Genomic DNA, 57671 nt, shown 5'->3' on the forward strand with positions numbered 1-57671 from the left:
AACGAAGGCACCGCCAAAGCGATCGGCAAGGAGTCCGGTATCGACGAAGTCCACGCGGAGTTGTTGCCTGAAGACAAAGTCGCGGCGGTCGAACAACTCGTTTCACGTTACGAGCATGTCGCGATGATAGGCGATGGCGTGAATGACGCACCCGCCCTAGCCCGGGCTTCATTGGGACTTGCGATGGGAGCGGCGGGAAGCGACGCCGCGATTGAAACAGCAGACATCGCCCTCATGTCCGACGACCTGTCGAAACTACCTTGGCTGATCGAGCACTCGCGACGAACGTTGTCCATCATTCGCCAGAACATTTGGTTTTCACTGGCAATCAAAGCATTGTTCGTCGTGCTGACCTTGGCGGGAGTGGCATCACTGTGGGCCGCCATCGCGGCCGATATGGGCGCTTCCCTACTGGTGATCGCCAATGGTCTGAGGCTGCTCCGCTGCTGAGACGTTAAAATCGTTACAACCCGATCGCGGATTCTTCCGAATGTTCGCACTTGCGGAATCGCAACTAACAATCCGATCGTACCCATCCGATGGAAAGCATGGGCTGGTCTGTATTTTCACGGAGGAAGACGCGGTGATCGCGAACGATAGGACCAGTACGCGCCGGCGGCGAGCAAGACGCTTGTTGCTTTTGGCGGCTTTGGGTTTCACGAGTGGTTGCCAGTCGGTTGGGCAGCATGTCGCTCAATCGACTTCGAGCGAACACGTCTCGGCGACGAACCAAACGCGGGTTGTTGAACCGCCTATCACCGTGCGGACGGTTGCGTTCACGGACGATGACGACTTGCAGGTCAGAGATCTTGGTGAATTGGACGAACTCGACGTCGAGCTTGATGATTTGGATTCGGATGGTGGTGCCTCTGCCAACGATCCCGCGTCTCTACGCGACGCGATGGCTTTGGACGCGGCGAACGAGACGGTTGAAACCGCTCCGTTCATTCAGGACCAGTATTCCTACGGTTTTGAGCAACCCGCCGGACTGACGCTTCAGTCAATTGAGTCGATGGCATTGGGTTCGCATCCGGCCATCGCGGAAGCTCGTGCTCGTGTCGAATCAACTCGCGGGCAATACGTTCAAGCGGGCTTGCCGTTCAATCCGGTGCTGCAATATCAGTCGGATGAGATCGGCAACGAAGATGCCACCGGTCTGCATTCGGTGCAGATGTCTCAGCAGTTCGTTACCGCCAACAAGCTGGGGATTGCTCAACAGGTGCAGGCCCGCGAGATCCAAAAACAGCAAGCTGCGCTGCGAATTGCGGAGCTTCGCGTTTTGACTCGCGTTCGTGCTGCGTTTGCGACAGCCATCGTATCGCAGCGAAGGGCCAACATTGCTGACCAGATTGTCGAGTTGGCTGAGAAGTCGATCGAATCAGTGAATGCCCTGTTGGAAGCCGAAGAGGTTTCCAAAATTGCTTTGTTGCAGGCTCGCGTTGAAGCTGAGCAAGCGCGGATTACGGCGGAGAACGCTCGAACGCAGTTGCAAGCCAACCTGCGGACGCTTGCCGCTGCTGCCGGGATGCAAACACTGCCGCCCGGACCGCTTAGCGGCAACGTGGGTGACGATCTGACCGGCGCGCCGTGGGAAGCATTGCTCGCCGAAATCTCGACCAACAGTCCCGAACTATCGCGGGCCGGATCGGAGCTTGAGCGAGCTAAATGGTCGTTGCAACTTGCCTGTGCCCAAGTGACGCCGAACGTGACGGGAACCGTCGGTGTTGGTGTCGATGCCGCTACGGATGATACGTTCGCGGTCATTGGCGTCAGCGTTCCGCTTCCCATTCGCAACCGCAATCAGGGCAACATACGCAGTGCCCGAGCCGACATCGCCGCAGCGTCGGCAGCGATCCAGAGCACGCAACTCAGCCTAGAAGCCCGGCTCGCCGAAGCCGTCGGCCGCTACCAAGTCGCGTTGGAACGCTACACCCGCTTGCAGGAATCGGTCGTGCCGACCTCGGAGGAAACCTACAAGCTCTCGTTGGAGGCATTTGATGCGGGCGAAACCGATTTCCTACAACTGTTAACAGCACAGCGAACACTCTTCACGACTCAATTGAACGTCCTGGATGCCGCCGGACAAGCCAAGCAGGCTGCTGCGGAAATCGAAGGCCTGTTGGTGACTCTGAGCCTGTGATTTCCCGCGATACCGCCACCAGAAGATGCGTAATCTGACGAAAGTTTGACATTACTATTGGACTGGTATGGTCGTTTCCACCGTATCGACCGATAATACCGTTGTACCGTACCCGAAGGATGTTTTTGTGTCTGTCGTTTGTCGTCTCACTACCGTCGCCGCATTACTGCTGCACCTGATTTTCGGGTGTTCGCTGCATCATGCTGACGCGTGTGGGCACCACGACCATGACGGATGCCAGCACACCTGTTCAGCGGCTGATTCACCAAGTGTCCACGACGATCACGCGTGTGGCCACGATCACGAGCATGATTGCTCGGGTGAAGAAGAGACGGTGGATTCGATCCACAATGCGATCGAGTTAGCGGCTCCGTGTTGTGCCTGCGAGTCGCAACCCTGTGATGGAAACCATCCGGGGTGCCATGGCGTCGTCGAATGCAGTTTTGTGCCTTCAAGTGATGTCGTGTTCATCATTGATGCTCCGTTGGTCGCGTTCGTGACTTATGAGCACGATCCGATGCTGAGCTTCATTAGTTCGCTATCGGCCCGTCATTTGAATCAGCGGTCGCCGCAGGTTGCGACGGACTCTCTCTCCCATTGTGCTTCTCTCTGCACGTGGATCATTTGAATTGAAGATTGTTGATTGAAGATTGACGATTTGGAAAGGCGTTTGCGCGTCGCCAGATTGTTGAATCCTTCAGTCCTCTTTTGAAATCTACATTCTTCAATCTCAAATCATCAATGTGTTTGCATGTCCACGCTAAGAGCTTGGCTGGTGCGCCTGCGCGGCCCCGTTTTGACCGTCCTGGCGATGGCAATCGCGATCGTCGTCGGCGCGTTCGCCTTTACCGACTATCCACAACAATTTGGCCTCGTTGCCACTGCAATCGTTGAGTCTGATCCGCACGCGGGTCACGATCACGGTCCAGGTGAACACGATGACCACGGCGACGACGACCATGCCGGACATGATCACGATGGTCACGAAGCGGGTCAGTCGATCGAATTGAGCCAGCAGGCTCGTGCGAACTTGCGGTTGAAGACTGAGGCCGTCACCGTTGGACCGTACACGAGCTACATCGAGGTCCCCGGCATGGTGACGCGCTGGCCCGGTGAAACGCATGTGTCGATCACGTCGCCACTGACGGGCGTCATTAACAAGATCAATATCTCTCGTGGCGAGATGATTAAGAGCGGCGAGCCGTTGTTCACGCTTCGGCTGACGCACCAAGACCTCGTCAATACGCAAGAAGACTTCCTCTCGCAGCTCGGGCAACTGGATGTCGAGGAGCGGGAGATTCAGCGGCTGACTTCGGCGTCCCGTTCGGGCGCGATCGCTGGGAAAACGCGAATAACCCGCGAGTACGAACGCGACAAATTGCAGGCGAAAATCCGTGCGGCGAAGCAGTCAATGTTGCTGCACGGTTTGAGTGAAGACCAAATCGCAAGCATCGAACGCACTCGCACGTTGGTCCGCGAAGTCGTCGTGACGGCCCCCTTGGTCGAAGAAGACAATTCACTGCATCACGAATCGCTGGGCGAAGCGAACAACCGAGTCTCGGGCAACCCGAGTGCAAGATTAGCGGCAATACAACCACCGCCGATGTCGCTGCCTTCGCACAATCACATTGACGCTGAGTTCTTGGTCACAGAACTGAGTGTTCGACGCGGCGAATCTGTTAGCGCCGGTCAGCAGATCGCGCAGCTGTCGAATTACAGCCGCTTGCTAATCGAAGGCCAAGCCTACCAGCGTGACGCAGGTCTGTTGCGAAAGGCTGCCGATTCGGGTGCTGAATTGCAAGCCACGATGACCGGTGCGGGCGACGAAGTCGAAACGATCACGGGATTGAACGTGGTCTACATCGGAAACGAAGTCGGTACTGAATCACGGTCGCTGCCGTTCTATGTCGGACTGACCAATGAGATCGAACGCAGCGAACAGCGTGGCGACAAACGCTACGTCAGTTGGCGATACAAGCCCGGCCAACGGCTAACCGTTCGGCTTCCACAGTCGCAAGTCGCCGACGCGATTGTTGTTCCCAAGGACGCGGTTGCCGAAGAAGGCCCCGAGCGATTCTTGTTCGTCGAGAACGGAGATCACTTTGATCGTGTTCCGGTGGAAGTCATTGCGTCGGACAGCGTCAACGTCGCGATCAAGAACGACGGCCAAGTTTGGCCCGGTCAGACGATCGCCGTTAGCGGTGCTCATCAATTGCAGATGGCGATGAAGAACCAGGCGGGCGGAGCCATTGATCCCCACGCAGGGCACAACCACTGAGTTGTTCGCTTTGCCAAACCAAATCTTTGAGGGATCAAGATGCTAGATAAAATCATTCACTTCTCGCTGAACAATCGACTGATCGTGCTCGCGGTTGCCGCGATCATGCTGGGCGTTGGTGCGTGGCAATCCTTGCAATTGCCGATCGACGTGTTTCCAAACTTGAACCGGCCGCGTGTAGTGGTCATCACAGAAGCGCCGGGGATGGCACCAGAGGAAGTCGAGACACTGATCACGTTTCCGTTGGAGACCACGTTCAATGGTGCCAGCGGCGTTGAGGCAGTCCGCAGCAGCAGCGGCATCGGTCTGTCGGTGATCTATGTCGAGTTCGAGTGGGACACGGACATCTACAACGACCGACAAGTCGTCAATGAACGTTTGCAACTTGCCGCTGAGCAATTGCCCGACGGCGTGAAACCAACACTCGCACCCATCTCGTCAATCATGGGACAGATTCTCATGTACGGCATGTGGAGTGAAGGCGGCAAAACCGAGCCGATGGAGGTTCGCACGCTGGCCGATTGGGTCGTCCGTCAACGATTGCTGACGATCCCCGGCGTGTCACAAGTCTTTTCAATGGGCGGCGGCCGGATGCAGTACCAAGTGCTGGTGAATCCGGACTTGCTGCGTGAATTCGGACTGACGATGGACGATGTCCACACCGCTGTCAGTGAGTCCAATCTGAACGCGACCGGTGGTTATCTGGATCAGCGTGGTGCGAACGAGTTGCTGGTTCGAGGACTCGGGCGAATCACGAGCCTCGCCGACCTGAAAGAGATTGCGATCACACTTCGGGACGGTCGCCCGATCACTTTGGGCGACGTGGCCAAAGTCGTCGAAGGCCCGCAAGTCATGCGTGGCGATTCGTCCGCGTATCTACGCACTGATGATGGGACGGTCGAAGGCGGCCCCGCAGTTGTTCTCACCATCAACAAGCAACCCGGCAGCGACACTCGCGCCGTCGATCAAGCGATTGCCGAAGCGCTCGAAGAGTTGAAGGTGTCCCTGCCGGATGACATCCGAATCGCCAACGTCTATTCGCAGCGTTCATTCATCGACCGAGCCATCGACAACGTCGTCGAAGCTCTCGCAGACGGCGGCGTGCTGGTCTTGGTGATCCTGTTCCTCTTCTTGCTGAATTTTCGCACGACGTTCATCACGCTCACCGCAATTCCTCTGTCGATCATCGCAACCGCGTGCGTTTTCGCCGCTTTCGGTCTGTCGATCAACACCATGACGCTCGGCGGGTTAGCGGTTGCCATCGGGGAACTGGTCGACGATGCGATTGTAGACGTGGAAAACATCTTCCGCCGGTTGAAAGAGAACCGCCACTGCGATTCCCCCCGACCGACACTCGCCGTGGTTTACGACGCCAGCATCGAGGTGCGCAGCAGCGTGGTCTACGGGACGGCGATTGTCGTTCTGGTGTTCATCCCGCTGTTTGCTCTCGAAGGTATGGAAGGCAAGCTCTTTGTGCCGTTGGCGATGGGATATGTCGTCTCGCTGATCGCGTCACTGGGCGTCTCGCTAACCGTCACGCCGGTACTGGCATCGTTACTGTTGGTCGGCCGGCGCGTCTGGCAAATCGTGGTACCGATTCTTGCTTTTGGGATCGCCGCGTTAACGATGTACTGGGTCGTCCCGCGTGCGATTCACATTCTCCATTTGCCGTTTGAACTGCCAGGCAATCCGCTGTGGTGGTCGCTCGTCCTGACGCCAGTGGTTTGGGTTCTGATTCAAGTGACCGAACGACTGCTCGGCGGTCCCGAAGCCGAGGAAGGCCGGTTGCTGGAGGGACTGAAGGGCGTTGCCGGTTTGGCGATTAACTTCAGCACCAAATTCGCCGGTCCCGTGCTGGGAGTCGCGGCCGTCATGGTGACGTTCGCGTTGTTCGCGGTTTCGCAATTAGAACGTGACTTCTTGCCGCCTTTTAACGAGGGAGCCGTTCAGGTCAACGCGTTGCTTGCACCGGGCACATCGCTGGCGACGAGCAACCAGATCGGGCAGAGCGTGCAAGAGGAGTTGATGAACATCGAATCGGTCAAGTCCGTCGCACGTCGAACGGGCCGAGCGGAGCTTGACGAACATGCCGAAGGCGTCAACGTAACCGAGTTGTTCTTGGAGATCGCTGACGACGCGGATCGCGAAGGCACGATCCAGCAGATTCGCGAAACGATGGAGGACATTCCGGGCGTGGTGTCCAGCACCGAGCAACCGCTGGCGCACCTGATCAGTCACATGATCTCGGGCGTCAAAGCGCAAATCGGCATCAAACTGTTCGGCGACGATCTGGACGTGCTGCGGACCAAGGCGGAAGAGATGAAACGACGCATCGCGGACGTGCCGGGCTTGGCCGACGTGATGATCGAACAGCAGACCAACATTCCACAGCTTCGCATCGAGCTGAATCGCAAAGCGCTAACGCAGAACGGGCTGCGACCGGCCAACGTCATGGAGTTGGTCGAGACGGCGATGAACGGGCAAGTAATTAGCCAAGTTCTGCTCGGCCAACGCACGTTTGATCTGATGCTACGAATGGATGAACCGTACCGCGAGGACGTCACCAAACTCAAGCGTCTTGCCGTCCCACTTCCCGATGGAGGCACGTTGCCGCTTGAGGCGGTGGCGAACATCTACGAAAGCGGCGGGCCGAACATGATCAAGCGAGAACAGGTACGGCGTCGAATCGTGTTGCAAGCCAACGTCTCCGAGCGAGGCGTCGTGGACGTTGTCAGCGACATCAAAACGCGACTGGCTGATTTGGAATTGGAGCCGGGTTACTTCATCGAATACGGCGGCCAATTTGAAAGCCAGCAATCGGCAACGCGTCGATTGATGATTCTTTCGGGCGTCGCGTTGCTAGGCATGTTCTTGGTGCTTTACACGTTGTTTGGCAACGTCAACTTCTCGATGCAGGTGTTGGTTGCGTTGCCGACGGCGTTCATCGGAGCGGTCGCGGCACTCGTCATCACGGATCAAAACCTAACGGTCGCAGCGATGGTCGGTTTCATCTCGTTGTGCGGCATTGCCAGTCGCAACGGCATCCTGCTGCTGAACCACTACATCCACTTGGTCGAACACGAAGGCGAATCGTGGACGGGTGAGATGGTGCGTCGCGCGGGCCAAGAACGGATGGCTCCAGTGCTGATGACGGCACTGACGTCCGGCATCGGTTTGCTTCCGCTCGCACTCGCCGCGGGCGAACCCGGCAAAGAGATTTTGTATCCCATCGCCACCGTGATCGTTGGCGGATTGTTGACCAGCACGTTGGCGGAGTTCTTCGTTCGACCGGCGTTGTTTTGGACGATCGGTGTCGGCGCGGGCCAGCAGATTGTTCGCGATCACGCGGGAGACATAGGAGATGAGAAATCGGGCATGGGGAGTGAACACCTCAGTCCTGAACCTGAATTGGTCACAAGTTAGTTGTTTGTTCCGGTGCGTTGCCGGAGTGATGTTTTCTGTTTGAGAAGGTTTCCACGGAGGATTTGAAATGTTGAATTTACGGATGTTTGCAGTCGCGGCTTTGGTCGCATCGATTTCGTTGGGTGGCATGTTGGCGAAGGCCGCTGAGCCGAACACGGCTGCCAAAGAACTGGTGTCGTATCGCTTGGAGAAGTGGAAGACCACACACAGCGAAGGCGAGAAGGCGGACAAGTTGGTCGGCACACTGAAGAAACTTCGCTGCGAAGTCAAAGTCGGCTCGCACGGCGGACACATGGACGTCAACTACCGCTGTCCAAAGTGGCAGCAGATGGCGTTGAAAAGCCACGAAGAAGCTCACCAGTGGGAAGCATGGTTAAAGAAGCTCGGCTTCGAGACCAAACACGCTCACTAAGAATCGCGGAATTGGGAATGGGGGATAGGGAACTTCGTTCTATCCCCCATTCCATTCCCTGACTTTCATCCGCTCATCCCCATCCTCTCATCGGTATCCAAAATGAAAATTCATCTATTCGCTCTGACCCTCGCTTGCTTCACTCTTCTCGGATGTTCAAAGAAGGACGTGCAGGTCTCCGAAGCTCCGGAAGCATCTGGCCCTGTCGAGATAGACGAAATGCCACCGATGATTGAGATGGATGGGCATCCCGAGCACGGACCCCACGGCGGCGAGTTGGTCGAACTAGGCAAAGAAGCGTTCCACATCGAAATGATGCACGGCACCGGAGCGGTCGCCATGTATGTCCTTGATGGTTCGGCAACGCAGCCGGTCGCGATCGAAGCCGAAAAGCTAACGGTCAGCCTAAAGCATGATGGCAAAGTGAAGTCGTTCGAGCTTCCCGCCGACCCGCAAGGCGAAGACGCAGCTGGCAAGTCGTCACGATTCGCTTCGACCAATGCCGAAATGGACCAGTGGCTCGAAGCCGAGGCCGAAGGTGCGGTCATCGTGCAAATCGAAGGCAAATCCTACACAGGCAAGATTTCGCATGATCACGATCATGACCACTAAGAACGTGAAATCCACAACTGATAATTGACCAATTGAGCATTAAACAATTTGCTCCAGTCGTGTGCGGTGTCTCACCGTAGACGGCAAGGCTCCCGACCCATCATACGACTAGCCCTCGTTGGGTCGGGAGCCGCTTTTCGTAATAGACAAAAGACGACGAAATCATGATAGACAACAAGAGCCGCTCTCAAGTCAATGCAATCCTGCCCGGCGACCAGCCGCATTGGTACCCCCGGTGGGTATTGGTATAACTTCTTCAATGGGCCAGCCCGATGAACGCAAATCGACCGAAACGATCGCCTCCGAGACAATCGCCGCTGCGATATCTGGAGATCGTTCTGCGTTGCGCTCGATCTACCAGGCGACGTCGGATCGTGTGTTTCGCTTGATGGTTCGGATGGTCGGTCAGCAGGACGCCGATGACTTAACGCAGCAAACTTTCGTCCGAGCGTTTACGAAGCTCGATCAATTCAGTGGCGAGTCGAAGTTTGAAACGTGGCTGTATCGACTGGCCACCAACGAGGCATTGCAACATCTGCGCCGCGAGAAACATCGGCGGACCGAAGAACTGGTGGTCGAGCCGACCGCTGACCAAACCGACCACATTGAGCAAGACGAACGAGTCGCGATGGTACGCCAGGCACTCGATCAACTCGATCCGGAACTACGGGCGATCTTCACGCTCAAAGAAGAGAGCGGTCTGTCATACCAAGAGATCGCCCAGACGCTAGACATCCCCGAAGGTACTGTTGGATCGAGGTTGAACCGGGCACGGCGTGAATTGCGGAGGTTGATAGATGGGAGTCGGGAGTGAGGGAGGAGCGAGTTGTGTTCTCCCTTCTCCTTCACCCCCAACACCCCTACTTCTTATTGAGGGCAACCTACAGTGCGATCCAACTGGGCGATCGTGCCGGCTAGCGTAGCGTCGATGCGGGCGAGTTGGGTCTCGAACATTAAGAGCTCGCGGTAGGTTTCTATCAGCGTGAAGAAGTCCGTGCGTTTGCCACGGTAGTCGGCGATCGAAAGTTCAAGTGTGCCTTCGGTGCGGGGAATGATGCGGTTTTCATAGATATCGCGTTGTTCCGCCAATGCGTCGGCTTGAACGATCAGGCGACGGATCTTTCCGTAGAGTTCGTCGCGTTCGGCTTCGAGGCGACGGGTGGTGCTGCTGCGTCGGTGAGCGGCTTCGCGGATGCCGGCGTTAATCTTTTCCCGCCAGATCGGCAGCGTCGTCCCAAAGCTGATGCTCAGGTTGTCGTTCCCGTTGGCGACAGGACTGATCACATCGTGACCGTCGCTGATCAATCCCCAGCTGAGGCCGACATTGAAGTCAGGATACTGCTGCAAACACGCCAAGCGTTCCTTGTCGCGGTCGCGTTGAATTTCCCACGCAAGACCCCGCAGTTTTGGATTGCATTGTTCGGCCAACGCGATCAATTCTTCAATTTGCTGGGGCGTGTCAGTGATACCGAGTTCATCCGTTGCTTCGGGAAGCAAGTCAACAGGTTGTTGCAGCAGCGTTGCGAGGTCGGCTTGGGCGACTTGCTTTTGTCTGCGAAGCGTGATGAGTTGTTCGTCGAGGCGATCGGTTTCAAGCTGAGCGCGCAGCACGTCTTGTTGCGAACCACCGCTGCGGTAGCGGGCTTCGGCAACGTCAGTCAAGTCAGCGACGAGGTCTTTGGTTTCCTCGATGATCGCGATCGCACGTGTGGCAAACCAGACTTCGTAGTATGCCAGTCGTACGGACTCAGTGATCTCGCGAGCGATTCCGTCGACTTCGGTTTGAGCGATCTGGACTTCGCGACTCGCAATGATGGCTTTCGTTTTTAGCTTGTCGGGAAACGGGACTTTCTGGTTAACCGACATCTGATTTCCGACACGACCGCCTGCGGTTTGCAACGCGTTGTCATGGAACGGCCAGAACGTGTTGTTGAACGTTGGGTCGGGAAGTGCTTTGGCTTGCGGGATGACGTTTGATGCGGCGGCGACTCGCTGTCGTGCGGCAAGGATTTTCGGGTGCCGCGATAGTGCTTCGTTGACGAAGAACTCGACTGGGGCGGTGGGGGAGCTGGGAGTGGGGGAGTCTGGGAGAGGGGGAGTCTGGGAGTCGGTGTTTCGAACTTCATCTTCATCGCTCTCCCCATCTCCCTGACTCCCCCTCTCCCCATCTTCTTCAGGTGGATCCAATTGCAGGAAGTCGCTGAAGCTGCGGCTCGATACATCTGCCTCTTCGCTGTCCAATCCCAGCTCACCGTCGTTGTCTTGTGGCAGCGTGAACGCGGCGGGCGAGGCGACGACCATGCCATCGTTGAAGCCAGCCAATTGCACTGGCGTTTCGACAGATCGATAGGCAATTGCCTCCGGCCGCGTGTTCGTTGAGACTGTTTCAGCGGCGACGAATGAGGTCGCTTTTTGGGTGTCCGAGGCAATTTGGACGCCTCTTTGGGTCGCACAACCGGACATGGAGGCGGCGATCAGTGCACCAAGCAATATTCGCTTGGTTTGTTTCGTAGCAGGTGTCCAATATTGCCGATCCATGGCATTTCCGTCCTGTTCCGTTACACTGAAGAAGTCAAAGTTTGCCTAACCGGGTGATTCCTATTGAACTTTTCGGCCAGATTTCCGATACAGTTCACATACCGGGCATGGGTATCTATTTCGGAAGGCCATAGTGAACAACTTCCCCCTAATTCGCACCGCCGTTAATCTTTGTCTGATCGCTGCAATGGTGATTCAGCCGATGGCGTTGGTGGCTGCGCAGGGAACATGTGCTCAAGGTCAGTGCTGCGAGGCCGAGACGGTCTGCCACGCTTGCAAATGCTGTGAAGTGAAAACGGACGGCGAACTGTGCGGTTGCTGTAGCGGCAATGAAGAAGACGCCAGCAGTTGCTGCACGAAGAAAGGCGAACAATCAAAGCACGACGACCTGTTCGGTGAAATTTCTGATGTCGTGCCCGAGCCACCGAAATCCGACGACGAGAAATTGGTTCAAGACCAATTTGCGTTGTCATCGTGCATGTGTGGCATTCGATCAGAACCGCTAGCACCGGCACCACATCGCGTACCTGTTCCTCAGGTTCGTGATTTGGTCGTGATTGCGTACTTGGATCACGTTGCATCCGAGGCTGGACTTTCAATTCGTCCAGATCAACTGATGTCACGATTGCCGATCGGCGATCACTCACCGCATTTCTCTCAGCGGTTTCTTTGCATCTGGCGCATCTAGCGTCGTCTCGATAGGAGAGCTGCGCGCTCGTAGCTCTTCGTTTTCAAGTTGGCTTTCACGCGAATGATGCTGCGCGCTCGTTCCGAATGAAGTCTATCCAGATGCAATCCCTACGCGATTTGATCGCGTCACCAAAACAATGAACCGGTCACAGCCTGGAGGCGATGACTGGTCGATGATGCGATCCCCTCCGTCGCGTCGTCGGCCAGTCACCTCTTGAGCTGACGTTCGTGGATGGAACCACAAACGCGTGCCGGAAAACGCCGCGAGAACTGTCATGAATCAGGACGAACCAATCGAACCCAACAAAGCCGACGTTGACGATAAAGTCAGCAGCGTGGATACGGATGCGCCGACCGATAGCGAGCCAGTGGAAGCGGTGGCCGAAGAAACGACCACGCCTATTGAAGCCAAGCCGACCCCACCGCAAAGTGATGGCGGGATGAAGTGGCTGGTGCGCACTGCTGTGCAAGCATCAACGGTCGTCGTCGTAGTCGGACTCGTATTTTTTCTGCTCGGTGTCGCACAGCGAACGAAGTGGCTGACTGCGGATGGCTTTTCCGGGGGCCAAGGCGAATCCGTTGCAGAATCCGGCGGTGGCGAAGACAAGCGATACATCTGTCCAATGATGTGTACGCCACCGTCGACGGAACCCGGACGGTGTCCCGTGTGTGCGATGGAACTGGTTGAAGCAACTGGAGGTGGAGGCGGCGACGGCATCTCGGTCACGATTGAATCATCGGCGCGACGATTGGTCGGCATTCGAACCGCGATGTCAAAGATGGGTGAAGTCAATCGCACCATTCGCACGATCGGCTCGATCGACTACGACGAAAGCCAACTATCGACTATCAGTGCCTACATCGACGGCCGCTTGGAAAAGATGTACGCGAACTATGCCGGAGTGAAGGTCAAGGAAGGCGATGATCTGGCATTGATCTACAGCCCGCAGCTCTACACCGCTCAAACCGAATTCATCACCAGCATGAACAGCGATGGCAAGATTGGTCGCTTTCAAATCTCTGGCGGCGATTTGAACAAGATGGCACGGGAAAATTTGACGGAACTGGGGATGACGGAAAGTCAGATCGAGCAGTTGGGGAAGTCGGGTAAACCAATGTCGCGCATCCGCATCAAGTCACCGCAGAGAGGAACCGTGATCGAAAAGTCAGCGGTTGAGGGCGACTACGTGAAAACGGGAGACAAGCTTTACCGTGTAGCCGACCTAAGCAGTGTTTGGCTGATGCTTGATCTGTTCCCCGACGACGCATCGGCTGTTCGTTTCGGCCAACAAGTTGAAGCGGAAATTCAGTCGATGCCGGGCGAAGTATTCACGGGCCGCGTCGCTTTCATTGACCCCACCGTGAACCCGAAGACGCGAACGGTTCGCGTCCGTGTCGAGATCATGAACTTCGACGGCAAGCTGCGACCGGGCGACTATGCCACTGCTCGGGTGACCGTGCCGGCGATCCCAATGGACCAAGTTTACGATCCGGCACTGGCGAACAAATTCATCAGCCCGATGCACCCGCAAGTCATCCGCGACGAACCCGGTAAGTGTCCGCTTTGTGACATGGATTTGGTGCCGACGTCGCAGCTTGGGTTCGCATCAGAACCCTTGCCGATGCAACAAGTCGTGACCGTTCCGCGCGATGCCGTGCTTCTGGCTGGTGAAAACAGCGTGATCTACGTCGAAACCGAACCGGGACGTTTTGAGATTCGCCGAGTTGCGGTCGGTCCCATGAATCGCAAAGAAGCGGTGATTGTGGAAGGACTTTCGGCTGGTGAGACGGTTGCGACGGGCGGCAATTTCCTGATCGACTCACAAATGCAGCTCGCCGGCAATCCTTCGTTGATGGACCCGACGAAAGCACCGAGCTATTCGCCGGGACCGCTGGAACTTCCCAATACTACTCCTGTCATGCTGGCCAGCGACGCTGGCAAAACGCTTGATCGAACCTACGACGCGTACTTTGAAATCCAATGCGCAATGGCGGCCGACCAAACGCCTCCGCCCGTTGCGTTGAATACGCTGATCGAAGGTCTCCGCGAACTGGAAATGTTGGCCAATGTTCCCGATGAAGCTCAACGGCGGTTCGCAACTGCTCGCCGCGCGGCGTCACGCATGGACGGTTCGTTAGAAACGGCTCGCGAGGCCTATCGCGGTGTCAGTCACGCAATGTTGCGAGCGGCCACGGTGGCTCGCGGGCCGAAGACGGCTGTGAAGTTGACGCACTATTACTGCCCGATGGTTCCCGGCGGCGGTGGCGACTGGATGCAGCCCGGCGGCGACTTGCAGAACCCATATTGGGGCAGCGAGATGCTGACGTGCGGCGAAGTAGTTCGTGATATGGCAATGCCCGCGGGCATGGTTCCCTCAATCGCGCGCACGGTGCAATAAGGAGACGAACCATGCTTAATCTAATCATTCGCTTCTGCGTTAAAGAACCTTGGCTGGTGGTATTGCTGACCATTGGTCTAAGCGTCGCTGGCTGGGTCAGCTTCAAGTCGATTCCGATCGACGCGATTCCCAACATTGGCGAGAACCAAGTCATCGTGTTGACGCCTTGGCCGGGTCGCTCGCCAAAGGACATCGAAGACCAAGTCACCTATCCGCTGAGCGTTTCGTTGCTCGCTGTTCCCGGTGCGGAATCGGTGCGTGGCAAGAGCATGTTCGGCTACAGCTTTGTGCAGGTCACGTTCAAGGACGAAATTGACTTTTACTGGGCACGCAGCCGAGTTTCTGAGCAACTCGGCAGTGCCGCGTCACAGTTGCCCGATGGCGTCGTGCCACAACTTGGCCCGGACGCGACCGGATTGGGACAGGTTTACTACTACACGCTTCAGCCACCCGAGGAAGGCATGGGGCTGGCGGAACTTCGCAGCATGCAAGACTTCGTTGTGAAGTACGAATTGCAGGCGGTCGAAGGGGTCAGCGAGGTCGCGTCGATCGGCGGTTACGTGCGCCAGTATCAAATCGAAGTCGATCCCGACAAGCTTCGCTTTCACAACGTATCGCTCGACAAGTTGGCGATGGCGATCAAGGGATCGAATTTGGACGTCGGTGCTAAGACAGTCGAAACGACCGGCATGGAGTTCATCGTCCGCAGCAAGGGGTTCCTCGGCTCTGGCGGTGACAAAGACAAAGCGGTTGAGGACATCGAGGACACCGTCATCATGCAGCGTGACGGAGTTCCCGTTCGCGTCCGCGACATTGCCAATGTGCAGATTGGCCCTGATTTTCGTCGCGGTGCATTGGATTACAACGGAGCCGAAGCAGTTGGCGGCGTGGTCGTGATGCGATACGGCGAAAATCCTCGAGTCGTCATCGACCGCGTGAAAGCCAAGATCGCCGCGATAACGCCATCGCTACAAGGAGTGACCATTCATGGCGTCTACGATCGCAGCGGACTGATCGACGAGACGATGGCGACGCTGACACATGCGTTACGCGACGAGATCATCATCACGGCGATCATCATCCTCTTGTTTCTATTGCACATCCGCAGCAGTTTCGTTGTCGCGATCTGTTTGCCGGCAGCCGTGCTGATGTCGTTCATCGCGATGCGGTTCGTCGGCGTCGGAGCGAACATCATGTCGCTGGCGGGGATCGCGATCGCGATCGGCACGATGGTCGACATGGCGATCATTGTTTCGGAGAACATCTACCAGCATCTTTCGGATTGGGAGTCTGGTAGCGAAGAGGCTCGGATCAAACAACCTCGCACGGAAGTCGTCTACGAGGCAACGGTTGAAGTCGCACCGGCCGTCGTGACCGCCGTGGCGACAACCATTGTCAGTTTCTTGCCGGTCTTCTTTTTGACCGGTCGCGATTACAAGCTGTTCTCTCCGCTGGCTTACACCAAGACATTTGCGATTGCTGCGGCGATGATCACCGCCGTCACGATTGTGCCGGCACTGTGCCGTTTGATGCTGCGAAGCAATGTGCGTCGCAAGAGTGCGGCTTTGCTCGCTGGCGTTTCGCTGGCCGGACTTCTCGGTGTGGCTTCGCATTTCCTTTGGGGGTCACGACTCGCAGAGCGATTCGGCTTGGAAACCTGGATCGTGACCACCGTCGCCGCAGTGATCGGATTCATTGCCGGTTGGCAATTGCTGCGAGAGCGGATTCGGCCAATCGAAGAGATTCCTTCCAGTCGCTTCGTTCGTTGGATTTACGCAGCCCGATTGCGATACGCCCTGAACCACAAAGCGGTTGCGCTTTCGTTTCCGTTGATGCTGTTGATCATCGGCGTGGGTGCCTACGTCGGAATGCCAACCGTGCTCCGTCCGGTCGAAAAGTTCGCCAACTTGTTCGGTGCCGATCTGAATGACTTTCCCGGCTACGTCGATGCCAAGCATGTTTTTACGGGGTTGCAGAGCGACGACTGGATCGCCCTAGACGAAGGAAGCTGGTTCTACATGCCGACGCTGTACCCGGCAGCCAGTTTCTCGCAAGCGATGCAAGTGTTGCAGACGCAAGATGTTTTGATCGGCCAGATTCCCGAAGTCAAAGATGTGCTTGGCAAGATCGGTCGCGTCGAATCGGCACTCGACCCCGCGCCGGCCGCGATGGTCGAAACCTATGTGATGCTCAAACCCGAAAGCGAGTGGCGAGAAGGCGTCACGGCTCGCGACGTGTGGGACGAAATCAACCGAGTCGCCACGTTGCCCGGTGTCACGCCCGCGTCGGCGTTACAACCGATCGAGGGCCGAGTCGTGATGTTGCAGTCTGGCATCAAGGCACCGATGGCCATTCGAGTTTACGGCAACGAACTCGACGAGTTGGCTGACGCGGCCATGAATGTCTCCGCTGAGCTGAAGAAGTCGCCGCTGATCAACGCCGGCACCGTCAATCCCGATATCGTGCTTGGCAAACCCTACGTCGAGTTCACCGTCGATCGTGAGGCGGCATCGCGGTACGGGATGAGTTCGTCGATGGTGAACCAAGTCATCGAGACCGCACTCGGCGGGATGAATTTAATCAAGACCGTTGAAGGACGTGAGCGTTATCCAGTGCGGCTCCGTTACAACCGCGACCTCCGCGAACAGATCGACGGCCTGAAACGCTTACCCGTCGTCACACATTCGGGGGCGGTCGTACCGCTCGAAGAACTCGCGACGCTGGAAACGACTTGGGGGCCGGGTGCAATCAACAGTGAGAATGGCCGACTGGTCGCTCACGTTTCTTTCATGACCAATGGCAGCAAGGGCGATTTGGAATCCGTCTCCGCGATCGAAGAACAGCTCCGCGAGGCTCAGTCGCTGCCTCCGTCGGACCCGAATCGGTTATCGCTGCCAGCGGGATACTCTCTCGAGGCCGTTGGTAGCTTCCGAAATCAGATCGAAGCCAACAGGCGTTTGATGTGGATCATTCCGATGGTGATCTGCATCAATCTGATGTTGCTTTACATGGAGTTCCGAAACCTCTCGATTTCGTTGGCCGTGTTCTCCGGTATCCCCGTCGCCTTCGCTGGTGGCATGATTGCAGTGGCAACGATGGGCGTCGAACTCAATACGGCAGTATGGGTTGGCTTCATCGCGTTGTTCGGACTAGCCGTCGACGATGGCGTGGTGATGGCGACCTACATCCATCAACTGCTGAAGAAACGTAAAGTCGAAACGGTCGAAGATATCCGCAACACAGTCTACGAAGCTGGACTGAAACGCATTCGACCTTGCATGATGACAACGGTGACGACGCTTGCCGCGTTGATTCCAGTGTTAATTGCGACAGGCCGTGGTGCTGACGTCGCCCGAGCGATGGCGATTCCCGTGTTCGGTGGCATGTTAGCTGAACCGTTCACGTCGTTTATTGTGCCGACGCTCTATTGCGGCTACCTGGAATTGAAAATGCGTTTCGGATTTCAAGACGAGCTTTGGGAAGGCACCGAAGCGATGCCGGAGGAGGAACTCATGAAAGCGGCATAAAACTTTTCGTTTGACCGTGAAGGAATTCACGACTCAGGCATCCAATCAATCAACCTCACCAAGATCGACGGACCCAACGGACGGTGTCCTGAAACTTTACAACGGAGTTCTCCCATGAAACGAACACTCATCATCACCGCTTTCTCACTCGCGATGTCCACATCGGGCGTGTTTGGGCAGACGATTCAATCGCAGCACAATCACGCTGGGCACAACCACGTGATGCCCGGCATGACGCAGGCTCGCGAAGCGACGCAAGCAGGGCCGCATGGCGGCAGTTTGAAACAAACCGGCAACCTGCAAATCGAAACGATTGTTTCACAAGGCGGGCTGCAAATGTTCGTCTATGACCGCGCTGGTCAGCCGGTTTCGGTTGACCGGGGACGCGGTGCCGTTTCGGTACGAGTCGAAGGCAATGCGAAACGCTATCGCTACGACCTGTTACCCGATGGCAAAGGAGCGTTGACTGCTCCTGTGAACTTGTCGCAAATCGCTGGTCGACAGATTGACGTCGATGTGCAATTGGTCGGTATTGCGGCCAGCACAATCTCTTTCAACGAAGTCGCCACCGTTCCGGCCAGCGAGCAACAACTGGCAGCCGCGGCGATCGCACGACAAAAGATCTGTCCCGTCAGCGGCAAACCGCTCGGCAGCATGGGTGATCCCGTCGCCGTCGATGTCAACGGACAGAAGCTCTACGTTTGCTGTGCAGGCTGTGTGGGCGCGGTCAAGTCGGACCCGGCTAAGTATGCCGCCGGTCGCCCGCAGATCACGGTCACCACAGCGACCCAAGCTGATGCAGCAGCCATTGCCGCCCAGAAGGTTTGCCCCGTCATGGACGAACCGCTCGGCGGCATGGGGACACCGATCAAGGTGATGGTTGGTGACAAGCCGATCTATCTGTGCTGTAAGGGATGCATCAAGAAGATTCAGGCCGAGCCCGCGAAGTATTTGGCGATGGTTTATGGCAACGGCACGCAAGCCAGTGCCCAGCCTGCTGCCACGACGACGGCAAAGATCACTGTCTCGACCTCAACCCAAGCCGACGCAGCGGCCATTGCGGCCCAGAAGACCTGCCCCGTCATGGATGAACCACTTGGTGGCATGGGTATACCGATCAAGGTGATGGTCGGCGATAAGCCGATCTATCTGTGCTGCAAAGGATGCATCAAGAAGATTCAGGCAGAGCCAGCGAAGTATTTGGCAATGGTTTACGGCAGCGGTAATCAAGCGTCCGTTCCCGCAGGTACCGAACAAGTTCGGGAAGGCATCTTCAAGGTCGTTTCTGCCGATGCGCCGTTCATTGCCGCACAAAAGAAATGTCCTGTGATGGACGAACCGCTTGATGCGATGGGTGGGCCATACAAAGTCAATGCGGATGGAAAGGCGATCTATATCTGTTGCCCTGGATGCGCGAAGAAGATTGCGGCCGAGCCGCAAAAGTGGTTGGCTGTTCTGAAGTCTCAAGGAGTTGATGCTCCATTGATTCGTTAATCAACTCGGGAGCGAGAACTGCTCGCTTTCGATCTGACTCACGCGGGGGCGGTGTCGCGGCTGATTCACGCAAGTGATGACGTCACCACGCCGTCCCTGCCTTTTTGTTTTCAACTTACGACAAGGACGTCGTCATGAAATCGCTATGGAAATATTGCGCAACCGCAGCGCTCGTTTTGCCCCTCTCGCTATCCGCCGGATGCCGTTCGCTGCCCTGGCTGGGCAATCGAAAAGACGAACCGGCAATGACCGCTCAGCAATACGCCGAGCAAGCTGCCGCCAACATTCAATACGACACGAGGGTTGATTTCGACACCGACTATCAACCGCCCGCAGCAAATTCGTTCACAACCGCTCCCACTTCAGTTTCGCAGCGTCCCTCATCAGGCGGCGAAAGCTGTTGCCACTAACGCAGGAGCACGTTCTACCATGAAGTCTCAATCTACACGCTCGATACGTTGGTTGGCGTATCGAGTGGTCCGTCGTTTTGCGATCGCGAACGTCAGTCACTTCTATCAGTCGCCGATCGACACGATGCCGCGAACGCCGACGCCTGACAGCTACACGATTGGTTCGTGTTCATCCAAACGGCTACGAGAACACGCATCCGAGTTGGATTACGCAATCCCAGAGCGGGACTTGGAAATGCTGGACGCCGGCGCAGCCAAATGCATTGCAGCCTTTCAAGCCGATTCGCTCGCCGGGTTCGCTTGGGTCGCCTTTGGAAACATACCCGGTGAAATGAACCACGACGGCAAGCCCGAAACTGGTCTGCCAATCCAACTCTCCGACGAAGCCGCTTTCGTATTCCAAGTCTTGGTGCTTCCTGCCTACCGAGGACGACGACTGTACGCGGCGATCTTGAGCAGGATGGCCGACGAATTGCAACGCGACGGCATCCGACACCTGGTGCTGACGACCGAAGGATCGAACCACAACGCCCTGCGAGCGGTCGAGCGAATGCAATTCCAAAAAGTCGGCCAAGCATCGTTCTTTCGCATCGGACCACTCAGTCGATCAACCTACCCGACGCTTTCAAAAGATGTTGGATTCACAATCGGACGATATCTCGGCGACGATACCGCAGCCCATTCAAGTTAACTGAGCCACCAACAGCGTGGTGTCATCGAAGGCCTTGCGCCCCTTGCGGAACGTTTCGATGGACGACTCAAACGCTTCAACCAGTTCCCGAGCGTTGCAGCGTTTGACCGTGTTCATCAACTGCTCAATCCGCTCGGTTCCGTACTGTTCTTCACTCGGGTCAAACGCTTCAGTCACTCCGTCGCTAACAATGACTAAACGGGCCGCATCACCGAGCTGGATTGTATCTTCGTTGTATTGGGTATCCTCTTCGACGCCCAAGATCAGGTCGCCCACATTCAATCGCACCGGTGTTTCGCGTCCAATCTGCAAGAACGGAAATTCATGGCCTGCATTGGCGTAGGTCAGTTGTCGCCTTTTTGGGTCAACGACCAGTAGCGTCATCGTCGCAAAGTGTCCCATCATCACGTACTCGCAGTATCGCTCGTTGACATCTGTCAGAATCTGGGCAGGGCTGGACGATTTCTTTGCCGCTTCCGACACAAACGCCTTCAGCAATGTCGCCGCCATCGCGGCCGGCACTCCATGACCCGACACATCCGCGACGCAAAGTAGATATTGTCCATCAGACAATGGAATCACGTCGTAGTAGTCACCGCCAACATCGTCGGCCGGCTCGAACAATTCGGCGACGTCGATTCCAACCAATCCATTCACCGTCGGTCGTAAGTTCTGTTGAATTTGACGTGCCTTTTCCATGTGAACGCGATGGTCGCGCTGAGCGTGATCCAAAGCCTCGGTCATCGAATTGATTTGATCGGCGAGATAACTCAGTTCTCGACAGCTTCGCGTACGTGCAATCACGCTTAGGTCTCCGGCGGCAACACTCCGCAGCGCCGAAACGAAACCTTGGATTGGTTTGGCGATCAATTGCCGCAGTACCGCGCTGACCACGAAGGCAGTAATCCCTCCCAGCAATAGGACTCCGAACATTTGGATCAACAACGAGCGGCGTGTTGCGCCCACAACGGCTGAACGTTTCTCTGAAATGTAGACCGTGCCCGCTGATCCAGTGAAAGACCCGACAACGAGCGCGCCGGTAGCGTTTGATCTGGAGAGGGTTGAATCAGCAGCCGACCGCATTGCCAGGAGCATTTCGTCGGAAGCATGCCCATGCGAGACAGCTTGGTACGGAAGCCCTCGCCAATCCGCAGCAATATGGTGACCGGGCGAATCGTCAGTATTCATTCGAGCGCAGACGTTGTCGACCAGATTTTGAATCGCCTCGCCGCCGTGAGGTTCAGCGACCAACAGCGATTCGTACATCGTTTTCGCTTCTTCGGTCAACGCGATCTGCTTCTCGTTCAAATGCCGATCCATCCTCACGCGGTAGTCAACGAGAAGAAACAGAACGACAAACCCAAAGAGAATCGCATTGACGAGGACAAGCAGTTGCCGGCTGATCGGCAGCTGATGCCATCGGTATTTGAACGCTTCCATCACGGCAACCTAACAGAGAAAAGCCGGGCGAGTTTTTTAGGCTCGTCCGGCCGATATGAGATCGAACGGAATCAGACGCGATTAGCTGAGTTCAGCCAATTTTGCTTCCGTTGCACTTACCGATCCTTTTCCGCAGCAGGCCGCACCGACGCTGCAGCAGTACGCTCGCTTTGCACAACAGGTCGGTTTACCTGCCGAGCTGGCAATGTCGCTGGTTGCCGCGTTCGTTCCAGCGTGCTTCCCACAGCATCGTGCGTTTACCGAACAGCAATAGGCACGCTTGGCACAGCAGGTGGGTTGAGAAGTTGCGCCGGCCACTTCGTCAGTGGTTGCTGTCGTTTCCGCTTGTTTTCCACAGCACGCCGCTTGGACGGTGCAGCAGTATGCATGCTTGGCACAACACGTCGGCTCAGCCGATGCGGCGGTGCCAACATCACCAGCAGGGACCAGCGAAACGGCAAACAAAACAGCAGGGAATACAGTCGCTAACATTTTGGAAACTCCAGGATTGATGGCGCAGCCGACATCGACATGCACCGATTGGGGAACAGAGACATCTTCATTTTTGACTTGGTCTGGCTTCGCAAGTCGAAGCAGAGACGACTGCTAAATCTGAAGACGAATGTGCCAATCAATCAGAGAGCTAGGATGAACCAACGAGACCGACCGCACGAGTGCGACCGACTCCGTCCTCCAGTCAATCCGTAAGAAGTCACTGCGGTCCAAACCGCGAGGCGTCAGATCGCTGGTGGAAGTTCTCGGCGGCAACCAGACCTTCGTCTCGCACGATCCCATCGCGGGACATTCGTGCAAAGGATCACTGTCACAGCAGCCGTGCCCGACCGGCTGCGGTTGGCAGCACGCATGAGGGCAAGGCTTCGCGTCGTTTGATCCTGCTCGGGCCGCCGGCGAGGACGCCAACAGCACCGCGATCACTGCAAAAGCAGCAAACAATCGAGCGGCAGCATTGGTGTGACGACGGTTCATGGCGGACAGTTCCAAAAGCTTTCAAAGGACTCCCACTGAGGGAATCTCTTCTTTGATGCTCTTTGGATGCACGGCCCCGACGTTTCTTCACGACTTCGTGAAAAGATTTCAGGATTCTTTTCGGGGTTCGCTGCTGGTGCAAACCGCTAGCGCGTTCAGGTCGTGAAGCCACTCGGATTGCTGATCGACAAAGGCAGCTTTTAGCTGGTCCAATAAATCGTCAGAGTCGCCAATCAACGGTGAAATCTCGATCGCCAACCGTGGGTCGGGCGCGTCATGCGTCGAGTGACAGATCACGAAATGCCGTTTGGTCTCCTCCAGCATCTGCATGCTAGCGTGCCAAAGCCGATCGACAGCCTCGGTGCTGGCGGGGAGCTTGGCCGCATCGACTTGCCGCACCGCTCGCATCATCGAAGATACCTCCAGGCAGAATCTCAGCATTCGGGTCATTGCATACCGCGGTTCGCTGAATCGAAAGTAATGCAGGACCGGATAGAAATGATGTGACTCCAACAAGTCCGCCATGTTCGACGACATCGTGTATAGGTCTTGGTTGACTAACGAAGGATCGCTCCCGGTCAGATACGCTCGCAAATAGCCAAGGCTGTCGCCCGTTCGTCCGGTGCGATACTCAATTTCGTTGGCAAACTGGTTGCGACGGGCCAGGGTCGAATAGACCGAAATGACATAGGCGAGAACAAGCGTGAAGAAGCTAAACCCCAAACCAGCAGCCGTGATGGTCAAGAACTGCATTGCTGGCGTTCGCGGCACCAAGTCGCCCACACCCAGGGTGGTGATCGTGAAACCAGCGTAATACACCGCGCTCGCAAAACCCCTGTCCGTCGGTGTCAATCCGGTTGCCGTGATGCCCGTGCCGAGCTGAGGCCATACGATCAGGCTGACACCAATCAACAGTAGCGTCGCCCAACACAACACCTGCGTCGCTATCAACGCCGGTCCGCAGTAAACCACAACTCGCGGATGAGCGAATACTCGCGTTCGGACTAAAAAGTGAAAGCCACGATTGATGCATTTCGTGATCGGGCCAACCGTCGCACGAGGATGCATAACTGCCATGAAGGTTTCCCAGACGCCAAGGCAGGTCACAAGAAACCCGCCAGTAGTCAGGAACCAATTCATCGCGTTAATAACTCACTCGCCGTACTTCCGAAAGACTGTCATCAGCTCTTCGATCTTCTCGTCGCGGTCCTTGGCACTGCCACTCTTGATCGCCTCGCTGACGCAGGATCGGATGTGCTGCTCTAGGACGATTTGGCCGACTTTGTTGAGTGCACCCGTCGCGGCGGACAACTGCATCAGGATATCGACGCAGTATTCCTCATCCTCGATCATGCGACCAACCGCTTCGACTTGTCCGATGACACGTCGAAGTCGATTGTTGAGCTTCTTTTTCTCGTCGTCGGACAGCATTCGTGGAGACTTTTAGTCAAGTTGGTTTCGCGGAGTTCCCGATTTTAGCCTCTAAACGGCTCCGCAGTTAGTCCGCTTCACATCATCATCTTGGGCGCAGCTTCGTACTTACCGGGGTCACCGAAACGACGAACGATTTCAGCGAATACCGCTCCCTTTTCAACCGGCTGGTCGCTGTTTATTACCAACTCATACAGATCGTCTGGCAGAACTCGCAGCACGGTCATCAATCCTTTGACCGACATCGCATAGTTCGCTCGCATTCCGCGAACTTCCTTTCGGCTCCAAATCGCTTTCATGAATGCGTCGGACATTTCCATGCCCTGCATCTTCTGTGGGTAGCCTGGCGTCGCGAATTTGTCACTTCGTGTAGCGTCGACTTGCGGACGGCTGCTGAGATTCGCGAGGTACTGATCGACCGAAGCGTCATCGCGCATTCGCGGCCCCACTTGTTTGACCATGTGGTTCATCATGTGGTGAATCATGTGACAATGGAAAATCCAATCGCCGGGGTTGTTGGCGATGAACTCGAAGCTTGAAGCCTGAGCGACACCGACCAATTCGTTGTTGCGTGGAACCCAGGCACTCTTGGGAATGCGAGCCCCTTCGTGACTGGTCACCCAAAACGTATGCCCATGCAGGTGGATCGGATGGTGTTGCATCGGGGCGAAGTTCAACAGTCGCACACGAACACGCTCGCCATGTTTGCATACAAGCGGTGTCGTGTAGGGGCCACTCTTGCCGTTGATCGTGTGCCAATTCCAGTCCATCGACCACGAATCGCTAATCGTGTGCGTCGGCGGAATATGAAAATTCTGAAATAGCAATCCGAAATCGCGATCCACCGGTGGATCGAAGACCTTCTTGGGATGGACGATGAACCATCCGACTTGTCCAAACGCTTCTTGCATCGCCACATGCGAGTGATAGAAAAAGGTGCCTTCCTCGTGGATGTCGAATTCAAAGACCTTCGTCTTTCCAGGCTTGATGGGATTCTGAGTCAACGTGGCGGCTCCGTCATACTGAACGGGCAGCTCGAAACCATGCCAATGGACGAACGTATCTTCAGGCAATTCATTGGTCACGACGATGCGAACACGATCGCCTTGCGTGACTTCGATCGTCGGGCCAGGCATGCTGCCGTTGTAACCGTAAACGTTCATCTTCACGCCAGGATGAAACTCTTGCTGAACTGCCATCGGCACAAGTTCAAACACCTTCACACCGTTGTCCATCTTGTAGGGCAACGTTGGGATGTCGGGAGCCTCAAATGGCGCGGGGCCATCGGAAGCCTTGCGAAACCCTGGAACCAGCTTGCCGATGTAATAGTCCGAGTCTGGATCGAGACCGCGACTGGGTTTGAAGCGAGAGAATCCGTCGTATTCCGCAACGACCTCAGATGAGGCCGGGATTTCAGGGCGAGCCGAGGCGTTGCCGATTGGCTGCGGCATGTTGTCGTGTTGCTTCATGCCGTTGTGCTGCATGGGCTCTTGCGCGTTGGCATCGCGTCCCAGCAAATTGCCAACGAAACCAGTTGCTGCGGCGAACGAGCCTACTTTCAAAAACTTGCGACGATCTTCTGGACTGGGCATGAGATTGAGACTGTTTGATGTGAATGGATGTTGGTGACGACGAAGCGTTGATTAACGAGGCTTCGCAACGGCGTCGATGTGACCTGGTGGCGTTGGGCCAGGGGCTGCCATCAAACCGCCGTGCAGCAGGTAGCCTCTGACGAGAACTTCGTTCGTGCGAACTTGTTCGAGATGTTGGACTCGGGTCAAACGTGAGTCGAAGTAATCCATCTGTGCGTCCAAAACGGTCGGCCAATCAACTCGGTTCGCTTTGTAGCTTTCGAGCAATTCTTGATAGGCCAATTCGGCTTCGGGAATGATCACCCGATCGTATTCCGTCGCGATTTGCAGTGCCGTCAAATACTGTTGGTAGACGTTGGCCATCTGCTGCCCCAGCATCAACTCGGTTCGTCGAATCTCTTCCTGTTGCCGGCGATAATCCAGTTGGGCTTGGCGAATGGTGCCCTGGTTCCGATCAAACACAGGCAGTTCGATCGAGACTCCGGCCGCTGCAGTGGTTTCTTTGGCCTCGAAGTTATATCCGGCTCCGCCTTCGGCAACGATGTCCGGAACCCACTCGACTTGTTCACGTCGGACGGTGATGCGGTCCGCTGCCAACTTCGCTCGGGCGGCGGCAAGTTCTGGACTTTCCGTGAGCACCAAAGACATCGCCTCCTGATAAGAAAGCGGTTCACCTTGCGGCATCAGATCGCCGGAGACGACGCCGTCGGTCAAGTCGACACCAACGATCGCAACCAACCGTCGAAATGATTCGCGGTAGTGATTCTCTGCGGACAACACGTCTAGCCTCGCCCGCTGCAACGCAATGCTCGATTTGCGAACTTGTGGACGTGTTGCTTGGCCTTGGTTGTAAAGCTCGCGTGCAGTGACAGCACCATCTTCGGCCGTTTTCAACAGTTCCTTTCGCAGCTCGACGATTTCGCGACCCGCTAACGCTCGGAAGAAGTGAATCCGCACGTCATTGCAGACGCGGAACTGTTGAGCCATCGCGAGGTGTTCGGAGACATGAGCACGACGCATGTATTTTTCGCGACTCAATTTCAACTTGCCGGCAGTGACAAAACGCTGACTCACTGTCATACCCTGAAACTCGCCCGGCGAATCCTTGTCGCCTTCGACATCAACTCCGATCTGTTCGCCGATGTAATTCAGGGTCGGGTTGGGGTACAAACCTGCCTGCAATGCCTTGGCGGTCTGTGCTGAAATCTGCAACCGAGCTTGACGGATCGTGGGATTGTTCTGAGTCGCCAGAGTCAGGAAATCATCTAGCCTGTATCCTTGGACTTCTGTTTCCATCGGGAACGCTTCCGAGATCATTTCGCCGTCGACGTAAACGGGAGCTGGCGTGCTACCGAAGTCGCTGCCGTCGATACGAACACCGGGGAACAGTGGCCCGCTTGGATCGAGCTGATCTAAACCGTAGGGTGCAGATGGCACTGGTGGTGGTGGCGTGAATGTGCGACCGATCGCCGAAGCCGTGTTACTCATCGAAGGCATTTGGGCACTGGCAGCGGTACAAAAAATTCCGGCAGTCGCAATGACTGATAGTCCGGACTTGAACAAAAACGATCGCACTGAAATCACTCCTTTGATCTGAGCAGCGGCATGTTGGCTTGCTTTTCAAATCGGCTAGATACCTGCGAGGGGTATGTTTGCAGTGAACTTTCTGAAAGTCATTTGCGAAAAGGGGGTCAGTTGTACGGTCTACCGAGCCTATGCGCTGGTCGCAAATCGACCAACCGGAACTACGTGAGCTTGGCTGCCCGCAATCTCAACGCATTCGCAATCACCGACACACTGCTAAAACTCATCGCTGCTGCTGCAATCATGGGACTGAGCAACACGCCGAAGATCGGATACAGCAACCCAGCTGCGACCGGGATTCCCAGGGTGTTGTAGATGAAAGCGAAAAACAAGTTCTGACGAATGTTGCTCATCGTTTTGCGACTCAAGTTTGCCGCCGCAGCCACACCGCGAAGATCGCCACCGACGAGCGTGACACCGGCAGACTCAATCGCAACGCCCGTCCCGGTGCCCATGGCGATGCCAACGTTCGCTTCGGCCAGTGCAGGAGCGTCGTTGATCCCATCGCCACACATCGCAATTGTCTTGCCTTCCTGCTTTAGCTTGCGAACGAAATCATGCTTTTCCTCGGGCGAAACCCCAGCATGAAATTCGTCGATGCCCAGTTTCGACGCGACGGCTTTCGCGGTCGGTTCGGCATCGCCGGTCAACATCACCACTCTCAACCCCAGTTCATGCAACGTCTTTAGCGCTGCAGGCGTGCTTTGCTTGATCGGGTCAGTGATGGCGAGAATTGCCGCCAGCTTGTTGTCGATCGCCACGAACACAACCGTCGCACCTTCGACCTGATGCGATCCCGCTTTGTCTCGCCCCGCATCAACGCCCTCGATGCCTTGTTCGTCCAACAAGTCAGCCTTGCCAATCAACACATCATGATCATCGACGCGAGCGCGAACGCCACCACCGGTTATACTATTGAATTCACTCGCCTCCACGAGCTGCAACTCATCCGCCTTCGCTCGGCGAACGACCGCCTGAGCCAACGGATGCTCGCTCTGTGCTTCGACAGCAGAAGCCAACGTCAACACATCGTTCTCATTCCAGTCAGCAAACGTCTCGACACCCGTCACTTCCGGTCGTCCCTGCGTCAGTGTGCCTGTCTTGTCGACAACAATCGTGTCAACCTTCTCCATGACTTCGAGGACTTCAGCGTTCTTGATCAGCACGCCTTCCTTCGCTCCTCGGCCAACACCCACCATCACGGACATCGGCGTCGCCAGCCCCAACGCACACGGGCAAGCAATGATCAACACCGCAACGGCCGCTACGAACGCATGAGCCAGTTGCGGCTCTGGACCAAACACCGCCCAGCCGATGAACGCTGCCATCGAACAAACGATCACCGCCGGCACAAAGTAACGCGCGACCACATCAACCAGTTTCTGAATCGGAGCACGACTCCGCTGTGCGTCCGCAACCATTTGCACGATGCGGTTCAGAACCGTGTCCCCGCCAACACCGACAGCTTCCATGACGAGCGCACCAGTCTGGTTCAACGTTCCGCCCGTGATTTCGTCACCTTCCACCTTCTTCACCGGCATCGGCTCGCCCGTCAACATCGACTCGTCAACGCTGCTCGACCCGCTGAGAACTTTCCCATCGACCGGAACTTTCTCGCCAGGACGTACTCGCAGCCGATCGCCCTTGTGGACTGAATCGAGCGAGACATCTTCCTCGCCATCGTCTGTGATTCGGTGTGCCGTATCGGGAGCAAGCTTCATGAGTTCGCGAATCGCTCCGCCCGTCTGCTGTCGTGCTCGCAGTTCCAATACTTGCCCGAGCAACACCAAGGTGATGATCACCGCCGCGGCTTCAAAATAGAGAGGTGGAACACCGTTCTCAAAGAACGCCTCTGGTATCACACCAGGAAGCAACACGACGACCAAACTGAACAGATACGCCGCCAATGTTCCCACGGCGATCAACGAGAACATGTTCAAGTTCATCGTGTGAAACGACTTGGCTCCGCGAACCAACAAGGGCCATCCGCACCAAAACACAACCGGCGTCGCCAGCGCCAACTGCAACCAACCAAACACCGTCTGGCTCATCCAATCCGCGACCCGCAATCCGACCATCGGCCCCATCGCGATTACGAGCAATGGCACCGACAACGCGACGCCAACCCAAAAGCGACGCTTCATGTCGGCGTACTGTTTATCTTCACCCTCTTCATCCAACGAGACGACCTTCGGCTCCAAGTCCATCCCACAAATCGGGCAGTCGCCGGGGCCGACCTGCTCGATTTCAGGGTGCATAGGGCAGGTGTAGATCGCCGTCGGGTCTGCGGGCGCATCGCTCGCCTTGGTCGATGAGTGACCACTGCAGCACGAAGACGTGTCCGAGGTTTCCTCGATCTGTACCGCTGCGCCGCCACCGCAACAAGACGAACCGCTTGATGCCTCTTTCTGTGATCGCTTCGCCAGCACCCCCGCAGGATCATCTTGGAACTTTTTCAAGCATCCGTCGCTGCAAAAAACGTAGTTCTTGCCACCAAACTCAGCCGATCGTGGACTATCCGCCGAAACGGTCATTCCACAAACCGGGTCGATCTGCGTTGACGGATCGGCGACCGGCAAGGACGTCTCGTGTTTCTTGTCGTGGTCCATGATTTCTCCAGGCTGTCAAAAAGTCATCCTTCAATATACCCCATAGTGGTATGCAAGTTGCATACCGCTAATGCAGCGGCAAAGGGGCCGCATTAGCAAAATTCCAAAGGAGAAACGAATGAGTACCGCAACCGCATCCATGAAAGAGTGCATCGAAAACTGCCAAGAGTGCCAAACGACCTGTGCTGACATGCTGACCAGTCATTGCCTGTCCGAAGGTGGCGACCACGTCGAGCAAACGCACGTCAAGCTGATGCTCGACTGCATCGCGGCCTGTGCTGCCTGCGTCGACTTCATGAGCCGCAATAGCGATCACCATGCGCACTACTGCAAAGCTTGCGCAGCGATTTGCAAGGCCTGCGCCGACAGCTGTGAGAAGGTCGGTAACATGGACAATTGCGTCGAATGCTGCCGCAAGTGCCACGAAAGCTGTTCGTCGATGGCATCGTAGCACCAGCCGAAATCCCAAAACGCAAAAACGCCGACTCCCCGATGTGGGACGCCGGCGTTTTGTTTATTGCCTTGGTAGAGTAACGCTATTCGTTTTCGTCAACGGTCGGCGGTCACTCGTCGAGGATGCCTGGATAGCTCGGCCAATCGTCGCCCCAGTCTCCGGGATGAACGACGGGATAATCGGGCATACCAGGATAGGCTTCGCCGGGGTGACCTGACTGAAGGTTGTCTGGCGCAGAGTAACCCGGCGGGACGTGATAGGGATGGTCCGGCGGCAGTCGCGGCCAGACGTGAATCGGCGGCGGTGACTCGATCACGACCGGTTCTTCGGGTGGCGGCGGCCAAGGGTAATCGTTCGGCCACCAAGGTGGGCGTGGGCCAGGGTCGGGAGTGCCTGGCGGATAGTCGTCGGGCCACACCGGCGGCGGTGGCGATGGCGGCGGAGTGAGAATGATTGGACCGTCGTCGTCTTCCTCGGGATCGTAGGGCGGTTCGCTGCCGGGCGGATCAAACGGCGGGACAAAGGGATACGGCGGCATTTCCGGATAGTCGGAAGGATACGTCATTGCAGGGCACTCCGTTGCAGAGGATCGGGATGGAAGAATGCGGTGCGTTTGCTGGGGCACAAGCGGCACTGCGGGATAGATTTGGTTTCGATGAAGGTTTGCAGTTCTTCATCCGTCGCGTTTTCTGAACACGCTTGGTAGTCGCGGAAGAGTTGCCATTGCGGCAAGTCTTGTAATCGAAGTTTGGATTCGAGCTTGGCGAAGTAGGCGAGCGCAGGACATTTCCAAAGCTTGCTTTCGTGAAGCTGCGTGCATGTCTTCTGCATGCAAACTTTGAACGCGGCGTTGGGCCGCGAGGCGAAGGGCATTGGCTTTCCGCCTTCGACCCTGTATTGACGCATCCAGCCGCGGTGCGACTGTCGAATCTTGATGCGAATGCTGGGAAACTGTTCTCGCCAGCGCCAAACCAGGTGTTTGACTTCGCGAAAGCGTTTGACGTACTCGTCGTGCATTCCGTGTTGGCTGACTTCGAGTCGGCAATTCGTTTCGATGAGTAGTTTTGGCAACTCAGGAAACCGATGTAGAAAGAACCCGTTGGTAACGAGCATCAGGTCGCTGTCCCAATGCTGTCTCGCAAGCTTGATGTGTTCCAATATTGCGGGGTTCAACAGAGGCTCGCCGCCGAGCAACGCGAACCGAGTCGGCTTCAGCCGATGCGACCATTTCTGGTAGTCGGCATCGGCTTGCTCGATCGTGGGCATCGCGCCGGGCAAATGATGGTCGCTGTAGTGGCTGCATTGCTGGCAGGACAGATTGCAACCGTGGGCCAAGTGATACTCAAGTGCCGGCAAGTTGTGGCGTTGCATTGGCGTCCTCCTTAACGCGAAGTCGAAAGCGCCGGGCGTTGACGCCAAGCTGCAACAGAAAGCGGGTTAGCACCAAGTGCGATGAACCGGTTTCCGTATGACTGCACATTCGTCGATCCAATTGGTCTAGCTCGTCTGACCACTGGCCTGTGACAATCAAGTCTGGATAGATGGCCAGCAGGTTCGCGGCGAGTTGTGGAGTGAAGATCGGTCCGATGTCATATTCAGCCGGTGGATCATTTCCCCATCGTTGAATCAATTCTTGCGTTTCAGCATTGCCCGGAAATGGCAGCTCTGGTGGTACGCGACGTTGCCAATGACAGGCATCAATGTGAGCTTTTGAGCGACCAACAAAATGGTAGACGTAAGATTGCATGACCGGATTGATGGCCCAGGCGGCCGAGTAGATCATGCTGACGTTGAAATCGGGCGGTAAGAATTTGATGTAGCCCGGATGGTCGTTGTAAAGCTGATTGACGATCAACGACTCGTCGGTGGCTTGATCGCTGGCACCCCACGTCGGAATCAAATTCCGAATGATGCGAGCAAACATTGGCCCGTACATTTCTGTGCCGTACAGATAGAGTCCACCATTGGGATGCAGCCATGTCGGTGCCGGCCGCACACCGCATCGCTTCGCCCAAATCTCTTGCGCCCGCTGCTGCCAACCTCCATTGTCGATCCGATTATTGGCTGATTGACGCTCGGCAACCATTCCGAATTGCTTCGGGGTCAGCAGATCAAACGGCGAAGGACAGTCCGATCGGATCAACATGTCGTTGTCTAGTTGCAGCACGTGCGCCGGCCCGAACTCTTGATGCACGTGATCGCAGACAAACATCTTCTGCCAGAATGGATGCACCGGTTGAAGGTGATCGTCAATCCAAAGCACCTCCGCGCCCCATCGTTTCGCGGCAGCCTCATAGCTTTCTCGTACGTTCTGCGATGCTCGCCGTGGTGGCAAGTCGAGGACCGCAATCACTCGTTTCATTTCCATACAACTTTCTCCAGTCCGTGTTTGTCCAAACCGGCTTTCAAGAACTCCGGTCGCCGTCGTTGATAGCCGGGCGGGTCGACGTGCTCATGTTTGAACGAGTGATTCAGATCGACTGCGACGTTCATGCCGGCGATCTTTGCTCGCCAAAAGAAGTCCCAGTGCTCTTCGACCTTGAGTGACTCGTCCCAGCGGATCGCTTGCAGGATGTCGCGATAGGCAACAAAGCAGTTGCCGACGTAATGGCACCAGCGAATCGAACGCCGCTGCCGGTAGCTGCCGAATGTGATCCGCAGTGTTCTGCCGTCGACACGCAACATGCGAGGACGTTCGTCGTTGTTACTGAGCGCCGCCAGCAGGTCGAGATCGTGATGCTTGTTGAGCGTCCCGATTAACACGGGAAGACGCGTTTGATTCGTCACTAGATGATCGTCATCGGCGAAGACAACGATCGGTGTGTCGCCAGAATCGAGCAGCCTGTTGCGACCGGCGGAAAGGCCGATGTCGTATTCGGCCTCGATCAGTCGATCGACCATGGCGGCTTCGTCTGGACAAACGGCCGAGAATCGCAGCTCCGGGTTGCCGTCATCGAGGACGTGGATCAGCGGACGCTTGTCGCCATAGTGGTCGTAGATGCTGCGAACGAGCGCCGCACAGCAATGCGGACGATGAATCGTCTTGATGCAGAAAGTTGCTTGATTACGCACGGACGATTTGACCTCCTGGATAGCGCAAGGAATGGAAACCGTGTTTGCGAAGGCCCATCGCACGGAACTTCGCTCTGCCACGCAGGTCGCGATAGCCGGTTCCGGCAACATGGGCGTGGACGACGGAGCAGTCCGTGGCGACCGCGATTTGCAGATTGGCGAGGTGACTCGCTCGGTAGAAGAACTCCCAATGCTCGTAAGTCTTCAGGGCCTCGTCCCAACGGAGCGTCGCGATTGTTTCCTTGCGAGCGAGAAACGCGTTGCTGACCATGTCGCACCAGGCCACGGTGCCGACACGTTTCTTTTCACCGCGGTGCATCCAGATGCGTTTGCCGTTCATCAGCGGCGAAAGCATCGTGGGTCGACCGCCTCCACCTTGCCTTACTGCCAGGATGTCGAGTTCGTGAGCGGCGAAGTACTCGCAGACGCGGTCGATGTGAAAATCCGCCGTAACGACGTGATCGTCGTCGAGCAGAAAGATGTACTCGGTCTGCGCAGCATCGATCGCCGCATTGCGTCCGACTCCGACGCCCACATCGTGCCGATCCAGGTTGATGACCGTGCAATGCTTGGCGGTTTCGGCATACTTCGCACTGAAGCGAAGTTCCGGCCGACCGTCGTCGACAACAACAATGGTTGGGTCGGCGATTTGCTCGCGCAGCGACTGGACCAGCCGATGGCAGGACCAAGGCCGGTGAATCGTCTTGATGCAGAACGTGATGTCTGCGGTTGAGATGCTATTCAACATGGCTCTCACCCAAACTTCCGGAGATCAGGATTGACGTGTTCGATCGCCGACTGGATTTCATCCGGAGTCGGCGTGATGCCGAGAAACTCGACCAGATTGCCAATCACTTCCTCGGGATACGTCACCAACTCGGCGAACTCGATCCGGAACACCGGCACGTCAGGATGCTCAGTGATGAAGTTGTCTCGGTGGTCACGGAGACTGCGTTGCAGAACTTCGCACTCCTCATCGTTCGCCGCGAACCATTGCCCACGATGTTTCTCGCTACGATTCTGTAGCGAGCGAATCGACGCTTCGATGTCTCGTTCGACGGAGATGATTCGCAGTGAATCGCCCAGCCCGGCGTGAAGGTGATTCACGAAGCGACATAGATGCGGATACTTCGCTCCAGAGACCGTTTTGTCGCGGTTGGCTTCTGATTTGCGACTGACGATCCACGACTTGAGCATTTGAGTCAGTTGGTCGTCGCTAACATTCGGATCGGTAGCCGGGAAACGCATCACCTTTTCACAAAGCTGTGCCAGCCCAACTGCCTCGCCGCCTCCGGTCGCTTCGTAGCCACCGAGTTGGTTACCCATGTGAACGCCCAGGTGATGCATCACCATTGCGACACACGACGTGCCGGCGCGGTGCGGTCCAAGCACCGCAAAGAACGGTGCGTCCGAATGGTCAGCGTTCTTGGCGTCATTGAAGAACCGAGTCTGACTCCACTTCCGTCCGCATATGTTGGACTTCGTCGGAAGTTGTCCAACGAGCCAGCGATCGGGCGTGTAAACCGCGATGGATTCTTTTTGGATGTTCTTACCTTGCACGAGTGCTTGGTAACGGCGCTGGATCAATCGACCGAGGTGATGGTCGATGTGATGCTTGGTGTGCCAGTCGTTCCAAGTCAAATGGCGATAGAGAGTTTTCATCGCCTCGCGTCCTCGCACCATAAACGCGTGCGTTCGATTCACGTTGTACGGACGATAGACGTGTTCGCTGACCTTATGAGGCGGGTTCTTGCCGGCGTATAAATGTTGGCCGCCGAGATACGCCATGCCCCAGTCAGCCGGCAATTCCGCAATGAACTGCTGCAGTCGTTCGCAAAAGTCATCGCCGAAACCGGCGTCGTCTTCAAAGACGACATACGAGTCGATGTGTTCGAGCAAACACTTTTCGAGAATCAGTAAGTGAGATCGGTAGCACCCCCACGCTCCGTTCCCAGCCCGCCACTGCGGGGGCGTGGCCACGCGCCGGCCGTCGATCGCGGCGAATCGTTCGGGTTCGGGGAACGGCCACGGATCGGGAAGCTGCCGCATCCAGTCACGCAGCCGATCATCGCGTCGATCGAGGTTCATCAAGAAGCAACGTTCAACGATCGAATTCGTCCTCCGGATCGTCTTGGTCTGGTTCGGGTGCCCCTTCGGGGAACTTTCGCTCGTACTTGCGGATGGCAGTGCTGACGAGACTGCGGGCGACTTTTGCTGTAAACCTTCCATGCGGGAGTCCTCTTGCTTGGGCTTCTTCGAGTAACCAATCGACGATCGTGTCAATGTTTCGGCGGCATCCATCGGCACCCCAGTCGTTCATCGTGTCGACGCGCGTTTCGCAGTTGCACGTCTCGCTCGGCTTTGCAAACCAAGCGATCATTTTCTTGAGTTCGTTGCCGGGACCAGGTCGGTAACTGCTCATCTTCAGCGTCGCCGGAATCGGGTCTTCGTCTGGCATGTAGTTGCGAAGCAGTGTTTCCAGCTCGGTGACGTCCTGTTTGCGTCGCTTCTTGTTGACCAATGCCATGCCGATCGTGACGACGTTGATCGCGCACGGATTGTCATTGGCCTGGCACGCGTTGCACGCGGTCGGTGTGGTTTGAACGCGACATCCGGCGAGTTGGCATGCCACTTCGCATTGGTTGTCGGGCGTTAGGTGTGGGCAATGCATCATGCTGTCATCCCTGCTACTGCTCCATCGAATGAACCGGACGAACTGGGTGGATCGCCGGGGTCTTCACAATCACTGCTCACCAGTTCCCAACCGCACGACCAAATCCAAGTGCTGTTGCAAGGTTCACTCGATCCGCTGCTGTCTTCGGAAGGTTCCTCGGTTGAATCGCTTTCGCTCGGCCGATCGGAGCCGTCGCTGCTATCGGATGTACTTTCGCTGGGGCGGTCGGAACCGTCGCTGGGTGGGTCAGAGTCGGATGTTGAGTCGTTGCTTTCGGATGGTTGATCGCTGGTGCTTCCAGATGAATCGCCGACACTCGGGTCGTCGCTCGCGCTTGGCCGATCACTGTCAGAACCATCCGATCCCGAATCGCTAGTCGACCGTGAGGTTGAATGGGATCCAGAACCACTTGATGACGCTGGCGCACTGGTGGAGTCATCGCTTCGCGAGTCGCTGCCAGAATCCGATGTACTCGTTGATCGAGAGTCGGAACCAGATCCGCTGCCGCTGTCGGATGCGGAGGCACTTACGCTGCCTGAGCCTGAATCCGATCCGCTGCCTGATGCAGAACCACTTTGACTTCCGCTAGCCGAGGCACTGTCCGAGTACGATGCCGAAGCACTCGCTGAGTAACTTTCCGAGTCTGAACTGCGGTCGTTGCTTGATTCGCTCTGGGACTCGCTTGCAGATGGCGATGTGGAATCGGACGTTGATTGCGATTGGGATTCCGATTGGGACTCACTCGATACAGAATCGCTTTCGCTGCTCGTCGACGAATTCCAACTAAACGAAGGCGCACTCTCCGATCCGGACTCGCTTCGTGATTCACTTTCGGATGTGCTCGATTCAGACTGGCTGGATTCAGATGTCGATGATTCGCTGGTTGATGAATCACTCTCGGACGCCGATGACTGCGAACTACTGGCGGACGGACTGCTGGTTGATTCGCTTGATTGCGAGGTGGACGAATCGCTCGACGAACCGGAATCGCTTGATTGCGAGTTGCTCGACGACGAATCACTCGCCGATGAACTGGACCCAGACACGCTTGGAAGACTGATCGACGTACTCGAATCACTCGATTCGCTTGTCGATGAGTCGCTGGACTGGGAATCAAACGAACTGCCTGACGAATCACTCGATGCGGACGACGATCCATCGGAGCTTGATGAACCACTGTTGCTGGGCAGACTGGATGAGTCGCTCGACTCGCTGTTGGATGAATCGCTTGATTGGGAATTCGACGAACTGTCGGACGAACCACTCGACGCCGACGAGGAACCGTCCGAACTGGATGAACTGCTCAGGCTCGGCAAACTAGTCGATTTGCTCGAATCGCTACTCTCCGACGAATCACTTGATTGACTACTGCTGTCGCTGCTCGATGAAGACGCTGAACTGTCGCTTGAATCGCTGCTGCTGGATGCGGACGAATTAAGGGAGGAATCGCTGCTGTCGGATGACGACGAGTCTGAGGATGATTGACTACTCGACGACGACTTTGATGAAGACGACGAACTGCCGGAACTGCTGCTCGATGAGGGGCTGCTCGATGACGAACCGCTGCTTGATGAGGACGAAGACGACGGACTGCCGGACGACGAGGAGGATGATCCGCTGCTCGACGAACTAGAACCTGAAGGACTGGTACTGGAGGAGGACAAAGAACTGCTGGAACTCGACGACATGCTCGATGAGCTTGAGCTGCTCATGCTCGAACTACTCGACGAGCCATTGCTGCTTGATGAACTTCCCGATGACGAGGGCGATGACGAAGAACTGCTGGACGATGAATCGCTGCTAGAACTGCTACTGGAACCTGAACTCGACGAACTGCTGGAGCTTGATGAACTGCTCGAGCTACTGCTGCCATCGCAGCAACGGCAACCAATCGTCAAGTACGCCGATGTGTCTTCGTGAAAGTGGCAGACGATCTGTTGGCTCGCCAGCAGCGCGTAGTCGCACACGTTGTAAACCGAGACGGCAGGGCCAATCGGTTTCCATCCGCCATCAAATCGAAGTTCACGAGCCGTTCCCCACGACTTTGCTTTGATACGTTTTGCGGGTTTGCAGAGAAGCGTTTGCTTGGGCGGGTCGATCACCCAGGATCGCTGACCGTCGAACTGAACTTCCAAGTATTGCTTTGGCGAATCGGCGATCGGTCCGCGAATACGCTGCGCCGAGTGATTCCGAGCGGTGATTCGTACTGTGTCCCCAGCCGGATCGGTGACCGCTTCGATCTCGCCCGCTTTATCGAGTTGATAGAGGTCGCAGTCCGCACTGCCCGTCCGCATTCCTCGGCGACCAGCGATACCGCCGGTCGGAACCTCGACAAGGTAAACCGGATCAGCAGGCCGCCCGACACGAACGACTGCCCATTGGTCACCGAGTTGGTTAAGGTCACGTCGCCACAGAATCTGTGCCGATCCATCTGGTTTCGATTGCAGCGTGTCACCGGCCGATTCGCCAACGTCTGCAAACTTATGCCAAGTCTTGACAACGTTGACTCGCGCGGCCACCACGCCATCGAACACCACGCGGCCGACCTTGTCTTCCGCGATCGGTTCGATGGCGACCCCAACGCGACCTGTGTGTTCATCCTCGGTCGGGCGCACGCACTCGATCGTTGCGTCGCGAACAAAGCGGGCCAGTTCCATTGGCCCGACGGTCGGATCGGTCAGCGGCGACTCAAAGCCGACGATTCCGCCAATCGGAACTGTGGTTGCCGATAGGTTGTGAACGCGAACGGTTGCGGCGTTTCGCAAATGCGTGCGAGGACCACCTCCGCCCGGCAGTCGATTGCGATGCGCGGCTTCGGCAGCGACAAGCAATCGGTTGTATTCAGCGGCGGTGATCGAAAACTGATCGCCTGGTTTCACGCGTCGGGTCATTAGCTGATCCCCAACACGTTGAAGTTTCCTCCGTGATAGACCTGTTCAACGTACGCTGCCTCAGGAACTTGCAGCACACGATCGCCGACCACTTTCTCGCCGTGTTTTACCCATAGGTAGTCCCAACCCTGCTTGGTGATTCCGGTGATGTTGCCAACCGTCATCGCGAACTCGTTCGGACGAGCGGCGAAGTGGTAAGTTACATCGACCCAGTTCTGTTCATCCTCGCCACCTTCGCCGCCAAGAAACAACGCTTCACCGGGAGAGAAGATCGACCACGCACCCGAGTTAACGCGGCCGGTCATCGAGACCATTGCAAGCAGATATGCCGTCGAGACGAACTCGAACTTCTTGCGAACGGAGAATTCAAACGCGGGGACGGTGATGTCGACGCCGGCGACGCCGGAATCGCTGACGCCAATCGCTCCGTGATAGACAGGTGCCGCGATTCCCGGCGCGGAGTAGATGCCTCGAGTCTGCAATGACTGATTCAGATGGGTTGTCGCTCCCGTTGTACTGAACGAAACCGGATCGAGTTTGGTCTTGTTGATTGTGACGCTGACCAAAGCGTGCTTTTGGTTGATGTACTCCGAATCAATTTGCAGATACGGGATCAATTCCTTGTGATTTGCCTTGTAGTACTGATACAAAGCACTCGCAGCGGCGGCCGGATCGACAGCCCCGCCGTTCGTCGCAACGTAAGAGGTGAAGTCGGAGTGTAATTTTCCTCGCGACGCCTTTTCGGACAGAGCCGCAACCTCAAAGTCGTATCCACCGGTGGAGATTGACATCAGCTAAACACCAACCCTCCCGACTGCGAACGCTCAACAAGACGTCGAGTGTTCTCAGCAGTCTGGATGATTGCACGTTTCATGTCCTCGCTGAACTCACCGCCCGACATCGCAGGCAATTGCAATTGCGACGTGCTGTTGGAGATTGCCGAGTCAAACGCAGCGAGGGAACGACCAACGGATGCGAATGCTTCGGTGATCGCGGCAACGTCGAGCGTCGGCGGGGATTCCATCTCGATCGGATTGGGCTGCCCTGAAAGCTCTGGTAGATCCAACGGAACGTCGACTGGGTTCTCGGCGACGACCTCGTTGTTTTGCTCGCCGTTTACGTTTTGATCGTCGACTTGTTCAGGTTCCAACCTCAACTGCGGCGCGAAGATGACCTCGACGGGATCGTCCTCAGCGGCAATGGGCTCCAACTTCTTCAGTGGCTCGGGAGCCTGTTGCGGAATCGTCGAAGCTCCACTGCCGAGACCCAAGCCGCGCGCATCAAAATTGCCAGCGACTTCGGTTCGATCGGTTTCCGGACCGTCAGCGAACTGGTCCATCGCTGCCTGGGCGTTTGGATCCAGGTCGAGACGGAGGTCTTTCGCGTTGGGGGTCTGCAACTCGGGGTCGTCGATGCCGGGGAGATCGACCTTGGGAATATCGACTGCGCCAGGCTCGGGCATCTTGGGCGGAGCGACTGGTGATTCCGGCGGAGCGGCCTGGTCGGGTTTCGGCTCAGCATCGGAAGGGGCCGTCGCGTTGTTGGCTCGTTCCACCGCAGCATCGAACTCGGCCTGTGCCGTTGTGATTTGATCGTCGCGTTCCTTGTTGCGATCTTCAACGTTTGGCCGACCTGCTTCGCGTGCCGCTTTCGCTTCCACTCGCATCTGATCGAGCGTGCGTTGCACTCCGACGGTTGTGTCGTCGATGATTTGTTGACGATTCGACTGCGCCGCATCGTTTTCGCGGAATTGTTGTTCCTTGGATTTGTCGACAACTGCATTCTTCGCATCGGTCTCGTTGTCGATCGCCCGCATGTCGGAGTCGATGTCCGTACCTTCGCGAGCCTTGCGGCGTTCTTCGAGTTGCGAAGCGATGCCTTTCTGCATCTCAACTCGGTTCGCTTCGATCTGCTCCTTGCGTTTTGAACGGCGACGCTGACGCTCGATGATCGCTTGCTGACGCTGTTGCTCCTCGGCAGCATCGGCCGCTTGAGTATCGGCGTCGATCTTCGCCATTTCGACATCGACGTTGATGTCATCGTCAAACAGGCCTTTGAGTTTGATCCACGCCTTTTTGAGGAACCCCACGGTCGAGTTCCACATCGACTTCACTTGACCAACGAACACGGTCCAAGTGTCGACAAGGTAATCGACGGTTTCGACCCAAGCATTCTCGACGCCGGCCAATGCGTTGATGAGCACTCCGCCGATCTGCACCGATACGTCGCCCGCAATGTCAACGAGTTCGTGAAGTTTGAGGAATCCCTTCTTGAGGAATCCAATCGTGTTGTTCCAGCCTTTTTGCACGGCGGACGTGAGGATCGTCCAGCCATCGGCCATGAATCCGAGGGTACTGTTCCATACGCCAGCGAGCCCAGACAAGGCACTAATCAGAACATCCCCGATCGCGTAGGCGGAGTCGGCCCACACGTCAGAGATGTATTGAGTGAAGTCGGCCCAAATGCCCTTGATGTAGGTCGTCCCTGTGACCCATTGCAGTTTCAAGTAAGTCCACAACACATCGGTCGCCGCAGTGATGTCACCAGCAGCTAGTGCGTTGGCAATCGCACCAAAGGCGGCGAGGGTGTCGGCCTTGAGTGTTTCAAATAGACCTTTGAGATACTCGACCGCCTGGCCGGCGATGCCTGTGGAGTAGAGGAAATAGCCACCGAGCGCGGCGACGGCTGCCACAACAAGACCAAGTGGCGTGAACAACATTCCGACCGCTGAGACGATGATGCCGATCGACGCTCCGATGAATGAGAAAATGGTTGCGAGTCCGCCAACCGCGAATGATGCAACCGCGGCGAACGATCCAAGTGCGAACAATGCCGCGCCAATCGTGAAGATCGCGATGGCACTCGCGGCGGCGATTTTGACAATCTTTTGATTCTTGTTGATCCACTCGATCACACCTGACGCGGCGCGACTGAAGGCTTGCACCATCGTCGTGACGCTGCCTTCGAGTGATTCACCGATCGCAATCGCGACGCCTTCGATCGAAGATTTCAGGATTCGGAACGCTCCACCGAGTCCGCCTTCCATTTCCTCAGCAGTCTTGCCGGCGATCCCGCCGGCCTTTTTTAGCTCGGAATACAACTCGCGGGTATCGGCGACACTCTTGCCAATAGAGCTGGCAGCGGTGATGCCCAGCAGTCCGAACACCTCGTTCAGTTTCTCAGCCTTTTCCGCCGTTCCCATCTTCTCGGTTGCAGCGGCGACTTCGCCGAGAACGTCAACGAGTGATCGGCCGTTGCCTTTCGCATCCTTGGTCGTGACGCCAAAGGTGGTTTTGAATTTCTCGCTTTCGGCGGCACTGATCGTCAGCAGGCGGCGCATTGCGTTGCCAGCCGATGAACCCTGGATGCCCATATTTCCGAGCGTACCGAGGATCGCGAGTGTCTCTTCGAGACTCATGTTCGCATCGGCAGCGACGGGGCCGGCATAGGACAAGGCTTCGCCGAGAGATTCCACCGTGTTGAACGACTTGTTCGCTGCAGCGGTCAGTCCATCGGCCACTCGCGTCGCTTCGCCGGCTTCCATCCCGAACTGACGAATTGTTGCTGCCATGATGCCGGATGCCTGAGTCGCGTCCGTGCCAGTTGCGCGGGCCATATTCATCACGGCGGCCGTCATCTTCTCGATCTGCTCCGGCTTGAAACCTGCGCGACCGAGTTCGGTCATCAATGATGCGACTTCGCTGGCGGAGTAACTGGTGGTTGCTCCGAGCTTCTTTGCCGTATTGCGAAGCGATTCAAGCTGAGATCCAGTCGCTTGCGTGATCGCAGCAACGCCACGCATGGCATCGTCGAAGTTGGAGAAGATTGCGACGCTGCCGGCCAGTGGTGTGGCGGCAGCCGCGCCGAGCCCCATCAGTTTGGTGCCGAGCAACCGCGTCGATGCACCGAATGATTCCAATCGCTTCTGAGCCGACCGCAGACCTTTGACGAATGCTGAATCCTTGGTCAGCAATTCGACATAGGCGGATCCGGCTCGGACTTGGGACATGGAGACTCGTTCTCACGGGGTTGGAAGATTGCGCCGAGCAAATGGGCGACTTGTTCAACAGTGGCTTTCACCGGAACCGGTCGAGTGACCGTGTAGGGATTGAAGTCATCGGGCTTGAACGGTTTTCGTCGACGCTTGCGATCGCGATTGATCTCGGCAGTGAGTGCCATCACGCTCGATGCGATGTGCCAATCGTGCTGGCGTTTCGCTTCAGCCATTTGGACGAGTTGCCGAAGCGTCAGTGGTCCGGGATCGACTCCGATGATGCCCGCGAGTCGGATGATGAGTCGCTCAATGTCGGCACCGCGAGCTTGCGTTCCAGGTCCTCCACAATCCGGTCCACCAGATTGGGATCGTCCAGCCGCTTCTCGATCGCTTCCAATCCCCGCATCTCGATCATCTTCTGCTTGTCGGCCGCCTTCCGCAGAAGACGGCGTCGGGACTCCGGGAAATACGCGACCAACGCATCCACCAACGCCTTGCACGCTTCGTCGATCGAGTCACCGGCCAATCCCTCGGCGAACGCTTCGTCGTCAACGTCTTGTTGATCGGCTTGCGGCTTGCAGATTGCAAACAACACGTCACCGAGCAAGAGAGGATCGCTGGAAAGCCGTGTGACAAGGTCGCCGTCGATCGCATCGAGCAGTCGCACGTCAGTGAGTGCTTTGACGCGGCGAAGCGTGGTGTTGTCGATGTCGACGATCCAAACCCGACCGCGACGATCAATGAATTTCTGCATGGAGTTCCGTTCCGAGGATTACTTAGGGCGTTCCGCCACCAACGTTCATGCCGCTGCCAGACGAAGATTGGGTTGGCTTCAAGGTGACGTCGGCCGACACCACTTCTTCGAGGTTTTGATTGACATTGAAGTTCATGACTTCACAGGTCAGTGTCAGCGAACCACCAGCATCCGAAATGCCAACGTCAGTCGGCGTTCCGCTACTCCACAGTCCTTGCAGCATCCCAAACGCGGTGTCGCCGTTCTTGTTGAGCACCGTGAATTCGATCGACGCGTCTTTTAGAGTGCCGACTGTGGCTCGCCAGCCGTTGTTGTCACGAGTCGATGCGTCGGCTTCGGCCTTCTCGAGATTGACCGTCAAATCCTTGACGTTCTTGATCTCGGCACCGTCGATCGTCAGGACGGCATCGAGACCGAGTTTCACTTCTGCTGACATGTTTCGATTCCATCCGTGGTCGAGAGACTATTTGACCGAGTCACGCCAGAACTTTGGCAGGCGTGCTTGATTGGCAATGAGGGCAGGTTTCATGAACGGGCGTGCGGGATAGCGGCGTGGTTTACTGGCTCCGCGGCGTTCGTTCTCTTCTTCTATTAGTCGTGTGGCTCGGCTGGCTTGGGCGATCGTTAGCAGTTTGATGCGGGCAAACTTGCCGGGCTGTTTTGCACGGATCGGCCCGAATTCGCCAACGCGAAACCGATGGCGTTTCAGTTTGCGTCGCTTCGTGACAACGCCACCGAACTCATGCAGGTTCCACAGCCGGCCGGCAATCTCGTTGACTGGGCCAATGACTGCCTCGCCGCGATCCCGATTGACTTCGTAGCGAAGCACACGACGTAGCATTCCAGTCGGTGAACTGGGCGGCGATCCTGGGTTGGATGGTTTCTTGCGTTTGCGGATCGATCGTTTGGCGGTCATCCGGATGGTGCCGGCCGCATGATTCATGCTTTTGAAGGTCGCTTGGTTGACCTTCTTTTTCAGTTGGGCCGGTGTGAATCGCACGCGAGCCCTGATGTGCATCATTTCGCCAGCTCAAACGTCAACGTCAGTAGGCTCGTGAATTGATTGAACTGGGTCCAGTGCTCGGAGGAGTACAGGACTGAGTTCTCGACCTTAACGCAGCGGGCTGCCACGAACGAATTGAGTCGTTTGAGCCTGAAGTAGTCGGCCAGTTCTTCGACAAAGAACACCAATGGGTCAATTTCCTTGGCATCGCCCTTGCTGAACTTCTTTTGGACGGCGACGTCGATCGTGGCATGGTATTTGTTCGATCCTCGATCGAGCGGGAGGTATTCCACCTCGCGAGGCACAACCGTGACTCGCAGTTCCTTCATGTCCTCGAGATCGAAGTTGGGAACGTAGAGTCGCTGAGCGGAGAGGTTGGTCTTGCTAAAGTCGCCGGTGTTGATTTCCGCGACGACGCTTTCGGCAATTTGAATGACGGTTGCAGGCGTTGCTGTCATGTGATCGTGTCAACCAGTTTGGTGTGGATGCGGAGTTTGACGCGGAATGGATCGCTGTATCGCCAAGGTGGCTCGTTGCCAATTGACATCAGCTCGTAAACGAATGTCGTGTCACCGTCGGTTTCGAGGATGCGATCGCCGCGGCGAGGCCAGGTGCCGATGTCGGATTGCAGCAAGTCCTTCGTGTTAATCAGAAAGTCTCGAACTTGAGCACGCGTGATGACGCCTTCGCCGTCGTCCTGTTCGTATTCTGATTTGCCAATCGTGGCGGACAGTTCGACGGAAACTTCGTCACGCTGGTACACCACGTCTCGCGAGGCATGTTTGGTCAGCTTTGCAGCTAACCAAGACTGGCCTCGATGCAGCATGTCACTCACGATTTACGGGGCTTCGATGCTGCTGTCGTTTTGGTCTGAAACAAGACGGTTGCCTTTGCGCCAAGCTCTTCACGCCAGGCTTCATCAGCTCGACGTTGATATTCGTCAGCGATCGCCTCTGCTTCTTCGCTAAGCTGCTGTTGCCGAAAGTTCGCTGGCCGTGTGAAGGACTGAACGAAGTTCGGGGTCGATGCGTCGCGATCTCGCTTTTTCGCCGGCAAAATCGCAAACGCGACCAAGACCAGGACGACGACGGTTGCAATTCCAAGAATCATGAGTTTTACAGGCCTCGTTTGATGAGAATGAATCCGAGCAACAGAACCGCCACAAAGATCAACGCGAGGGTGGCCAATTCACCGGCTCCCGCCCAAATCAATGCGTTGCGACCACTAGAGTCTCGGTCGAAGAGTCGATCGCGGTCGCCGTCACGATCCCGATCGAACGGCCGCCAAGTGTTGTCGACGGGTTCGATAGGGCAGTAACCATCGGGGCAGTCTTCGGACGAAAGCTGCATCGTTGGTGAGATCGCAGCGTCCCAGGAATAGCCTCGCGTCTTTAGCGCGCCGGTTCGTTGGGCCTGCCGCGTTTGTTGATAGAGTTCGTATCCGTGACGCAGATCGTCGAAGAGTTCACGAGCAGTTGACGGCAACATGGTGTGACCGGCCGCATGAACATGTCCGCCTGTCGAGTCCTGGAATAGCACCACAGGGAATTGATTTGCCGGGACAATGTCCGCATATCGCGTTCGGTACAGTGCATTGGATTCAGTGTAGACCTGAAATGCACACTTCGACTTCAACTTCACCAGGTTTGGGTCCGTGTTGAACCAGTCAAGCAGACGCTGGCTTTTGGCGTCACTGGCAACGAACAAGGCGATTTGATAGCGATTCTTCGCTTGTTCGGGCGGCGTCGCGGGTCGCGTGCTGCTCGACGCGGGGGTGACGATGATCGGAGCTGGAACCGTTGGAGCTGTTGGCACCACACGATAGGGCTGCACAATTCGATGCGGCTCCGCAGCGGGAATCGTGTTCGGCGGACAGGGCGGGCAGTAACCAGACTGCTGTTTCAGCTCGCCCTGTGCTTCCAAGTTGACACGCGAAGGTTGCGGCAACTGTTGGATTCGCGATCCAACCTCGCTGGTTGGTTGTGCCGGCGGCAATTGCCAGGATTCGCTCGTGTCGACTGCCGGTGTTCGGTGCAATGCCGTGAACACCACTCCGAGCATCACCGCATGCAGCACTGCGACTACAATCAGGCCGACGCTCAGCCGGATTCGGATTTCATCTTTCATCAATGACCTCGTAGCTTCGATATGGCAAGGAACTGGCGGGGTCTTCCATCACCGTCAGGGCGAACCCGCCGTAGCCGGCCCAAAGACGCACGAACTGTTCACGCGGTGTGAGTTCAAATCGGCCGGGATAGTTGTTGTCGAGAATGGCTGCGTATTGCCGGCCGTCGCGATTGACCCAACCGACGAAGGTGCAGCAGTGGGCTGGCTTCCACCACAGAATCGCGCCGCGCCGCGTCGCCGTTGCCCAGTCAAGGAAACGAGGATCCGCTTTGACGGTGTAGCTGTAGTCGATGTCGGCAGCATCAAGTCGGTTTCGTAATCGTGAATCCCATTCACCGTCGCTGTAGGTCGCCCGCCAGCGCTCGCCGAGTTCAAACTCGTTGAGCCAGCGAAGGTGATTCACCAGCGACGCGTGAACACAGCTACCTTGGTTGAGACGCCCCGTCCAATTTCGTTGATGCAACTGAGTGGGAAGATTGGCGATCGGTTGTTCGGGCGGAGGTGCCGGCAGCGAGCGGACTTGAACATCGCCCTCCGGCAAACAGCCCGTGCAAATCAGCAGCAAGCATGCGACGACAAGCGTGCGCAGTTTCGCTTCCATGCGAGGACCTCGTGTTGGGATGGTTACTGAAGCAGTTTCACTTTGACGGTCAGCGAACTCGGTGGCGCGTCTTCAACCGCGATACCGATCATCGAGTGTGCGTAAGCGTTCTTGATGACGTGGTGACTGATCTTGGACCAATAAAGAATGGTGCCCGCCGGGATGTTGGTTGTCGGGTCTTTCACCAAATCGAATACGCCAGCAACCGTGATGCTGCCGCGAGAGTTGGCACAGATGCCAAACTTGGCGACGCCGACCAGCTTTCCAAGGACAACGACATTGCCGGCGGGAATCTCAACGTCGGAAACGATCGGGACCGTCACGCCCTCGTGGACGTAAATCGCCCCGACGGGTGCGATGATGGGGTTGCTCACAGGTGGTCATCACTGGCTCAGGCGAACGCGAACGAAGTTGTCGGTCGGCGCGGCGTCAGCAACGACCTTGCCGAGTAACACCGATCCATCGGGCACTTCAGTGACGATCCCGTCGGTGGTTGCGTAAATCTTTTGTCCAGCGGTGTAGGTCTCCGCATCAGCCGGGTCTTTGGGCATGTCGAACACGCCTTCCACGGCGATCGAGCCGAGTACATCGGCTTTCAGATCACGTTTGGTGATGCCTACCAAATCACCTTGAATGACGATTGATCCAACAGGGACATCGACGTCGGGTGTGAAGTCGACTTGTTTTCCGTCGTGAATGAATTGAGCTTGCATGGGACTTTGTGTTTACGGTGAAAGAAGAAGGTCGACGTCAGCAGGCGATCACTCGCCAGCGACTTTCACAGCGGCTCGGTGGTCTTGAGAGTTCACACCGAAGTCGATGTAAGACCGGAAGCCCATGCCAAGCGTGTTCGGAGGCATCTCGACTCGCTCGATGATCGGCGTTCGACGACCGTTCAGAAACACGATCTCGAACGCAGGCAGCACCTGCGGATTGGCGAAGAGATACCACGCTGCAGCACTGGCACCGGGGTAGTAGCTGTCCGACAGATGTGGCGTGCTGATGATCCGGTACTTGTTGCGGTGAGGGTTGTCGACAGGAATTTTTGTCGGCGACCCTTGCGCGTCGATCATTAGCTGCGACGAACCCATCAACAGTTCAGCTTCAGTTTCCAACTCCACCGGCACAACCAAGTACTCAGGCCGGATGTTAATCGGCTTTTGATCTTTGGGCTTGCCGCCAGGACCAGCTTTCTGCTTGCGGAAGGTTGTCTTGGCAACGGTCAGTGCATCCGGGCCGAACTTAGTGTCCGCTCCCTGCAACAAGTTGGCGTTGGCGGACGAGAAGAAGCCAGCGTTCTTGAGCAGCAGTGTGAAGAACAAGTCGTCGATGGACTCCGCACCCGATCGTCCCATTTGCCGCGGGATATCCATGAACGCTGACAGGTCATCGTTGATGATGTCGTGCCGGGTCAGCGTAAGGATCTGACCGTAGGTGTCAGCCTTGTTCGAGTACTTCTGTTCGGACAGTTTGCCGTGTTTCAATTCGCCATCGGGAGCAACCTGCTCAAACCCGCCAGTGCCAAGCAAACGGTATCGAGCCACCTCCTTAAAATCGGTGACGGTTCCGACGCTGCAAAGATCGAACGCGGCGATCGGCGTGTTTTGATAGGCGGCCAGCAACGTCTTGTTCATGACGTTTTCCATGATGCTGGGTAGACTCATGGAACTGAAACCCGCTCGAATGGTTGCCGTACCATCGCCAAAGACGCGAGGCACGTCGATGCCTTCCATCCGAGCGCACTCGGCGACGAGTTCACGCAAGCCGATGTGACGTAGCGGGTTGGCGGCGTTGAGCGTCTTTTCGCCATAGCTGGCCAGCAGCGTTTTTTCTTCGATGCCGACCGACAGACAGGCGGCAGCTTCGAGGACCTCGCGACTGTAGCGTGGTGAGTTTTGCGTCTGTTCGGGAGCCTTGGGGCGTTCGCTTCTCAGCACGGCGAGTTCCGTTTTGGTGGTGGACCAGCCTTGCTCGATCGCGTCGGCTTCGATATCGGCGTGATTGCCCGCACAGACTTTGCGAATACCTGCGATGCGACGGGATTCCGCCGCGGCCTCAGCTCGCATGTCATTCACCGGTGAAGCGGTGGCTGTTTTGCTTCCGGACTTTGGCTTCGTGCTCATGTTCAAGCTTGCGTTGACGGGTTCGAGGTCGTCGGTGTCTTCATCCGTGTCGCTGGGGTCATCACCGTCGGCGTAGTTTTCGGCAGCGACGCGAGCCTCGGTGTCGTCGTCAGCACCCAAAGCGACGAACGAAACCTCGCCCAGCGTGGACTTGCGAGCGACATAGACTGGCCCTTTGATCTCGCGACCGTTGGCGTTCGCCGTCTTGCCTTCTGGGATGAAGACAACCTTGTCGGCACTCGCCCCCAGCGATGCTTGCCAAGGGAATCCGTTCTCACTGGTCGCGATCACTTCCTGCGCGGTCGCACCGACACCGGAAATGACGCCGGCGACTTCGAGCGACTTGTCGGTGATCGCAATGTCGTCTGTATGTCCGACAATGCTGCCCCGATCGTGGTCTTTCAAGATCGGTCGCGACTTGCGAGTCACTCGCATGCCAGCCAAGTCAACGACAACCGGATATGGCCAACCGCCCAACCGCATCGCACCGCCGGTGTACGCGGTCATCGAAAACTTACGCAGCGACGGCTTGCCTTCTTCTGGCGTTTCGGCCGCGGCGAGCGTGATCGTCGCGGCGTCATCACAAACGATTCGCAGCGAACTAGGGACGGATTCAGCGTCGGCTTCAAGCGGCGCGTGCTGTGTCTTCGGCATTGTCTTCCGTGACCTTCGTTGAGGGATTGGTTTCAGTTTCATCGCTGGCCGACAGACCAAGCTCACGCATCAGCGACACTTCTTTGGCACGCTGTTTGAGTTCCGTCTCCCAATCACGCCCCTGCCGCGCAAATTCGATGGCCAGAGTGGTCGTATGATTCGAGAGACGGATCTTCTGGGCATTGGCTTCTTTGGCGGGATCCACATGCTCGTGACCATCCCAAAACCATTGGTGCTCGAACGTCGAATCGAGCGTGCGAAGCGAGTTGGGCAGATAGCCCTCGATGAGAATGGCTTCGCGAAGCCAAGCACTCAAAACGCGATCCAGAACGACGCGAGCGAGTTGGGTTTGCTCAACACGGATCGACTTGAAGTAGGTTTGATGATCGAGACGCCCACTCGCGTAGTTGTAGCCCGAAGAATTTCCGGCAGCGACGTTGAAGGGCATGTTCAAACAACGAGCGATTTCGTTGAGGATCTCTTTCTTGAACTCTGCGTAGGTGGTCGAAGGTTGCTCCGACCTCATTTGAGCCATCTTCCAGCCACCGGGCATCGTGAGCAGCATGCGCTTCTCAAGTTCGATCGGCTCGAATGGTTCGGCCGCGTCGGCTTCGCCATTGGCCGGCGCGTCCGTGTAGAGGATGCCGGCAAAGTCAGCCGCGGTTTCGGCAGCCGCAAGTACTGCAAGTGTGAAGCGACGAAGTTGTGCGAATAGAGGCAACGCCGGCGTGATATCGGGAATACCGCGAATCTGACCCGGCCGATCGCAGCGGAAGTAGTGAAGCACCGCGGTGGCCGGCACCGTGTCAAACTCTTCGTCGATCGTAAACGTAACATCGCCAGGATGTTCGCGAAGCACGTCGTAGCTGAGCGGGTTTCCGTCGGTATCAAACTGGATTCCGTCGATGTATCGTGTTCGGTCCGCTACCAACGTCGGCGAGGCCACTTGGTCGGCTTCGATCAATCGCACGTCGAGCTTCACAGTCGCGTCGACGCGTTCGTTGCTGGTCAGCAAACCAAACGATTCGCCATCCGAAACGCGGGCGAGTCGCATCGTCCGTAGTTTTTCTGCAAGCCCAACTGCCTCGGCCCAAGCGAAAAACTCCGCTTCAACGAAACGATTCGCCGCATCATCTGGCGTTAGCATTTGCAGTCGCGGCCCTGTGCCAACCACGTCATTGGCGAGGGTCAGCGTGATCCCGCGGGCGTAACTGTTATTTGCAACCTCGTATCGCGACCGATTGCGAAGTGTTCGACGCACATCGGGGCTATTCGCTGCAGCGGACGACAAACCATCGGCTCGCGCCCAATGTTTCATGTTGTCGAGCGTCGTATTCGCGGCGTCGTACTTCGCACGAAGCCGCGAAAAGAAGGGCTGCCGGGGCGAGCGTCCCGGCGCGGATGAAGAGCGGGAAGCTCCGCCGCGCCATGCTTGCTCGATAATCCCTGACAAACGCTTCAACATCCGTGTTGTAATCCTATTGCCGTCCCCGGCAGCCCTGTGCTCATCGCGAACCGAAAAGAAAGATCAGCCAGCCGAAGGCGGCACGATCTTGTTAAAACGCAAACCGCGATTGGGTTTGCGAACCGCGCCCTTGCCAGCGAGATGCTTGTCCGCAGCAATCTGCTCCGTCAGCTTGTGCTGCTCAACCGACCCCGCATCCCCCGAAGCCTTCGCAAGCCCCGCAGCGTTTTCACGGATTACATCTTTCAACTCTTCAGGCATGGTTTGCTTTTGATTAGAAACATTGCTTCATCCCTGGTTACCTATGCCGTAGGAGGCGAGACTTGTACGCGAATATTGAGAAAGGCTTGATTTAGTTCCGTTTTCGTTTTTGCAGCTCTTTGAAACTGACTCGCTCGCGTCGGCGAGTTGGTTCCACATCGGTGCCAAACAACAGCGCGCCTTGCATCGAAGCGGCGACGGCACAACCAACGAGGCAGTCGAGCCAGTGGTTATCGGGCTGTTCGGGTCGGGCTTTCCATTCGTCAACAGTCCGACCGCGGCCTTCTGTTTTGATGAAGTATTCGGCGGTGATTTGTTCGGCGAACATTCGATGCGTTTCGGCTTGGTTGCCGTAAACGGACAGGCAACCACGATCGCCCATCGCGACAGCGAGCCTCGCGTGCGTGAATGACTTCCACCAATTCGTGTCGTAGATGATGTGGCGAATTGCACGTTTCCCGTGGACACTGGGGATTCGCCAGTTCAAACCAACGCGGTCACCGGGGCGGCGTTTGTATTCGCTGAATGGATTCGAGGACGCACCGACGAAACGTCCGTGCGAAGGCAATAGGATCGAAGCATGTGGGCTTTGCCGACAGAATTGATAGACCACGTTCGTGGAGTGTCCCCAGTTGGCGTCGATCAAGCACCGCCCAATCTTCATTGCCGCACCATCGTCACGTTGCCATTCACGACCAAGCAAATCTTCGGTGAGCGATTCGAGCCCGGCATAGATACTGCCTTCGAGTCCTGTGCCGTCCGCAGCGGTTGCCAGCGTGTGGCGTGCATCGCGAAGCGTGTAGTACGCTCGGCTCTGGTCGGGATACGCCCCGTAGTCGAGAACGTAGCCCGTGAAATCGTCTTCCCATGCGGCGACCACAAAGAACAAGAGTTTTTGCTGCACGTCGATAAACGCAGTGAGATGGTTCGCCGAAATCGGAACGCAGCGTCGTTCGAGTCCGTTGATTTTGCCAGCGACCTGCTCGGCCGTAAGTTGGTCGGCATCGACGCGTTCTTCCGGCAGTGGTTCATTCTGATACTCCGCGAAGAATGCCGCTTCGTCTTGTAGCTTCAAATTCATTGCGTGCTGGATCGCGGACAGCTCGTCGTGATTGAAACGTTCTTTCCACGCGACATCGGCACCCTCGTCCATCGCCCGCCGGTTCTCGCGATAGAACTCGGTTCCGGCCGCGCCGCCGTCGCCGGCTCGCAAACCTTCGGCACGGATTTCCGCGTAGCGTTCCCATAGCGTTTCATTTGTTGGAAATGAGTTCACCATTCGCGTTCGCGCACCGTTCCATTCCGGATGTTTGTCGCGATCGAGAATGTTGTCGGCCATGTCGCCGGGACGAATGACCGTGCAGGGCATGATGCCCGAGATCTTTTTACCTGGGCCGGCGAGTCCGAGCACCGCGCCGGCGAGGATCGCTTCGCGGTTGGCACATTGCGAAAGCGAACGAGCCGACTCGTCCGTTTGCGGGTCATCGAGCACGACCAACGAAGGTCGAACCGTTCGTCCATCGGGCCGCTTGAACTTCATTCCACGAATGCGTCCGGTCAGGCCGGCAACTTTGATGATCGCACCGCTCGCTTTGCTGTTAGCGATGGTTGGCAGGACAACTTCTTTCGCCGTCCATCCAATTTGCGTGCGTTTGCCTTGATAGAGCTGCCCGTTGGCTCGGTTTGAGATTCCGTCCAACGCCTGAATTGGAAAGCAGACTTCCGGGTAGTCGGCCAACAAAATTTCATTGGCATCGAGTTCCGTTTTGATCGAGTCGAGCATGTCGCATGCGTGGCCTTCGTCGCTGCCGATCAAACATACGAAATCTCGGTAACCGTTTAGCACTGCCCAGATGCACGCAACCTCGGCCAGCGAACTTTTTCCACTACCGCGAGCCATCGCGAGTGAGAACAGACCACCACGAACGACCGCTTCTTCGATGCGCTCAATCACCTTCAAGTGATCCGGCGACCATTGCAGATGAAACGTCAGCGAGAAATAGGCTTCGCAAAAGTATCGAAAACTACTGGCGGCCTTCGCTTTTCGCCGCGGATCCTCGATCACTGGCAAGTCACCGATGTCGCGACCGGCCAATGCGATCGCTGCATTGCGGGCGCGGGCTTTGTCTTTGACCTTGCCGTACGGATCCTCGTCGGCCGGCGGCTTCGGACGATGGCGTTCTTCGACTAGCCAAGCGGTGAAGCGGAGGAGGTCAACATGCGTTCCGTCTCCGATGCGATTTCCAGCTCGCGTTCGATAGCGATAGAGCTGGCGTTCGTTGATCACCTCACCGAACGGCGTGCTATTGAGCGTCCTGCAGCACTCGCTCGGTTTCATTCGTCGCGGGTCAGTCGCCACGGTGCATCTCCTGTAAGAGCCAAGCGGTGTAGACGACCAGGTTGATCGTGCCATCAACGTTTGTCGGTGCGCCGGCTTCTAGATCGGCGGCGATTTGTTCCTCTGGAACGCGCTGGCGGTACGCGTTGCTCAACAACTTCGAAAGTTGCTCGACCGAAAGTTTGGTCGGGTCAACATTCTCTCGTTTGCCTTCCATGTCGGGATCCGTGGGTTGGTTCGCAACTCGCCGCACACGTTGGCGGCTGTCGCGTTTGTTTGCATGTTTGGCATCGTCGGCCGCATGTTTGGGCCGGCGACGTTGGGCCAAAACTGGCGGCGTGCGCGGGTGAAAAGAAACCTGGGAATTACTGAAACATTACTTCCGGACTTCGCTTGAGGTGTCTCGAAACGCATGGCTCATGTGTGTCAACGAAACGAATTACACGCCTTTTGGAGACACACGAATGAACGCCAACGACATCGCCTTCGGTATCGAAATCGAAACCCACATGCCTGGCACCGACCGCACGCCGATCGGTGGATACCACAACGGATTGCCGGTCGCTTGGCTGCCCGCGGGTTGGAAAGCAGAGCGCGACGGCAGCATCCGCACGCCGGCCGGACGCAAACCATGCGAGTTTGTATCTCCGGTTCTTCGCGGCTACGAAGGACTCGCCAACGTAGAGACCGCGGTGGACGCGATCAAAGAACGCGGCGCACGGGTTAACGAATCTTGCGGCCTGCACGTAACGGTTTCCTGGAACGGCGACGCCGCGGCCTTGGCCCGACTGATTTCGCTGATCGCGAACCACGAACGAGCCATCTACGCTTCGACCGGCACCAAACGCCGCGAACGAACCCACTGGGCAAAGCAAATCAAAAGCTACGGCAATAAAGACGCCGCGAAGACCCGCTGCGAACGAGACCGCTACCACCTTCTCAACCTCACGCACCTGGCCGCCGGCCGAAACCGAATCGAGATTCGGGCCTTCGCCGGAACGCTCAACAAGACGAAACTGATCGGATACATCCAAATGATTTTGGGCTTGGTAGAACTCGCCCTCAATACGAAACGCTGCAGCGGATGGGATTACGCCAAGAAGCCTGGCACGAAGAGTTGCTGGGACCGACCGGATGCCGGCCACGGCGAAACGGAACTCAACCGGCTCTTCTACCGCCTCGGATGGACCAAGGGTTGGTACAAGGGCGAACTTCGCAACAAACGCTTCGGCGAACTTTCCTCCGCCGAACAAACCTGCGACTGGAAGCCAGTCAAAAAGAAGCTTCTTGAGTTGGCCCGCAAATACGACCAGGCGGTCTAACCGCGGACGGCCTTCCGCCCCTCCAACGCCGCGATGTATCTCGCGGCGTTTCTTTGGTTTTGCGGGGGCACGTGTACATCGTGTCGCGTCAACGGCGTATGTGACTAATAGCGGGCCACTGTTTTGCAACGCGACAGACGCCGCAGTTTCGGGCCACGTCGGCGAGATCGAGAAACATTCAAAAAGACTGCGAATTGCTGGCTGGCTTCGCTTGATGTGTTTTGAAACGCATGGCTCATGTGTGGTCATACGAAACGGCTTTTTCATTCACCCAAACGGAGACACAAACATGACCATCGACCAACTGATCGGATTGCTCGAAGAATACCGCGACGAACATGGACCGGACGCCGAAGTGCGCTTGATGACGCAAGAGAACTGGCCCTTCGAAAACCGGATTACCGGAATCACGAGCGGCACGGAGATGAATGAAGCCAGCGAAGACGACCCCAGCGAGTACTTCGATGACCAAGACGTCGCCGAAGACGCGATCGTCTACATCGTCGAAGGAGGCCAGATTTGCTACGGCAGCAAGCGGGCCTGGGAAACGTGCCGCGATTGCTAAACGCGGCAAGCGAAAGCGAGTTCGGGAAACATTCAAAAACTTTCCCGAACTCCGCTTGCTGTGTCTGAAATCGCATGGCTCATGTGTGTCAACGCAGACGCTTTTCCCTTTTCCAACAACGGAGCCCCAACCATGGCAAAGAACACCGCTCGAGTCGAAGACGCTTACACCACCGCGCATGTCCGGGCTTTGACCTTGCTCGAAGACCTTCACCAAATCGTCGAAGACATGCCGGCCCCCGATGCCGACCATCCCATCAATTGGGAACACGTCGGTTCGCTTCAACACCTTTCCGAACGGCTCAAGGAATTGAAAGACTTCGTTGCTCCGGCCGGCGAATAGATTCTCGCCCGCAACCTTTCGGCCGCGCTCGACAGCGCGGCCGTTTTTCGTTGAATCGCCGCCGACGTTGGCCCGTGTCGCGAGCTGTTGCCAACAAGCAGCAAACCATGCCGACATCTCTTTCCGGGCCACAAACGCAAACGTCCGCGGAACTTGAAAACATCGCAAAAGACTGAGAATTACTGCCGAGAATCGCTTGAGCTGTTTCCAGATGCATGGCTCATGTGTGTTAACGCCAAACGGCAAAACGTTTTCAAAACCCTTTTCACGAGAGACAAAACCATGGCCATGAACGAAACGAAAAAAGCGAAGGTCGCCGCTCTTCGCACCGAGATGCGAAAGCTCGACCCCGAAACGTATCAGGAGATTCGTCAGTCGTATTACAAGATCGCCGAGGAGCTTCGTCCCTTGGTCGACGCCCTTGAAAAGGCTGACGCGGACCTGGGACCGGACGGCCCGCTTTTGGAAGAGCACTACATCTTTTGCGAGATGCTCGAACGGCTCAACAAGAGCCTTCTTGGCGGGGTTGTTTAACCCGCCGGCCGCACAACAACCGCCGCGGACGGAACCGCGGCGCGACTCGCAAGGACGGAAGCCGAAACGCAAACGGGCGTTGTCGCGGGTGGTTCCCGCGGCCTGACGATGGCAGCCAACCACGAACGAAGTCCAAACGGAGAACGAACGATGAAGAAGGCAGACGTAAAGATCGGTGGAGAATACTTCGCAACGGTCACCAACAAGAAAGTGACGGTGCGTATTGACGCAGAGAACCGAA

General features: G+C 56.6%; 54 protein-coding genes and 1 other RNA gene (2 of these 55 only partly in view). 23 read left to right on the forward strand and 32 right to left on the reverse strand.

Annotated elements, in window-relative coordinates:
• From LOC70_RS10810 to LOC70_RS10840, 7 genes are all read left to right on the forward strand, one after another.
• On the forward strand, positions 1-450 hold the final stretch of the coding sequence (locus tag LOC70_RS10810; RefSeq protein ID WP_165701112.1) for a heavy metal translocating P-type ATPase. The gene continues 1689 nt to the left of window position 1, outside the view; the window shows 450 of its 2139 coding nt (coding positions 1690-2139); its start codon lies beyond the left edge, outside the window; its stop codon occupies positions 448-450.
• Positions 451-760: 310 nt separating this feature from the next.
• Positions 761-2140: a TolC family protein gene (locus LOC70_RS10815; RefSeq protein ID WP_230253599.1), complete on the forward strand. Its 1380-nt coding sequence runs from the start codon at positions 761-763 to the stop codon at positions 2138-2140.
• 751 nt (positions 2141-2891) lie between these two features.
• Positions 2892-4418 (forward strand): efflux RND transporter periplasmic adaptor subunit, encoded by a 1527-nt coding sequence (locus tag LOC70_RS10820; RefSeq protein WP_145295145.1) that lies wholly within the window; start codon positions 2892-2894, stop codon positions 4416-4418.
• 39 nt (positions 4419-4457) lie between these two features.
• Positions 4458-7841, forward strand: coding sequence for an efflux RND transporter permease subunit (locus LOC70_RS10825; RefSeq protein ID WP_146414940.1), 3384 nt, complete (start codon positions 4458-4460; stop codon positions 7839-7841).
• Between the two features lie 67 nt (positions 7842-7908).
• Complete coding sequence (locus LOC70_RS10830) at positions 7909-8253, forward strand: hypothetical protein (protein WP_196784629.1); 345 nt, start codon at positions 7909-7911, stop codon at positions 8251-8253.
• Between the two features lie 102 nt (positions 8254-8355).
• Positions 8356-8865 carry a hypothetical protein gene (locus LOC70_RS10835; RefSeq protein ID WP_145295139.1) on the forward strand — a complete coding sequence of 170 codons (510 nt, stop codon included), beginning with the start codon at positions 8356-8358 and terminating at the stop codon, positions 8863-8865.
• Between the two features lie 118 nt (positions 8866-8983).
• Positions 8984-9679: an RNA polymerase sigma factor gene (locus LOC70_RS10840; protein ID WP_230253601.1), complete on the forward strand. Its 696-nt coding sequence runs from the start codon at positions 8984-8986 to the stop codon at positions 9677-9679.
• 53 nt (positions 9680-9732) lie between these two features.
• On the opposite strand, the gene LOC70_RS10845 is transcribed toward LOC70_RS10840, so the two are convergent.
• On the reverse strand, positions 9733-11403 hold the full coding sequence (locus LOC70_RS10845) for a TolC family protein (protein WP_007326683.1): 1671 nt from the start codon (positions 11401-11403) through the stop codon (positions 9733-9735).
• A gap of 133 nt (positions 11404-11536) precedes the next feature.
• Here LOC70_RS10845 and LOC70_RS10850 point away from each other — a divergent pair, with 133 nt between their 5' ends.
• The 6 genes from LOC70_RS10850 to LOC70_RS10875 all read left to right on the forward strand — a co-directional run bounded on the left by LOC70_RS10850 (position 11537) and on the right by LOC70_RS10875 (position 20614).
• Positions 11537-12091 carry a hypothetical protein gene (locus tag LOC70_RS10850; protein ID WP_196784625.1) on the forward strand — a complete coding sequence of 185 codons (555 nt, stop codon included), beginning with the start codon at positions 11537-11539 and terminating at the stop codon, positions 12089-12091.
• A gap of 277 nt (positions 12092-12368) precedes the next feature.
• A complete protein-coding gene (locus tag LOC70_RS10855) occupies positions 12369-14492 on the forward strand; it encodes an efflux RND transporter periplasmic adaptor subunit (protein ID WP_145295126.1) in 2124 nt (707 codons plus the stop codon).
• A gap of 11 nt (positions 14493-14503) precedes the next feature.
• Entirely contained in the window at positions 14504-18019 is a 3516-nt protein-coding gene (locus LOC70_RS10860; protein ID WP_145295124.1) for an efflux RND transporter permease subunit, read from the forward strand.
• A gap of 114 nt (positions 18020-18133) precedes the next feature.
• Positions 18134-19513 carry a hypothetical protein gene (locus LOC70_RS10865; protein ID WP_196784624.1) on the forward strand — a complete coding sequence of 460 codons (1380 nt, stop codon included), beginning with the start codon at positions 18134-18136 and terminating at the stop codon, positions 19511-19513.
• A 134-nt stretch (positions 19514-19647) separates the two neighbouring features.
• Positions 19648-19923 carry a hypothetical protein gene (locus LOC70_RS10870; protein WP_145295121.1) on the forward strand — a complete coding sequence of 92 codons (276 nt, stop codon included), beginning with the start codon at positions 19648-19650 and terminating at the stop codon, positions 19921-19923.
• A gap of 19 nt (positions 19924-19942) precedes the next feature.
• Positions 19943-20614, forward strand: a complete 672-nt coding sequence (locus tag LOC70_RS10875; RefSeq protein WP_145295118.1) for a GNAT family N-acetyltransferase — start codon at positions 19943-19945, stop codon at positions 20612-20614.
• Here LOC70_RS10875 and LOC70_RS10880 read toward each other — a convergent pair.
• The 14 genes from LOC70_RS10880 to LOC70_RS10945 all read right to left on the reverse strand — a co-directional run bounded on the left by LOC70_RS10880 (position 20606) and on the right by LOC70_RS10945 (position 36457).
• The gene (locus LOC70_RS10880) at positions 20606-22054 is read right to left on the reverse strand and encodes a PP2C family protein-serine/threonine phosphatase (RefSeq protein WP_145295115.1); all 1449 of its coding nucleotides are present in this window, start codon (positions 22052-22054) and stop codon (positions 20606-20608) included. The two genes, LOC70_RS10875 and LOC70_RS10880, sit on opposite strands and share 9 nt — an antisense overlap.
• Positions 22055-23149: 1095 nt before the next feature.
• Positions 23150-24118 (reverse strand): potassium channel family protein, encoded by a 969-nt coding sequence (locus LOC70_RS10885; RefSeq protein WP_230253602.1) that lies wholly within the window; start codon positions 24116-24118, stop codon positions 23150-23152.
• Positions 24119-24193: 75 nt separating this feature from the next.
• Entirely contained in the window at positions 24194-24472 is a 279-nt protein-coding gene (locus LOC70_RS10890) for a metal-sensitive transcriptional regulator (protein ID WP_007328345.1), read from the reverse strand.
• A 77-nt stretch (positions 24473-24549) separates the two neighbouring features.
• On the reverse strand, positions 24550-26064 hold the full coding sequence (locus LOC70_RS10895; protein ID WP_146414947.1) for a copper oxidase: 1515 nt from the start codon (positions 26062-26064) through the stop codon (positions 24550-24552).
• 51 nt (positions 26065-26115) lie between these two features.
• Positions 26116-27552 carry a TolC family protein gene (locus LOC70_RS10900; RefSeq protein WP_230253603.1) on the reverse strand — a complete coding sequence of 479 codons (1437 nt, stop codon included), beginning with the start codon at positions 27550-27552 and terminating at the stop codon, positions 26116-26118.
• A 257-nt stretch (positions 27553-27809) separates the two neighbouring features.
• Positions 27810-30257, reverse strand: a complete 2448-nt coding sequence (locus LOC70_RS10905) for a heavy metal translocating P-type ATPase (RefSeq protein ID WP_146414948.1) — start codon at positions 30255-30257, stop codon at positions 27810-27812.
• A gap of 67 nt (positions 30258-30324) precedes the next feature.
• Positions 30325-30681 carry a hypothetical protein gene (locus tag LOC70_RS10910; protein ID WP_230253604.1) on the reverse strand — a complete coding sequence of 119 codons (357 nt, stop codon included), beginning with the start codon at positions 30679-30681 and terminating at the stop codon, positions 30325-30327.
• A 139-nt stretch (positions 30682-30820) separates the two neighbouring features.
• Positions 30821-31276 carry a hypothetical protein gene (locus LOC70_RS10915; protein ID WP_146414950.1) on the reverse strand — a complete coding sequence of 152 codons (456 nt, stop codon included), beginning with the start codon at positions 31274-31276 and terminating at the stop codon, positions 30821-30823.
• Positions 31273-32082, reverse strand: a complete 810-nt coding sequence (locus LOC70_RS10920; protein WP_197137941.1) for a radical SAM protein — start codon at positions 32080-32082, stop codon at positions 31273-31275. The genes LOC70_RS10915 and LOC70_RS10920 overlap by 4 nt, the downstream gene beginning before the upstream one ends.
• Positions 32054-33073, reverse strand: a complete 1020-nt coding sequence (locus LOC70_RS10925; RefSeq protein ID WP_230253605.1) for a hypothetical protein — start codon at positions 33071-33073, stop codon at positions 32054-32056. Before LOC70_RS10925 ends, LOC70_RS10920 begins: the two co-directional genes overlap by 29 nt.
• Entirely contained in the window at positions 33070-33783 is a 714-nt protein-coding gene (locus LOC70_RS10930) for a glycosyltransferase (RefSeq protein WP_230253606.1), read from the reverse strand. Before LOC70_RS10930 ends, LOC70_RS10925 begins: the two co-directional genes overlap by 4 nt.
• On the reverse strand, positions 33776-34531 hold the full coding sequence (locus LOC70_RS10935; protein WP_230253607.1) for a glycosyltransferase family 2 protein: 756 nt from the start codon (positions 34529-34531) through the stop codon (positions 33776-33778). The genes LOC70_RS10930 and LOC70_RS10935 overlap by 8 nt, the downstream gene beginning before the upstream one ends.
• A 5-nt stretch (positions 34532-34536) precedes the next feature.
• Positions 34537-35871 (reverse strand): glycosyltransferase family 25 protein, encoded by a 1335-nt coding sequence (locus tag LOC70_RS10940; protein ID WP_146439894.1) that lies wholly within the window; start codon positions 35869-35871, stop codon positions 34537-34539.
• Positions 35872-35884: 13 nt separating this feature from the next.
• Positions 35885-36457 (reverse strand): hypothetical protein, encoded by a 573-nt coding sequence (locus LOC70_RS10945; protein WP_146439895.1) that lies wholly within the window; start codon positions 36455-36457, stop codon positions 35885-35887.
• On the opposite strand from LOC70_RS10945, the gene LOC70_RS10950 reads away from it, so the two are divergent.
• The 4 genes from LOC70_RS10950 (at position 36449) to LOC70_RS10965 (ending at position 38377) form a co-directional block, all read left to right on the forward strand.
• Positions 36449-36742, forward strand: a complete 294-nt coding sequence (locus tag LOC70_RS10950) for a hypothetical protein (RefSeq protein ID WP_230253608.1) — start codon at positions 36449-36451, stop codon at positions 36740-36742. The two genes, LOC70_RS10945 and LOC70_RS10950, sit on opposite strands and share 9 nt — an antisense overlap.
• A gap of 6 nt (positions 36743-36748) precedes the next feature.
• Positions 36749-37036, forward strand: coding sequence for a hypothetical protein (locus tag LOC70_RS10955; RefSeq protein WP_230253609.1), 288 nt, complete (start codon positions 36749-36751; stop codon positions 37034-37036).
• Between the two features lie 78 nt (positions 37037-37114).
• The gene (locus LOC70_RS10960) at positions 37115-37822 is read left to right on the forward strand and encodes a hypothetical protein (protein ID WP_146439896.1); all 708 of its coding nucleotides are present in this window, start codon (positions 37115-37117) and stop codon (positions 37820-37822) included.
• Between the two features lie 321 nt (positions 37823-38143).
• Positions 38144-38377 carry a hypothetical protein gene (locus tag LOC70_RS10965; protein WP_197203817.1) on the forward strand — a complete coding sequence of 78 codons (234 nt, stop codon included), beginning with the start codon at positions 38144-38146 and terminating at the stop codon, positions 38375-38377.
• Between the two features lie 970 nt (positions 38378-39347).
• Here LOC70_RS10965 and LOC70_RS10970 read toward each other — a convergent pair.
• The 17 genes from LOC70_RS10970 to LOC70_RS11050 form a co-directional block, all read right to left on the reverse strand.
• Positions 39348-40139, reverse strand: coding sequence for a hypothetical protein (locus tag LOC70_RS10970; RefSeq protein WP_146439898.1), 792 nt, complete (start codon positions 40137-40139; stop codon positions 39348-39350).
• On the reverse strand, positions 40139-43357 hold the full coding sequence (locus LOC70_RS10975; protein ID WP_230253610.1) for a phage tail tape measure protein: 3219 nt from the start codon (positions 43355-43357) through the stop codon (positions 40139-40141). Before LOC70_RS10975 ends, LOC70_RS10970 begins: the two co-directional genes overlap by 1 nt.
• Before the next feature lie 238 nt (positions 43358-43595).
• Positions 43596-44096, reverse strand: a complete 501-nt coding sequence (locus LOC70_RS10980) for a hypothetical protein (RefSeq protein WP_146439900.1) — start codon at positions 44094-44096, stop codon at positions 43596-43598.
• A 22-nt stretch (positions 44097-44118) separates the two neighbouring features.
• Positions 44119-44532: a hypothetical protein gene (locus LOC70_RS10985; RefSeq protein WP_146439901.1), complete on the reverse strand. Its 414-nt coding sequence runs from the start codon at positions 44530-44532 to the stop codon at positions 44119-44121.
• A 27-nt stretch (positions 44533-44559) separates the two neighbouring features.
• Entirely contained in the window at positions 44560-45117 is a 558-nt protein-coding gene (locus LOC70_RS10990; protein ID WP_145295063.1) for a hypothetical protein, read from the reverse strand.
• Positions 45114-45557, reverse strand: coding sequence for a hypothetical protein (locus LOC70_RS10995; RefSeq protein ID WP_145295060.1), 444 nt, complete (start codon positions 45555-45557; stop codon positions 45114-45116). Before LOC70_RS10995 ends, LOC70_RS10990 begins: the two co-directional genes overlap by 4 nt.
• Positions 45554-45925, reverse strand: a complete 372-nt coding sequence (locus LOC70_RS11000) for a hypothetical protein (protein WP_449252304.1) — start codon at positions 45923-45925, stop codon at positions 45554-45556. The genes LOC70_RS10995 and LOC70_RS11000 overlap by 4 nt, the downstream gene beginning before the upstream one ends.
• Before the next feature lie 5 nt (positions 45926-45930).
• Positions 45931-46209 (reverse strand): hypothetical protein, encoded by a 279-nt coding sequence (locus LOC70_RS11005; RefSeq protein WP_145295056.1) that lies wholly within the window; start codon positions 46207-46209, stop codon positions 45931-45933.
• Positions 46210-46214: 5 nt separating this feature from the next.
• Positions 46215-47225 (reverse strand): hypothetical protein, encoded by a 1011-nt coding sequence (locus tag LOC70_RS11010; protein ID WP_230253611.1) that lies wholly within the window; start codon positions 47223-47225, stop codon positions 46215-46217.
• The gene (locus tag LOC70_RS11015) at positions 47215-47826 is read right to left on the reverse strand and encodes a hypothetical protein (protein WP_146536989.1); all 612 of its coding nucleotides are present in this window, start codon (positions 47824-47826) and stop codon (positions 47215-47217) included. Before LOC70_RS11015 ends, LOC70_RS11010 begins: the two co-directional genes overlap by 11 nt.
• Positions 47827-47849: 23 nt before the next feature.
• Entirely contained in the window at positions 47850-48200 is a 351-nt protein-coding gene (locus tag LOC70_RS11020; RefSeq protein ID WP_230253612.1) for a DUF2190 family protein, read from the reverse strand.
• Between the two features lie 9 nt (positions 48201-48209).
• Positions 48210-48539 (reverse strand): DUF2190 family protein, encoded by a 330-nt coding sequence (locus LOC70_RS11025; RefSeq protein ID WP_146439909.1) that lies wholly within the window; start codon positions 48537-48539, stop codon positions 48210-48212.
• A 48-nt stretch (positions 48540-48587) separates the two neighbouring features.
• Positions 48588-50603 carry a phage major capsid protein gene (locus LOC70_RS11030; RefSeq protein WP_145295043.1) on the reverse strand — a complete coding sequence of 672 codons (2016 nt, stop codon included), beginning with the start codon at positions 50601-50603 and terminating at the stop codon, positions 48588-48590.
• Positions 50575-52068: a phage portal protein gene (locus tag LOC70_RS11035; protein ID WP_230253613.1), complete on the reverse strand. Its 1494-nt coding sequence runs from the start codon at positions 52066-52068 to the stop codon at positions 50575-50577. Before LOC70_RS11035 ends, LOC70_RS11030 begins: the two co-directional genes overlap by 29 nt.
• Before the next feature lie 63 nt (positions 52069-52131).
• Entirely contained in the window at positions 52132-52329 is a 198-nt protein-coding gene (locus LOC70_RS11040) for a hypothetical protein (RefSeq protein ID WP_230253614.1), read from the reverse strand.
• 91 nt (positions 52330-52420) lie between these two features.
• Positions 52421-54616, reverse strand: a complete 2196-nt coding sequence (locus LOC70_RS24480; protein ID WP_230253615.1) for a terminase gpA endonuclease subunit — start codon at positions 54614-54616, stop codon at positions 52421-52423.
• Between the two features lie 61 nt (positions 54617-54677).
• Positions 54678-54995, reverse strand: a complete 318-nt coding sequence (locus tag LOC70_RS11050; protein WP_230253616.1) for a hypothetical protein — start codon at positions 54993-54995, stop codon at positions 54678-54680.
• 91 nt (positions 54996-55086) lie between these two features.
• Between LOC70_RS11050 and LOC70_RS11055 the strand changes: the two genes are divergently transcribed.
• From LOC70_RS11055 to LOC70_RS11080, 6 genes are all read left to right on the forward strand, one after another.
• The gene (locus LOC70_RS11055) at positions 55087-55989 is read left to right on the forward strand and encodes an amidoligase family protein (RefSeq protein WP_230253617.1); all 903 of its coding nucleotides are present in this window, start codon (positions 55087-55089) and stop codon (positions 55987-55989) included.
• 289 nt (positions 55990-56278) lie between these two features.
• Positions 56279-56554, forward strand: coding sequence for a hypothetical protein (locus tag LOC70_RS11060; protein ID WP_230253618.1), 276 nt, complete (start codon positions 56279-56281; stop codon positions 56552-56554).
• Positions 56555-56686: 132 nt separating this feature from the next.
• The gene (locus LOC70_RS11065; RefSeq protein ID WP_146439916.1) at positions 56687-56896 is read left to right on the forward strand and encodes a hypothetical protein; all 210 of its coding nucleotides are present in this window, start codon (positions 56687-56689) and stop codon (positions 56894-56896) included.
• Between the two features lie 288 nt (positions 56897-57184).
• Positions 57185-57430 carry a hypothetical protein gene (locus tag LOC70_RS11070; protein WP_230253619.1) on the forward strand — a complete coding sequence of 82 codons (246 nt, stop codon included), beginning with the start codon at positions 57185-57187 and terminating at the stop codon, positions 57428-57430.
• 59 nt (positions 57431-57489) lie between these two features.
• An RNA gene (locus tag LOC70_RS11075) (hammerhead ribozyme type II) lies at positions 57490-57551 on the forward strand.
• Positions 57552-57580: 29 nt separating this feature from the next.
• Positions 57581-57671: the start of a winged helix-turn-helix domain-containing protein gene (locus LOC70_RS11080; protein WP_197203823.1), read on the forward strand. The gene runs 389 nt beyond the window's last position; 91 of the gene's 480 nt are visible here — the first part of the coding sequence; it begins with the start codon at positions 57581-57583; its stop codon lies beyond the right edge, outside the window.

Source organism: Rhodopirellula halodulae (genome assembly GCF_020966775.1).
In the GTDB taxonomy this organism is placed as follows: Bacteria; Planctomycetota; Planctomycetia; order Pirellulales; family Pirellulaceae; genus Rhodopirellula; species Rhodopirellula halodulae.

Excerpts from the sequence above, each read along its gene's own strand:
- LOC70_RS10820 (WP_145295145.1), top strand. The coding sequence starts at position 2,892 with ATGTCCACGCTAAGAGCTTGGCTGGTGCGCCTGCGCGGCCCCGTTTTG.
- LOC70_RS10825 (WP_146414940.1), top strand. The coding sequence starts at position 4,458 with ATGCTAGATAAAATCATTCACTTCTCGCTGAACAATCGACTGATCGTG.
- LOC70_RS10830 (WP_196784629.1), top strand. The coding sequence starts at position 7,909 with ATGTTGAATTTACGGATGTTTGCAGTCGCGGCTTTGGTCGCATCGATT.
- LOC70_RS10835 (WP_145295139.1), top strand. The coding sequence starts at position 8,356 with ATGAAAATTCATCTATTCGCTCTGACCCTCGCTTGCTTCACTCTTCTC.
- LOC70_RS10845 (WP_007326683.1), bottom strand. The coding sequence starts at position 11,403 with ATGGATCGGCAATATTGGACACCTGCTACGAAACAAACCAAGCGAATA.
- LOC70_RS10855 (WP_145295126.1), top strand. The coding sequence starts at position 12,369 with ATGAATCAGGACGAACCAATCGAACCCAACAAAGCCGACGTTGACGAT.
- LOC70_RS10860 (WP_145295124.1), top strand. The coding sequence starts at position 14,504 with ATGCTTAATCTAATCATTCGCTTCTGCGTTAAAGAACCTTGGCTGGTG.
- LOC70_RS10865 (WP_196784624.1), top strand. The coding sequence starts at position 18,134 with ATGAAACGAACACTCATCATCACCGCTTTCTCACTCGCGATGTCCACA.
- LOC70_RS10870 (WP_145295121.1), top strand. The coding sequence starts at position 19,648 with ATGAAATCGCTATGGAAATATTGCGCAACCGCAGCGCTCGTTTTGCCC.
- LOC70_RS10875 (WP_145295118.1), top strand. The coding sequence starts at position 19,943 with ATGAAGTCTCAATCTACACGCTCGATACGTTGGTTGGCGTATCGAGTG.
- LOC70_RS10880 (WP_145295115.1), bottom strand. The coding sequence starts at position 22,054 with ATGGAAGCGTTCAAATACCGATGGCATCAGCTGCCGATCAGCCGGCAA.
- LOC70_RS10885 (WP_230253602.1), bottom strand. The coding sequence starts at position 24,118 with ATGGCAGTTATGCATCCTCGTGCGACGGTTGGCCCGATCACGAAATGC.
- LOC70_RS10890 (WP_007328345.1), bottom strand. The coding sequence starts at position 24,472 with ATGCTGTCCGACGACGAGAAAAAGAAGCTCAACAATCGACTTCGACGT.
- LOC70_RS10895 (WP_146414947.1), bottom strand. The coding sequence starts at position 26,064 with ATGCCCAGTCCAGAAGATCGTCGCAAGTTTTTGAAAGTAGGCTCGTTC.
- LOC70_RS10900 (WP_230253603.1), bottom strand. The coding sequence starts at position 27,552 with ATGAGTAACACGGCTTCGGCGATCGGTCGCACATTCACGCCACCACCA.
- LOC70_RS10905 (WP_146414948.1), bottom strand. The coding sequence starts at position 30,257 with ATGGACCACGACAAGAAACACGAGACGTCCTTGCCGGTCGCCGATCCG.
- LOC70_RS10915 (WP_146414950.1), bottom strand. The coding sequence starts at position 31,276 with ATGACGTATCCTTCCGACTATCCGGAAATGCCGCCGTATCCCTTTGTC.
- LOC70_RS10920 (WP_197137941.1), bottom strand. The coding sequence starts at position 32,082 with ATGCAACGCCACAACTTGCCGGCACTTGAGTATCACTTGGCCCACGGT.
- LOC70_RS10925 (WP_230253605.1), bottom strand. The coding sequence starts at position 33,073 with ATGAAACGAGTGATTGCGGTCCTCGACTTGCCACCACGGCGAGCATCG.
- LOC70_RS10935 (WP_230253607.1), bottom strand. The coding sequence starts at position 34,531 with ATGTTGAATAGCATCTCAACCGCAGACATCACGTTCTGCATCAAGACG.
- LOC70_RS10940 (WP_146439894.1), bottom strand. The coding sequence starts at position 35,871 with ATGAACCTCGATCGACGCGATGATCGGCTGCGTGACTGGATGCGGCAG.
- LOC70_RS10950 (WP_230253608.1), top strand. The coding sequence starts at position 36,449 with ATGCATCATGCTGTCATCCCTGCTACTGCTCCATCGAATGAACCGGAC.
- LOC70_RS10945 (WP_146439895.1), bottom strand. The coding sequence starts at position 36,457 with ATGATGCATTGCCCACACCTAACGCCCGACAACCAATGCGAAGTGGCA.
- LOC70_RS10965 (WP_197203817.1), top strand. The coding sequence starts at position 38,144 with ATGCTCGATGAGCTTGAGCTGCTCATGCTCGAACTACTCGACGAGCCA.
- LOC70_RS10970 (WP_146439898.1), bottom strand. The coding sequence starts at position 40,139 with ATGTCAATCTCCACCGGTGGATACGACTTTGAGGTTGCGGCTCTGTCC.
- LOC70_RS10975 (WP_230253610.1), bottom strand. The coding sequence starts at position 43,357 with ATGTCCCAAGTCCGAGCCGGATCCGCCTATGTCGAATTGCTGACCAAG.
- LOC70_RS10980 (WP_146439900.1), bottom strand. The coding sequence starts at position 44,096 with ATGCAGAAATTCATTGATCGTCGCGGTCGGGTTTGGATCGTCGACATC.
- LOC70_RS10985 (WP_146439901.1), bottom strand. The coding sequence starts at position 44,532 with ATGTCAGCAGAAGTGAAACTCGGTCTCGATGCCGTCCTGACGATCGAC.
- LOC70_RS10990 (WP_145295063.1), bottom strand. The coding sequence starts at position 45,117 with ATGATGCACATCAGGGCTCGCGTGCGATTCACACCGGCCCAACTGAAA.
- LOC70_RS10995 (WP_145295060.1), bottom strand. The coding sequence starts at position 45,557 with ATGACAGCAACGCCTGCAACCGTCATTCAAATTGCCGAAAGCGTCGTC.
- LOC70_RS11000 (WP_449252304.1), bottom strand. The coding sequence starts at position 45,925 with ATGCTGCATCGAGGCCAGTCTTGGTTAGCTGCAAAGCTGACCAAACAT.
- LOC70_RS11005 (WP_145295056.1), bottom strand. The coding sequence starts at position 46,209 with ATGATTCTTGGAATTGCAACCGTCGTCGTCCTGGTCTTGGTCGCGTTT.
- LOC70_RS11010 (WP_230253611.1), bottom strand. The coding sequence starts at position 47,225 with ATGAAAGATGAAATCCGAATCCGGCTGAGCGTCGGCCTGATTGTAGTC.
- LOC70_RS11015 (WP_146536989.1), bottom strand. The coding sequence starts at position 47,826 with ATGGAAGCGAAACTGCGCACGCTTGTCGTCGCATGCTTGCTGCTGATT.
- LOC70_RS11025 (WP_146439909.1), bottom strand. The coding sequence starts at position 48,539 with ATGCAAGCTCAATTCATTCACGACGGAAAACAAGTCGACTTCACACCC.
- LOC70_RS11030 (WP_145295043.1), bottom strand. The coding sequence starts at position 50,603 with ATGCCGAAGACACAGCACGCGCCGCTTGAAGCCGACGCTGAATCCGTC.
- LOC70_RS11035 (WP_230253613.1), bottom strand. The coding sequence starts at position 52,068 with ATGTTGAAGCGTTTGTCAGGGATTATCGAGCAAGCATGGCGCGGCGGA.
- LOC70_RS11040 (WP_230253614.1), bottom strand. The coding sequence starts at position 52,329 with ATGCCTGAAGAGTTGAAAGATGTAATCCGTGAAAACGCTGCGGGGCTT.
- LOC70_RS11055 (WP_230253617.1), top strand. The coding sequence starts at position 55,087 with ATGTGTGTCAACGAAACGAATTACACGCCTTTTGGAGACACACGAATG.
- LOC70_RS11060 (WP_230253618.1), top strand. The coding sequence starts at position 56,279 with ATGACCATCGACCAACTGATCGGATTGCTCGAAGAATACCGCGACGAA.
- LOC70_RS11065 (WP_146439916.1), top strand. The coding sequence starts at position 56,687 with ATGGCAAAGAACACCGCTCGAGTCGAAGACGCTTACACCACCGCGCAT.
- LOC70_RS11070 (WP_230253619.1), top strand. The coding sequence starts at position 57,185 with ATGAACGAAACGAAAAAAGCGAAGGTCGCCGCTCTTCGCACCGAGATG.